This is a genomic window from Shewanella pneumatophori (assembly GCF_023283895.1).
Classification (GTDB): Bacteria; Pseudomonadota; Gammaproteobacteria; order Enterobacterales; family Shewanellaceae; genus Shewanella; species Shewanella pneumatophori.
The window spans coordinates 1-57,671 of the sequence record NZ_JAKILB010000015.1 but is presented as its reverse complement, the minus strand read 5'-3'; the positions used below and the strand labels follow the sequence as shown (position 1 = coordinate 57,671).

The 57,671-nt window shown below is 43.8% G+C and carries 61 protein-coding genes (1 of these 61 running past the window's edge); 45 read left to right on the top strand and 16 right to left on the bottom strand.

What is annotated here, in order from left to right:
- Positions 1-729 carry the 5' portion of a glycosyltransferase family 9 protein gene (locus L2740_RS18350; protein WP_248951505.1) on the bottom strand. The gene continues 357 nt to the left of window position 1, outside the view, so only the first 729 of its 1,086 coding nucleotides appear in the window; the start codon lies at positions 727-729; its stop codon lies beyond the left edge, outside the window.
- 84 nt (positions 730-813) lie between these two features.
- Here L2740_RS18350 and L2740_RS18345 point away from each other — a divergent pair, with 84 nt between their 5' ends.
- Positions 814-1,545 (top strand): 3-deoxy-D-manno-octulosonic acid kinase, encoded by a 732-nt coding sequence (locus tag L2740_RS18345; protein WP_248951504.1) that lies wholly within the window; start codon positions 814-816, stop codon positions 1,543-1,545.
- Positions 1,546-1,644: 99 nt separating this feature from the next.
- Here L2740_RS18345 and waaA read toward each other — a convergent pair whose 3' ends face one another.
- Positions 1,645-2,913, bottom strand: coding sequence for a lipid IV(A) 3-deoxy-D-manno-octulosonic acid transferase (waaA, locus tag L2740_RS18340; protein ID WP_248951503.1), 1,269 nt, complete (start codon positions 2,911-2,913; stop codon positions 1,645-1,647).
- A gap of 155 nt (positions 2,914-3,068) precedes the next feature.
- On the opposite strand from waaA, the gene L2740_RS18335 reads away from it, so the two are divergent.
- The 5 genes from L2740_RS18335 (at position 3,069) to glpG (ending at position 7,502) form a co-directional block, all read left to right on the top strand.
- Positions 3,069-3,710 carry a TetR/AcrR family transcriptional regulator gene (locus L2740_RS18335; RefSeq protein WP_248951502.1) on the top strand — a complete coding sequence of 214 codons (642 nt, stop codon included), beginning with the start codon at positions 3,069-3,071 and terminating at the stop codon, positions 3,708-3,710.
- 234 nt (positions 3,711-3,944) lie between these two features.
- The gene (locus L2740_RS18330; protein WP_248951501.1) at positions 3,945-5,141 is read left to right on the top strand and encodes a glycine C-acetyltransferase; all 1,197 of its coding nucleotides are present in this window, start codon (positions 3,945-3,947) and stop codon (positions 5,139-5,141) included.
- Between the two features lie 86 nt (positions 5,142-5,227).
- Positions 5,228-6,253, top strand: a complete 1,026-nt coding sequence (tdh, locus tag L2740_RS18325) for an L-threonine 3-dehydrogenase (protein ID WP_248951500.1) — start codon at positions 5,228-5,230, stop codon at positions 6,251-6,253.
- 82 nt (positions 6,254-6,335) lie between these two features.
- A complete protein-coding gene (gene glpE, locus L2740_RS18320) occupies positions 6,336-6,644 on the top strand; it encodes a thiosulfate sulfurtransferase GlpE (protein ID WP_248471615.1) in 309 nt (102 codons plus the stop codon).
- Positions 6,645-6,662: 18 nt separating this feature from the next.
- Positions 6,663-7,502, top strand: coding sequence for a rhomboid family intramembrane serine protease GlpG (gene glpG / locus L2740_RS18315; protein WP_248951499.1), 840 nt, complete (start codon positions 6,663-6,665; stop codon positions 7,500-7,502).
- A gap of 97 nt (positions 7,503-7,599) precedes the next feature.
- Here the strand turns inward: glpG and elbB are convergent, their stop codons facing one another.
- A complete protein-coding gene (elbB, locus tag L2740_RS18310) occupies positions 7,600-8,253 on the bottom strand; it encodes an isoprenoid biosynthesis glyoxalase ElbB (protein WP_248951498.1) in 654 nt (217 codons plus the stop codon).
- Between the two features lie 387 nt (positions 8,254-8,640).
- On the opposite strand from elbB, the gene polA reads away from it, so the two are divergent.
- Positions 8,641-11,403 (top strand): DNA polymerase I, encoded by a 2,763-nt coding sequence (gene polA / locus L2740_RS18305; RefSeq protein WP_248951497.1) that lies wholly within the window; start codon positions 8,641-8,643, stop codon positions 11,401-11,403.
- Between the two features lie 754 nt (positions 11,404-12,157).
- On the opposite strand, the gene yihA is transcribed toward polA, so the two are convergent.
- Positions 12,158-12,835, bottom strand: coding sequence for a ribosome biogenesis GTP-binding protein YihA/YsxC (yihA, locus tag L2740_RS18300; RefSeq protein ID WP_248951496.1), 678 nt, complete (start codon positions 12,833-12,835; stop codon positions 12,158-12,160).
- Between the two features lie 168 nt (positions 12,836-13,003).
- On the opposite strand from yihA, the gene L2740_RS18295 reads away from it, so the two are divergent.
- The 7 genes from L2740_RS18295 (at position 13,004) to L2740_RS18265 (ending at position 20,959) form a co-directional block, all read left to right on the top strand.
- Entirely contained in the window at positions 13,004-13,624 is a 621-nt protein-coding gene (locus L2740_RS18295) for a c-type cytochrome (protein ID WP_248471610.1), read from the top strand.
- An 811-nt stretch (positions 13,625-14,435) separates the two neighbouring features.
- On the top strand, positions 14,436-15,104 hold the full coding sequence (locus tag L2740_RS18290; RefSeq protein ID WP_248951495.1) for a methyltransferase domain-containing protein: 669 nt from the start codon (positions 14,436-14,438) through the stop codon (positions 15,102-15,104).
- A gap of 53 nt (positions 15,105-15,157) precedes the next feature.
- Entirely contained in the window at positions 15,158-15,694 is a 537-nt protein-coding gene (gene yihI / locus L2740_RS18285) for a Der GTPase-activating protein YihI (RefSeq protein ID WP_248951494.1), read from the top strand.
- Positions 15,695-15,788: 94 nt separating this feature from the next.
- A complete protein-coding gene (locus L2740_RS18280; RefSeq protein ID WP_248951493.1) occupies positions 15,789-16,256 on the top strand; it encodes a DUF2489 domain-containing protein in 468 nt (155 codons plus the stop codon).
- Between the two features lie 248 nt (positions 16,257-16,504).
- A complete protein-coding gene (gene hemN / locus L2740_RS18275) occupies positions 16,505-17,881 on the top strand; it encodes an oxygen-independent coproporphyrinogen III oxidase (protein ID WP_275974372.1) in 1,377 nt (458 codons plus the stop codon).
- Positions 17,882-18,045: 164 nt separating this feature from the next.
- Positions 18,046-19,839 carry a DUF885 domain-containing protein gene (locus L2740_RS18270; RefSeq protein WP_248951492.1) on the top strand — a complete coding sequence of 598 codons (1,794 nt, stop codon included), beginning with the start codon at positions 18,046-18,048 and terminating at the stop codon, positions 19,837-19,839.
- 148 nt (positions 19,840-19,987) lie between these two features.
- A complete protein-coding gene (locus tag L2740_RS18265) occupies positions 19,988-20,959 on the top strand; it encodes an alpha/beta fold hydrolase (protein ID WP_248951491.1) in 972 nt (323 codons plus the stop codon).
- Positions 20,960-21,024: 65 nt separating this feature from the next.
- Here the strand turns inward: L2740_RS18265 and flhA are convergent, their stop codons facing one another.
- The 8 genes from flhA to L2740_RS18225 form a co-directional block, all read right to left on the bottom strand.
- Positions 21,025-23,106: a flagellar biosynthesis protein FlhA gene (flhA, locus tag L2740_RS18260; RefSeq protein WP_248471603.1), complete on the bottom strand. Its 2,082-nt coding sequence runs from the start codon at positions 23,104-23,106 to the stop codon at positions 21,025-21,027.
- A gap of 15 nt (positions 23,107-23,121) precedes the next feature.
- Complete coding sequence (gene flhB / locus L2740_RS18255; RefSeq protein WP_248951490.1) at positions 23,122-24,255, bottom strand: flagellar biosynthesis protein FlhB; 1,134 nt, start codon at positions 24,253-24,255, stop codon at positions 23,122-23,124.
- A complete protein-coding gene (gene fliR / locus L2740_RS18250) occupies positions 24,252-25,031 on the bottom strand; it encodes a flagellar biosynthetic protein FliR (RefSeq protein ID WP_248471601.1) in 780 nt (259 codons plus the stop codon). Before fliR ends, flhB begins: the two co-directional genes overlap by 4 nt.
- 10 nt (positions 25,032-25,041) lie before the next feature.
- A complete protein-coding gene (fliQ, locus tag L2740_RS18245; RefSeq protein WP_248471600.1) occupies positions 25,042-25,311 on the bottom strand; it encodes a flagellar biosynthesis protein FliQ in 270 nt (89 codons plus the stop codon).
- 67 nt (positions 25,312-25,378) lie between these two features.
- The gene (locus L2740_RS18240; RefSeq protein WP_248951489.1) at positions 25,379-25,531 is read right to left on the bottom strand and encodes a hypothetical protein; all 153 of its coding nucleotides are present in this window, start codon (positions 25,529-25,531) and stop codon (positions 25,379-25,381) included.
- Positions 25,532-25,552: 21 nt separating this feature from the next.
- Complete coding sequence (fliP, locus tag L2740_RS18235; RefSeq protein ID WP_248471598.1) at positions 25,553-26,281, bottom strand: flagellar type III secretion system pore protein FliP; 729 nt, start codon at positions 26,279-26,281, stop codon at positions 25,553-25,555.
- Between the two features lie 2 nt (positions 26,282-26,283).
- Positions 26,284-26,640: a flagellar motor switch protein FliN gene (fliN, locus tag L2740_RS18230; protein ID WP_248951488.1), complete on the bottom strand. Its 357-nt coding sequence runs from the start codon at positions 26,638-26,640 to the stop codon at positions 26,284-26,286.
- Positions 26,633-27,514: a FliM/FliN family flagellar motor switch protein gene (locus tag L2740_RS18225; protein ID WP_248951487.1), complete on the bottom strand. Its 882-nt coding sequence runs from the start codon at positions 27,512-27,514 to the stop codon at positions 26,633-26,635. The genes fliN and L2740_RS18225 overlap by 8 nt, the downstream gene beginning before the upstream one ends.
- Before the next feature lie 589 nt (positions 27,515-28,103).
- Here L2740_RS18225 and L2740_RS18220 point away from each other — a divergent pair.
- The 8 genes from L2740_RS18220 (at position 28,104) to L2740_RS18185 (ending at position 35,922) form a co-directional block, all read left to right on the top strand.
- The gene (locus L2740_RS18220) at positions 28,104-28,940 is read left to right on the top strand and encodes a MotY family protein (protein WP_248951486.1); all 837 of its coding nucleotides are present in this window, start codon (positions 28,104-28,106) and stop codon (positions 28,938-28,940) included.
- A complete protein-coding gene (locus tag L2740_RS18215) occupies positions 28,937-30,244 on the top strand; it encodes a sigma-54 interaction domain-containing protein (protein ID WP_248951485.1) in 1,308 nt (435 codons plus the stop codon). The genes L2740_RS18220 and L2740_RS18215 overlap by 4 nt, the downstream gene beginning before the upstream one ends.
- Before the next feature lie 28 nt (positions 30,245-30,272).
- A complete protein-coding gene (fliE, locus tag L2740_RS18210) occupies positions 30,273-30,611 on the top strand; it encodes a flagellar hook-basal body complex protein FliE (RefSeq protein WP_248951484.1) in 339 nt (112 codons plus the stop codon).
- 72 nt (positions 30,612-30,683) lie between these two features.
- The gene (fliF, locus tag L2740_RS18205) at positions 30,684-32,396 is read left to right on the top strand and encodes a flagellar basal-body MS-ring/collar protein FliF (protein WP_248951483.1); all 1,713 of its coding nucleotides are present in this window, start codon (positions 30,684-30,686) and stop codon (positions 32,394-32,396) included.
- Positions 32,397-32,446: 50 nt separating this feature from the next.
- Positions 32,447-33,433, top strand: a complete 987-nt coding sequence (locus L2740_RS18200) for a flagellar motor switch protein FliG (RefSeq protein ID WP_248951555.1) — start codon at positions 32,447-32,449, stop codon at positions 33,431-33,433.
- Complete coding sequence (fliH, locus tag L2740_RS18195; RefSeq protein WP_248951482.1) at positions 33,433-34,179, top strand: flagellar assembly protein FliH; 747 nt, start codon at positions 33,433-33,435, stop codon at positions 34,177-34,179. The genes L2740_RS18200 and fliH overlap by 1 nt, the downstream gene beginning before the upstream one ends.
- Positions 34,169-35,512 (top strand): FliI/YscN family ATPase, encoded by a 1,344-nt coding sequence (locus tag L2740_RS18190; protein ID WP_248951481.1) that lies wholly within the window; start codon positions 34,169-34,171, stop codon positions 35,510-35,512. The genes fliH and L2740_RS18190 overlap by 11 nt, the downstream gene beginning before the upstream one ends.
- Entirely contained in the window at positions 35,509-35,922 is a 414-nt protein-coding gene (locus L2740_RS18185) for a flagellar FliJ family protein (RefSeq protein WP_248951480.1), read from the top strand. The genes L2740_RS18190 and L2740_RS18185 overlap by 4 nt, the downstream gene beginning before the upstream one ends.
- 88 nt (positions 35,923-36,010) lie before the next feature.
- Here the strand turns inward: L2740_RS18185 and L2740_RS18180 are convergent, their stop codons facing one another.
- From L2740_RS18180 to flgA, 3 genes are all read right to left on the bottom strand, one after another.
- Positions 36,011-36,469: a flagellar protein FlgN gene (locus L2740_RS18180; protein ID WP_248951479.1), complete on the bottom strand. Its 459-nt coding sequence runs from the start codon at positions 36,467-36,469 to the stop codon at positions 36,011-36,013.
- Positions 36,462-36,743 carry a flagellar biosynthesis anti-sigma factor FlgM gene (flgM, locus tag L2740_RS18175; protein ID WP_248951478.1) on the bottom strand — a complete coding sequence of 94 codons (282 nt, stop codon included), beginning with the start codon at positions 36,741-36,743 and terminating at the stop codon, positions 36,462-36,464. Before flgM ends, L2740_RS18180 begins: the two co-directional genes overlap by 8 nt.
- Before the next feature lie 85 nt (positions 36,744-36,828).
- Positions 36,829-37,575 carry a flagellar basal body P-ring formation chaperone FlgA gene (gene flgA, locus L2740_RS18170; protein WP_248951477.1) on the bottom strand — a complete coding sequence of 249 codons (747 nt, stop codon included), beginning with the start codon at positions 37,573-37,575 and terminating at the stop codon, positions 36,829-36,831.
- Between the two features lie 84 nt (positions 37,576-37,659).
- Between flgA and L2740_RS18165 the strand changes: the two genes are divergently transcribed.
- Genes L2740_RS18165 through L2740_RS18110 form a run of 12 tightly spaced genes read left to right on the top strand, consistent with a single transcriptional unit; the run spans position 37,660 to position 47,579 of the window.
- Positions 37,660-38,010, top strand: coding sequence for a flagellar basal body rod protein FlgB (locus L2740_RS18165; RefSeq protein WP_248951476.1), 351 nt, complete (start codon positions 37,660-37,662; stop codon positions 38,008-38,010).
- Positions 38,011-38,016: 6 nt separating this feature from the next.
- Positions 38,017-38,436, top strand: coding sequence for a flagellar basal body rod protein FlgC (flgC, locus tag L2740_RS18160; protein ID WP_248951475.1), 420 nt, complete (start codon positions 38,017-38,019; stop codon positions 38,434-38,436).
- A complete protein-coding gene (locus L2740_RS18155; RefSeq protein WP_248951474.1) occupies positions 38,436-39,098 on the top strand; it encodes a flagellar hook capping FlgD N-terminal domain-containing protein in 663 nt (220 codons plus the stop codon). The genes flgC and L2740_RS18155 overlap by 1 nt, the downstream gene beginning before the upstream one ends.
- A 23-nt stretch (positions 39,099-39,121) precedes the next feature.
- Positions 39,122-40,330: a flagellar hook protein FlgE gene (gene flgE / locus L2740_RS18150; RefSeq protein WP_248951473.1), complete on the top strand. Its 1,209-nt coding sequence runs from the start codon at positions 39,122-39,124 to the stop codon at positions 40,328-40,330.
- A gap of 9 nt (positions 40,331-40,339) precedes the next feature.
- A complete protein-coding gene (locus tag L2740_RS18145; protein ID WP_248951472.1) occupies positions 40,340-41,074 on the top strand; it encodes a flagellar basal body rod protein FlgF in 735 nt (244 codons plus the stop codon).
- Positions 41,075-41,113: 39 nt separating this feature from the next.
- The gene (gene flgG / locus L2740_RS18140) at positions 41,114-41,899 is read left to right on the top strand and encodes a flagellar basal-body rod protein FlgG (protein ID WP_248951471.1); all 786 of its coding nucleotides are present in this window, start codon (positions 41,114-41,116) and stop codon (positions 41,897-41,899) included.
- Between the two features lie 49 nt (positions 41,900-41,948).
- Positions 41,949-42,617, top strand: a complete 669-nt coding sequence (gene flgH, locus L2740_RS18135; RefSeq protein ID WP_248471579.1) for a flagellar basal body L-ring protein FlgH — start codon at positions 41,949-41,951, stop codon at positions 42,615-42,617.
- A 37-nt stretch (positions 42,618-42,654) separates the two neighbouring features.
- Positions 42,655-43,785 (top strand): flagellar basal body P-ring protein FlgI, encoded by a 1,131-nt coding sequence (locus L2740_RS18130; RefSeq protein WP_275974369.1) that lies wholly within the window; start codon positions 42,655-42,657, stop codon positions 43,783-43,785.
- On the top strand, positions 43,785-44,198 hold the full coding sequence (locus L2740_RS18125) for a rod-binding protein (RefSeq protein ID WP_248471578.1): 414 nt from the start codon (positions 43,785-43,787) through the stop codon (positions 44,196-44,198). Before L2740_RS18130 ends, L2740_RS18125 begins: the two co-directional genes overlap by 1 nt.
- Positions 44,199-44,242: 44 nt before the next feature.
- A complete protein-coding gene (gene flgK, locus L2740_RS18120; protein WP_248951470.1) occupies positions 44,243-45,616 on the top strand; it encodes a flagellar hook-associated protein FlgK in 1,374 nt (457 codons plus the stop codon).
- Positions 45,617-45,626: 10 nt separating this feature from the next.
- Positions 45,627-46,544: a flagellar hook-associated protein FlgL gene (gene flgL, locus L2740_RS18115; RefSeq protein WP_248951469.1), complete on the top strand. Its 918-nt coding sequence runs from the start codon at positions 45,627-45,629 to the stop codon at positions 46,542-46,544.
- A 21-nt stretch (positions 46,545-46,565) separates the two neighbouring features.
- A complete protein-coding gene (locus L2740_RS18110; RefSeq protein WP_248951468.1) occupies positions 46,566-47,579 on the top strand; it encodes a hypothetical protein in 1,014 nt (337 codons plus the stop codon).
- A 53-nt stretch (positions 47,580-47,632) separates the two neighbouring features.
- Here the strand turns inward: L2740_RS18110 and fliB are convergent, their stop codons facing one another.
- Positions 47,633-48,817, bottom strand: a complete 1,185-nt coding sequence (gene fliB / locus L2740_RS18105) for a flagellin lysine-N-methylase (protein WP_248951467.1) — start codon at positions 48,815-48,817, stop codon at positions 47,633-47,635.
- Between the two features lie 231 nt (positions 48,818-49,048).
- Between fliB and L2740_RS18100 the strand changes: the two genes are divergently transcribed.
- The 11 genes from L2740_RS18100 (at position 49,049) to L2740_RS18050 (ending at position 57,160) form a co-directional block, all read left to right on the top strand.
- A complete protein-coding gene (locus L2740_RS18100; RefSeq protein WP_248951466.1) occupies positions 49,049-49,864 on the top strand; it encodes a flagellin N-terminal helical domain-containing protein in 816 nt (271 codons plus the stop codon).
- 289 nt (positions 49,865-50,153) lie between these two features.
- Positions 50,154-51,542, top strand: coding sequence for a flagellar filament capping protein FliD (gene fliD / locus L2740_RS18095; protein ID WP_248951465.1), 1,389 nt, complete (start codon positions 50,154-50,156; stop codon positions 51,540-51,542).
- Positions 51,543-51,556: 14 nt separating this feature from the next.
- Positions 51,557-51,937, top strand: a complete 381-nt coding sequence (gene fliS / locus L2740_RS18090; RefSeq protein ID WP_248951464.1) for a flagellar export chaperone FliS — start codon at positions 51,557-51,559, stop codon at positions 51,935-51,937.
- Positions 51,906-52,232: a hypothetical protein gene (locus L2740_RS18085; RefSeq protein WP_248951463.1), complete on the top strand. Its 327-nt coding sequence runs from the start codon at positions 51,906-51,908 to the stop codon at positions 52,230-52,232. Before fliS ends, L2740_RS18085 begins: the two co-directional genes overlap by 32 nt.
- On the top strand, positions 52,225-53,319 hold the full coding sequence (locus tag L2740_RS18080) for a flagellar hook-length control protein FliK (protein ID WP_248951462.1): 1,095 nt from the start codon (positions 52,225-52,227) through the stop codon (positions 53,317-53,319). The genes L2740_RS18085 and L2740_RS18080 overlap by 8 nt, the downstream gene beginning before the upstream one ends.
- Positions 53,320-53,333: 14 nt before the next feature.
- Positions 53,334-53,789, top strand: coding sequence for a flagellar basal body-associated FliL family protein (locus tag L2740_RS18075; protein WP_248951461.1), 456 nt, complete (start codon positions 53,334-53,336; stop codon positions 53,787-53,789).
- An 11-nt stretch (positions 53,790-53,800) separates the two neighbouring features.
- On the top strand, positions 53,801-54,523 hold the full coding sequence (locus tag L2740_RS18070) for an RNA polymerase sigma factor FliA (RefSeq protein ID WP_248951460.1): 723 nt from the start codon (positions 53,801-53,803) through the stop codon (positions 54,521-54,523).
- 14 nt (positions 54,524-54,537) lie between these two features.
- Positions 54,538-55,395, top strand: a complete 858-nt coding sequence (gene motA, locus L2740_RS18065) for a flagellar motor stator protein MotA (RefSeq protein WP_248471566.1) — start codon at positions 54,538-54,540, stop codon at positions 55,393-55,395.
- Positions 55,395-56,405: a flagellar motor protein MotB gene (locus L2740_RS18060; RefSeq protein WP_248951459.1), complete on the top strand. Its 1,011-nt coding sequence runs from the start codon at positions 55,395-55,397 to the stop codon at positions 56,403-56,405. Before motA ends, L2740_RS18060 begins: the two co-directional genes overlap by 1 nt.
- Complete coding sequence (locus tag L2740_RS18055; RefSeq protein ID WP_248951458.1) at positions 56,390-56,818, top strand: hypothetical protein; 429 nt, start codon at positions 56,390-56,392, stop codon at positions 56,816-56,818. The genes L2740_RS18060 and L2740_RS18055 overlap by 16 nt, the downstream gene beginning before the upstream one ends.
- A gap of 57 nt (positions 56,819-56,875) precedes the next feature.
- A complete protein-coding gene (locus tag L2740_RS18050) occupies positions 56,876-57,160 on the top strand; it encodes a hypothetical protein (RefSeq protein ID WP_248951457.1) in 285 nt (94 codons plus the stop codon).
- Positions 57,161-57,671 lie beyond the last annotated feature (511 nt).

Genomic DNA, 57,671 nt, shown 5'->3' with positions numbered 1-57,671 from the left:
AATGTTATCTGCCAAGTCGCGCTCAAGCTGAGTTGGGCCACCGCACAGAATAACCCGGTAACCTTTGGTAACGGCGTAGTCCGCTACGGCAGCGTAGCGCTCAGGTAACCAATTACGCTCAGCCTTACTGGCTGCGGCGCAAATCACCAATACTTGGCTTTCATCTGGAATTAGTGCTTTAGCGTATTCTGTATCTTCAGCTGGTACAGGAATATTCCAGCTTGGAGTCAAATCTGTCACCCCAATCGCTTTGGCAAACCCCATAAAGCCTTCCAATACGTGCGGCGTTGCTTGCGGCTTAATGGCGTGGTTAGTCACTAACCATTGGCCTTCTTTGGCCCTGAAACGATCAAAGCCAATGCGGATTTTGGCCGATATAGCTAACGATGCGATAGTAGCTCTAAGAGCCACTTGCATATGCAGCAATACATCAAACTTACGCCCCTTAAGCGCTCGCTTAAGATTAAAGTAGCTACGCCAACCTTGAGACTTATCAAAAATAACAAACTCAACACCCTCAAGATGCTTAAGTAGTTGATATTCGACCTTGCCTAAAATCCAAGTTATCTCAAGCTGAGGGTAGCGGCGCTGAATCGCCTGCACCATAGCAACGGCGTGGCATACGTCACCAATAGCTGACAACCTTAAAAGGCACAATGATTTAGCATCGCTTAAATTTAAGCAATTAGAATTTGGGGCTTGATTACTGTCAGAGGTAGATAAGCTCATAGTGCTCGAAGGTTATTTGGCGCAATTTACCGATCTTAATGTAGAATGGCTGCAGGTGCTATGGTTTAGCTTACAATTCTATCTATGAAGTTTAAAAAAACATCTCAAGGCAGTATCGCTTTTTGCGAACACACTCCAAAACAGATCGAGCCTAACTGGTTTGGCGCTGAATTTTGGCGCGAAAGATCAGCCATAACCGGTTCATCAAAAGGCCGTTATACCACATGGTTTGTTGATGCTGGAGTTGTTGATGCAGAACAAAATCAGTGGGTGTTACGCCATTATTACCGTGGCGGCCTAATCGCGAAAATAAGTCGTGATCAATACTTATTTAGCGACCTACAAAAAACCCGTGCTGTCGCTGAGTTAACCCTATTAGATAACCTGTACAAACAGGGCTTTGCGGTTCCTAAGCCGATTGCCGCCAATGTCGAACGTTCAGGAATATTTTACCGAGCCGATCTTATTATTGAGCGAGTCGCAGGTGCTGAAGACTTAGTTGCCCGATTAAGCAAAACTTCGATGAGTCAGTCACAGTGGCAAGCGCTTGGTGAAACAATTGCTGAGTTTCATAATTACGGTGTATATCACGCCGATCTCAACGCCAAAAATATTCTCATCACTAAAGACAAGTTCTATTTAATCGACTTTGATCGCGGTGAACTAAGAAAAGTGAACACTCAATGGCAACAAGCCAATATGAGTAGATTATTACGCTCATTTAAAAAAGAACTATCAATATTGCCTAGCCTTAACTTCAATGAAGCTAACTGGCAGCAGTTACACCAAGCTTATCAAGCCAAATTACAGAGCTAGAGCTAAAGTTACAAAACAAGAGCAACAAAAAGGTCAGCTAAATAACTGACCTTTTAAGTTTCTATACTGACTCAACAGTATCAAGTTATTCCGCTAAAGTTAGCGATTTTCTATCATAGACTCAACGACAGCCAATTGCTTAGCAAGAGAACCTCGGTTTTGTGCGACCACACTTTTAGCAGCGATACTTGCTTGCTCATATGCCGCAGAGTTAGCAAATAATGCAATTAAATTAGTTGCTAACGCATCAGCGTTATCAACCACAGTTAAACCACCAGCCGACTGTAACAACTCAGAAATTTCGATAAAGTCACGATAATTTGGCCCCATCATGACGGGCAATCCCATCGCTGCGGGCTCCAAAGGGTTATGGCCGCCATGCACAATCAGCGAGCCACCAACAAAAGCTTGATCGGCAGCGCCATAAAACGTCAGCAACTCGCCCATCGTATCGCCCAGCACGACTTGAGTCTCGGTTGAAACCGCTGTTTGTTGGCTACGTCTAGCAACGACTAAGCCCGCGTTTTGTATAGCTTCTGCAGCATTATCAAACTGTTCTGGGTGGCGAGGTACCATCACCATCAACACTTTTGGATACTGGCCCAACAATTGTTTATGCGCAGTAATCAAGGCATCAAATTCACCAGGATGTACTGAGCCTGCCACCCACACAGGACGCTCTTGAGCATGCCATTGCTGCCTCAGTAATGTTGCTGCATCAATACGTTGTTGATCTATATTGATATCAAACTTTAAACTGCCGCAAACACTCACTCGCTCGGGCGCGACACCTAAAGCAATAAACCGCTCTGCAGCCTGTACTGATTGCGCAGCAATAATATCAAGCTGCTGCAGCATTGGCTGAGTAAGCTTATGATTTTTTTGGTACGAGTTAGCTGATTTCTCTGACAAGCGGGCATTTGCAAGCAGAACTTTAGCATCTGCTTTTTTCAAGTAATGGATTAAGTTTGGCCACAACTCTGTTTCCATAATAATGCTGTACTTCGGCGCAACTTGTTTTACAAAGCGGCGCGCGCACCAAGCGAGATCAAAGGGTAAATAACAATGCTGCACCGTATCGGCAAAAGCTTTCTTCACCTCAGCCGAACCGGTTGGACTTGTGGTCGTAATAGTAATACTCAACTCAGGGTATAACTGCTGCAACTGCTTTATCAAAGGCACTGCCGCTAGCGTTTCTCCCATAGATACCGAATGCACTAAAATATCGGTCTGCGTTAACTTTTTTAGCCCAAAACGCTCAGACCAGCGCCCACGGTAATCGGGACTTTTAAAGGCACGTACAGCCAAATAAACCAGCAGTAACGGGCTTATGAGGTATAGAGCTATCGAATAGAGGCTACGATTCATGAAATTAGATACTTTCGAGAGTTTTACTTGAAGAATTACCTTAATGCTAACATGATAGTCGCACCTTAACGTAATAACAGTTAAGTTAACCTAGCGACAAAGCAACACCAATGCCGACGGTTAACTTCAATGGATCTAAATCATTTAGGACGAATATGAAAACCCGTGACAAAATCGTACAAGCCAGTTTAGAGCTGTTTAATGAGCATGGCGAAAGAGCAATCACAACCAATCATATCGCTGCCCACCTAAATATTAGTCCTGGTAATCTTTATTATCACTTTCGTAATAAAGAAGACATTATCCGCTCTATCTTTAGCCTCTACGAGCAACACCTAGAGTCAGGTTTTCAGCCTTACGCCGACAAAGAAGTCGATATAGATCTGCTTATCGGTTATTTCGATGCAATGTTTTACACCCTGTGGCAATTTCGCTTTATGTACGCCAACCTTGCCGACATCCTTAGTCGTGATGAGACCTTGAAGAAGCGCTATTTAACCGCACAACAAGATGTACTCGCACGTTGTACCCATGTGCTTGAAAAACTAAATCAAGATGGTTTTGTTGCGATTGAAAATAACGATATCAAGCCATTAGCTGATACGATAAAAATGCTCGTGAGCTTCTGGATAAGTTACAAACTCACCCAAACTCAATCTAATATTGGCTCGATTACCAAAGAGTCGCTTTATGAAGGGCTATTACGAGTCATTATGCTGTTTAAGTCTTATGCGACCGACAACTCAAAAGCTACATTTTTAAGACTCGAAGATCACTATCGCTCACGCATGAGCTAATCGTCTTGACGAAAAAATGCGTATAGCGATTGCTGTGCGCATCTTCAATTCACTCTACTTATCTTCCATATAATCAGCATTTTTTGATTAGCTTTACTAATCAAAATTTCGCTCATTCCCTAATCTAATTAATCTCTTTTTTGCTGTTGAAAAAAAGGCTGTAGAGCCACGCCAATTAAGGTTAAAATGCCGCCACTCCAAATATCAAAATAATGCTAATTAAGGAGAATAAAGGTGCCTAAGACCTCATTCTACGACCAGATAAATCAACAGCTTGCCGACGTTAAAGCCGAAGGCCTATATAAAAGCGAACGTGTCATTGTTTCTCCTCAACAAACCGCAATTGAAGTTAATGGCGACCAAGTTATCAACTTTTGCGCTAACAACTACCTAGGTTTAGCTAACCACCCAGAGCTTATTAAAGCCGCTCAAGATGGCCTAGATGCACACGGTTTCGGTATGGCATCAGTGCGCTTTATCTGCGGCACCCAAGACATTCACAAACAACTTGAAGCGAGCCTAAGCGACTTCTTAGGTATGGAAGACACCATTCTTTACTCTTCATGCTTCGATGCTAACGCTGGCCTATTTGAAACGCTATTAACTGCTGAAGACGCGATTATTTCCGACGCGCTAAACCACGCCTCTATCATCGACGGTGTGCGTTTATGTAAAGCAAAACGCTTCCGTTACGCTAATAACGATATGGCCGATCTTGAAGCACAATTAAAAGCCGCTAAAGAAGCCGGTGCACGCAATATTATGATTGCTACCGATGGTGTATTCTCTATGGATGGCGTTATCGCCAACCTTAAAGGTGTGTGCGACCTAGCCGATGAATACGGCGCGTTAGTAATGGTTGATGATTCACACGCTGTAGGCTTTGTTGGCCAAGAAGGTCGTGGTACACACGAATATTGCGAAGTAATGGATCGTGTAGATATTATTACCGGTACATTAGGTAAAGCATTGGGCGGCGCTTCAGGTGGATTTACTTCTGGTAAAAAGGAAGTCATCGACTGGTTACGTCAGCGTTCGCGCCCTTACCTTTTCTCTAACTCATTAGCACCTTCAATTGTTACTGCGTCTATTCACGTACTTGAAATGCTCAAGTCTGGCCAAGCACTGCGCGAAGCCGTTTGGGAAAACAGCCGTTATTTCCGTGAAAAAATGTCTGCAGCAGGTTTCACTTTAGGTGGTGCAGACCATGCAATTATTCCGGTAATGATTGGTGACGCTAAATTGGCTGGTGATTTTGCTAACCGTCTTTTAACTGAAAACATCTATGTGATTGGTTTCTCTTTCCCTGTGGTACCAAAAGGCCAAGCGCGTATTCGCACCCAGATGTCAGCGGCGCACAGCAAAGAGCAAATCGACAAAGCGATTGAAGCCTTTACCCGTATCGCTAAAGAAATGGGCATTATCAGCTAAAATTACACTAACTAGGGCTGCTCAATGTAGCCCTAGTTAAAAGACATTCAACAAGTCGCAAATGTAGGCTTGTAATAGGTTAAAAGATGAAAGCACTAAGCAAATTAAAGCCTGAAGAAGGCATTTGGATGGTTGATGCGCCTAAGCCTGAAGTGGGCCATAACGATCTATTAATAAAAATCCGTAAAACGGCAATTTGTGGTACTGACGTTCATATCTACAATTGGGATGAATGGTCGCAAAACACTATTCCTGTGCCTATGGTTGTTGGCCATGAGTACGTTGGTGAAGTAGTTGATATGGGACAAGAAGTACGTGGTTTCAGCGTAGGTGACCGCGTATCAGGTGAAGGCCATATTACTTGTGGTCACTGCCGTAACTGCCGTGGCGGCCGTACCCATTTATGCCGTAACACTTCAGGTGTAGGCGTCAATCGCGAAGGTGCATTTGCAGAGTACTTAGTTATTCCAGCATTTAATGCGTTTAAGATCCCTGACGATATCTCTGATGATTTAGCTTCAATCTTCGATCCATTTGGAAATGCTGTGCACACTGCGTTGTCATTCGACTTAGTCGGCGAAGACGTGTTAATCACTGGTGCAGGCCCTATCGGCATCATGGCTGCAGCTGTATGTCGTCACGTTGGTGCGCGCCATGTAGTGATCACTGATGTAAACGAATACCGCCTAGAGCTAGCACAAAAAATGGGGGCGACTCGAGCCGTTAACGTTGCGAAAGAAAGCCTAACTGACGTAATGCAAGAGCTTGGCATGACCGAGGGCTTTGACGTCGGTTTAGAAATGTCAGGCGTACCGAGTGCATTCCACTCAATGCTAGATACCATGAACCATGGCGGCAAAATTGCCATGCTAGGTATTCCTGGTGGCGATATGGCTATCGACTGGAGCAAGGTGATCTTTAAGGGACTTATCATTAAAGGCATATACGGCCGTGAGATGTTTGAGACCTGGTACAAGATGGCAAGCCTTATTCAATCGGGCCTAGATATCTCTCCAATCATCACTCACCACTATAGTATTGATGACTTCCAGCAAGGCTTCGATGCCATGCGCTCAGGTCAATCTGGTAAAGTGATTCTAAACTGGGATTAAATAGTTAATTCCTTATCCTAGCTGTAATGTATGTCACTGTGCATTACAGCTAATTTTATAACTCAACAACTCAAGGTCTCCTATGTCAGTCTTTCAACATCTTAGTGTTAATCAACTCATTCAGATGCAAACAGAGTCAACTGAGTTGCAAATTGTCGACATCCGCGATGCGGCCAGCTTTGAAGCCGGCCATATAGACGGTGCATTTAACCTGAACAATGAAAATCTAGCTCACTTTATCGGTGATGCTGATATGGACTTACCATTGGTCGTTGTTTGCTATCATGGAATAAGCAGTCAAAGTGCTGCCACTTATTTAAATGAGCAAGGCTTTGATGAAGTATTTAGCCTAGACGGTGGCTACAGCGCATGGCATCAAGCTAACTTATAGATATGCAAGAGGTAAAGTATGATTGAGATTGGCAGGCTACCTAACAGCCGAGCAGCACAGGCTCTCATCGACTACCTAAAAGGGCTAAATATTGATTGCGAACTGATGCCAACCGAACAAGGTGTGGCGTTGATGATCCACGATCAACAGCACTTTGAACAAGCTCACTTCGAATACCTGCATTTTATCAATAACCCATTTGACGAAAAATATCTCGCTGCCTCGTGGGAAAATGGCGATACCCACACCAAGCTTGATTACGGTAGCCCAAGTTTACAACTTGTGAGTCAATTTATCACAGGTGCAGGGCCGCTAACTCTGAGTGTGTTTTTTACCTGTGTAATTATTTACGCGGCAATGAATCTCGGCTTTGCTAACCCTATTTTTGAGCAACTGTCATTTTTTGGCGCTATACAGGCCAACACGTCAGGCGAGATCTGGCGCCTATTCACTCCTAGTCTGCTGCACTTTTCAGCCATGCACATTATTTTTAATTTGCTCTGGTGGTGGTATTTGGGCGGCAAGATAGAAAATAAATTAGGTTTTGCCCCACTATTCATTCTGCTGCTAGTTGGCGGCACGTTGCCTAACGTTTTACAGTATTTTATGGCAGGGCCTCAATTCGGCGGATTATCTGGTGTGGTTTACGCAGTAGTCGGTTACACCTGGATTATGGGACATAGGCGACCAGAATCAGGTATCGGCCTGCCTCCCGCTTACATTGGCTTTATGCTGTTATGGCTTGTACTTGGTTTTACCGATATGTTTGGCCTATCTATCGCCAACGGTGCGCACCTTGGTGGTTTACTAGTGGGGGTTATTCAAGGCTTTATCGACAGCAAAACCCGTAAGATATAGCCACTCAATAGGTCACTTAGCTAAAGTCTATTTATTAAAAAGTAAGCCCGCAAAATGCGGGCTTACTCATAGCAACTAACAATGGCGTTTTAAGCCATTAAGCCATTTGCAACACTTTCTCTACTAACTTACTAATGCCTGAGTGTGCCTCAACAATATCACTCGCCAACATATAAGCTGGCGTACTGACGACTTTATGCTGCTCATCAACCACTATTTCATGCACGCTAACCGCTTGATGTTTCCCACCTTGTTGATCAAACGCTGCCGCAGTGCCTGCGTCACTGCCTATCGTACCGCTTACCCCTTGACCATATAGCTGTGGGATCATAATTGGCGAAATACAAATAAAGCCAACCGGCTTATGACTTTCGGCAAATTGCGAGATAAAGTACTTAACACTAGGCTCGACCTCATGCTCAGCACCAGCAATTGCAAAATTACATAGATTTTTTGCCGCGCCAAATCCTCCCGGGATAATCAGCGCATCAAATTCAGCAATATTAAGTTCATCTACCGGCTTTATCTCGCCGCGGGCAATTCTGGCAGACTCAACCAATACATTGCGAGACTCATGCTCTTGCACTTCGCCTGTTAGGTGATTAACAACATGCAATTGAGGAATATTGGGGGCAAAACATTGATAGTTTGCCCCCGCTTTTTTTATCTCTAATAAGGCTAAAACTGACTCATGTAATTCGGTGCCATCGTAAACGCCACTGCCGCTGAGAAGAACTGCTACTTTTTTCATTAAAAAGCCTCTTTATATATCATATTGTTTTAACAAACCTGTAATAAACTGCTTGATCAGATTATTTATCATGCTAAGTTAGGTCATCACTTTATCAAGTGAGTGATATTTAACCAAGGAATGGAGCTGAAATACGCATAAAAATAAAAAGTCCACATAATTATTTCAAATTTCAAAAATAAAACCCACTTCACACATTTAATTTAATTAAATGTTTTTCAAGCACTTACGCAAAAGTCTTTTTCTAACCGATTTTATTCAAGATCGAGTTACACGCATTAACTCACAGAGTTATCCACAGGCTAACAAATAATTTTACGTGGCCGAAATTGCCCTAATATGGCATGCTAGCGCCATCATCGAATACCGATAAACGAATACTTAATTATGCCTAAAATTGCCGATAACCCTTTAATTCTTGTGGATGGTTCTTCATACCTTTACCGCGCGTACTATGCACCACCTCACTTAACGAATTCTAAAGGAGAAGCTACCGGTGCCGTATACGGCGTAATCAATATGCTTCGTAGCCTTTTGAACCAATATAAGCCATCACAAATGGCGGTCGTTTTTGATGCAAAAGGCAAAACATTCCGTAACGACATGTACTCGGAGTACAAGGCTCAACGTCCGCCGATGCCTGACGATTTGCGCACTCAAATCGAGCCGCTGCATAGAATTATTAAAGCGCTAGGTTTACCACTCGTTTGCATTCCAGGTGTTGAGGCCGACGACGTTATCGGTACGATTGCCACCCAAGCCAGTAAAGAAGGTCGCGCAGTATTAATTAGTACTGGCGATAAAGACATGGCGCAATTAGTGGATGACAACGTCACCCTAATTAATACCATGACCAATACAATTATGGGGCCTGCAGAGGTCACAGAAAAGTTTGGTGTTGGCCCAGAACTAATCATCGATCTGTTAGCGCTACAAGGTGATAAAGCCGATAACATTCCTGGCTTACCGGGCGTAGGTGAAAAAACCGCATTAGCTATGTTAACAGGCGTTGGCGGAGTGGAACAAATCTTGGCCGCACCAGAGAAAATGCCAGAACTAGGTTTCCGTGGTTCGAAAACCATGCCAGCCAAAATTATTGAGCATGCCGATATGCTTAAACTTAGCTACGAGCTAGCAACCATCAAGCTAGATGTAGAGCTAGAACAAGATTGGCATGCACTTTCAATTGAACCGGCTGATAAAGATGAGCTAATTAAGTGCTATGGCGAAATGGAATTTAAGCGCTGGCTAGCTGAAGTGCTCGACAATAACAGTGGCGATAAAACAACAGCTTCACCAACTACAGACGATGATGCGCCAGCTGCCAAGTTAGATCTTGAGGTTGAATACGACACGATTCTAACTATTGAACAGTTAGACGCGTGGATTGCCAAGCTAAAACAAGCTGAACTCATCGCGATTGATACTGAAACCACTAGCCTTAATTATATGGAAGCTGAGTTAGTCGGTATTTCATTTGCTGTTGAAGCAGGTAAAGCCGCTTACTTGCCACTGGCACACGACTATGTTGATGCACCAGAGCAATTAGATAAAGCACTCGTATTTGAAAAGCTCACGCCACTTTTAGAAGATGAGAATCTGAAAAAGGTCGGTCAAAACTTAAAGTACGATATCAGCATTTTTGCTAATGCAGGCATTACACTTCGCGGCGTACAGTTTGACACTATGCTTGAGTCTTATGTGTTTAACTCTGTCGCATCTAAGCACAATATGGACGACTTAGCACTTAAGTACCTCGGCCATAAAAATATTAGCTTTGAAGAGATTGCTGGCAAAGGCGCTAAACAACTTACATTCAATCAAATTCCATTAGAAACTGCTGCACCTTACGCCGCAGAAGATGCTGATATTACCCTGCGCTTGCACCAACATTTATGGGCTCGCCTAGAAAAGCAAACTGAGCTTGCTGGTGTGTTTAGCGATATCGAATTACCGCTTGTTAATATTCTGTCAGATATTGAGCGCCAAGGCGTATTGATTGATAGCATGTTACTTGGCCAACAAAGCGAAGAGCTCGCGCGTAAGATTGATGAGCTAGAACATAAAGCTCATGAGATCGCAGGCCAGCCATTTAACTTAAGCTCACCAAAGCAGCTACAAGAGCTATTTTTCGACAAGTTAGGCTACCCAGTCATCAAGAAAACGCCAAAAGGCGCACCATCAACAGCTGAAGAAGTGCTAGTTGAACTAGCCCTCGACTATCCACTGCCGAAGATTATTTTAGAGCATCGTAGCCTAGCTAAACTTAAGAGCACCTACACAGATAAACTACCATTAATGGTTAATGCTAAAACCGGTCGTGTACACACTAGCTACCACCAAGCCAATGCAGCAACCGGTCGTTTATCTTCAAGCGAGCCAAACCTGCAGAATATTCCAATTCGTACCGAAGAAGGCCGCCGTATTCGTCATGCGTTTATTGCCCCAGAGGGTAAAAAAATCCTCGCTGCCGATTACTCGCAAATCGAATTAAGAATTATGGCGCACTTGTCGCAGGACAAAGGCCTACTAACAGCGTTTGCTGAAGGTAAAGACATTCATAAAGCCACTGCAGCAGAAGTATTTGATGTTGATTTCAGTGAAGTCACTGTCGATCAACGTCGTCGCGCTAAAGCGGTTAACTTTGGTCTAATCTACGGCATGTCGGCATTTGGCCTAGCCAAGCAGCTAGATATCCCTCGAGCTGAAGCGCAAAGCTATATCGATACTTACTTCAAGCGCTACCCGGGCGTACTGAAGTACATGGAAGAGACTCGCGCAATTGCTGCCGATCTAGGTTACGTGTCGACATTATTTGGTCGTCGCCTCTATCTACCAGCAATTAAAGATAGAAACGCAATGCGCAGACAAGCTGCTGAGCGCGCCGCGATTAACGCACCAATGCAAGGTACCGCTGCCGACATCATCAAGAAAGCCATGATTGATATCGCGAAATGGATTGCAACGGAAACAACCGGTGAAATCACCATGATCATGCAAGTACACGATGAATTAGTATTTGAAGTTGATGCAACAAAAGTTGATAGCTTAAAAGACAAAATATGCGAGCTGATGGCAGCAGCTGCCAGTTTAGATGTTGAGCTACTTGCCGAAGCTGGCGTGGGCGACAACTGGGAACAGGCTCACTAAGTCATTCGACTACCGCAGCTAGCTAACAATAGTGTTAGCTAGCTATCTTTATTAACCTTGATCGACTCCCCTTTCACTGCACACCATTTGTTACCGATAACCATTTATCCTATTACTGCCTCAAAATGGCTCAATAGCACTACTGCGACTATTTCCTATATAAAACAGCAGTTACCGCAGTAAATTCCCCTTTTGGCTAAGAATTAACATTATCCAAGATAAATTGTTGATATATAGCTATTAAACTGAAAATTTGCGATCAAAGTGTGTATTTTTATTGAGCAAACATTGGGATACCCATCACATTATTGTATGTTTTTTACAAAAACTGTTTTTCATATACCGATTAATGAAGTAATATTCTCTGCGTAGGGTACAGAGGTTAAGATGTTCTATCTTTCAGACCTTTTTTTTACGTTTGCTACTTTGTAGTAAATGGCCAAATTATGGCGCCCCAGTGAATCTAATTCGCTGGGGCTTTTTTTCGTCTGAAATAAAATTTAGAGTAAATACTTTAAATTGAGCAAAATTCGAGTTATGCTGTGTTCATTAAGCGATATCAACATAGTTTGATTGAACTTGAGTCTTGTTGAATTTAGCTTCTCCCCAAAAGAGCTAATTTATACCGATGGTTTATGCCGTCGGTTTTTTTTGCCTAAAATTCAGTGAGATCAGCATAAACCTCAAAATAGAGGCAAAAAAAACGCCCCCAATTGGGAGCGTCATTTAACTAATCGATATAACAATAAACTCGTTACTCTTTGTCAGCTTCAACTTGAGCAGCAATTGCATCAGCTTCTAACTGTTGCATTAACCATTCAGGTTTACACCAGCTATCTAAAATACCAAGCACCTTGCCTTTACCAATCCCTTTTAACGACGAGAATGGCTCAACTTTAACACCATCTTCAAAATGGCTTAGCTTCTTGCGCACTTCATTTACCATCTTCATTCTGGCACTTTGACCTAGCTTATCAGCCTTGGTTAATAGCGCTAAAACAGGAATGTGACTCTGAACTGCCCACTCAATCATTTGCATATCAAGATCTTTTAGTGGATGACGGATATCCATCAGCACCACTACACCACTCAAACAATCACGTTTAAGCAAGTACTCACCCAATGCCTCTTGCCACTTTAATTTTAGGGCCAGTGGAACTTGAGCAAAACCATAACCAGGTAAGTCGACCAAACGACGGTGCTTATCTAGTCTAAAAACGTTAATTAACTGCGTACGTCCTGGTGTTTTACTGGTACGAGCAATTTTTTGCTCTGTCAGTAAATTCAGTGCACTCGACTTACCCGCGTTAGAACGACCCGCAAACGCAATCTCTACCCCAACATCACCAGGTAGGTATTCATTCAAATGCGCAATATCTGGCGCACTAATTAAAAACTCAGCTTTACGGAAATCGATACGAGATTCACTCACAATTAACTCCAAAAATTTATCATCTAACTGTTTAAATATCGAAGAGTTGCTTACATTTTCACAATTTCGTGTAAAATATTACCCCGATCACATAAAATACATTTTATCACGCTTGCGGGTCTTCCTAGTAAGCTCATGACAAATATTTTAATAAGAAGTTGGAACGCCATGAAAAAGTTAGCTCTTGCGCTGTCTGTTTTAGCCACAATATCTTCACCTGCTATGGCAGAAGGAAATGCTGAAGCCGGAAAAACTAAAGCCATCGTTTGCTCTGCTTGTCACGGTGTTGACGGCAACAGCATGATAGACATGTACCCAAAACTTGCAGGTCAACATAGTACATACCTAGAAAAGCAACTACATGATTTCCGCAGTGCAGCACAAACTGGCGGTAAAGAAGGTCGTATGGACCCAATCATGGGCGGCATGTCTGTTGCACTAAGCGATCAAGATATTGCAGACCTTGCTGCATTCTATGCAACTCAAGAACATAAAGATATCGATGTTAAAGATGTACCGGAACTTGGTGCACAACTTTATAAAAATGGTGACGCGACTCGTGGCATCACAGCTTGTATTGCATGTCATGGTCCTCAAGGCAAAGGCGCGGAGCTTGCGGGCTTCCCTGCACTTAACGGACAGCATGCGAATTATATCAAGATCCAGCTAAATAAATTCCACGATACAAATCGTAACAACGACTTAAATGGCATGATGCAAGACGTTGCTAAAAAGCTAAATAGTGATGATATTGAAGCATTATCTAAATATATATCAAACCTTAAGTAAATATTAGCGTTAACTAAATAGGACGGGCAACCGTCCTTTTTTATAGCAATACATTTACGTTTACGTAAACTTCAATTAAAAACCTGCTTGACAGAGATCACAGTTCTAGGTTTAAATAGCTCCCGTACCGAGATGAACCCAACTGTTAGTACAAAAAATATTAATAACAACTTTCAGATTTTGGTATGTATACATTTAAGATATAAGAATAAATTAACGAAATAATAATAATATTATTGAGACCACTCACTAAAAATAATAAGAGTAGAGATTTCAATTTGAAGTCCAGGTCATAAAAATTTTAGTAAGGATTTGGTTAGGAAGGCCAAAACGCTATTTAGCACTGACCCTTACATTCAGAGAAACATGTACCAACAGGAAAGTATTTGTAGGATACAAATACGGCAGAGGAAGCTACAGCTTAGGATGCACTTGCGGGAAGCTTGTTATCACTGGAAGATACTTAAAAAAATGTACAAGGATGGTTACTTAGGCGTCATTGGATGGACGAATAAAAATTGTGATGTGTCTTTTAAAGACCATCTACGGAAACAGTTGTCAGGATGGCGACTGGTCTAAAAATAAAGTGTCGGGAAGACCATAAACTACAAGACATGCATGGAAAGCAGACAAAAAATAAGATGGATATTGACCGGGATAGTCACATAGCAAGTATGGACACTTGAAATCAGAATTGGTGCGGATTAGCACTTTTATAGAGGCGACAGATTAATCTGTCGCCTTTTTTTATTTCTACCTCAACGATCTTCATTTATACTCAATTTAATTAAGTCATTGGTTTAACTAATATATGCGCAGATGCCCTCTTTGTCATAGTGATAACACCAATCGGTTTTATGCCAATAAGAAGCGCTGTTTATATCATTGCCACCAATGCCAATTAGTCTTTGCAGACGCCAACTCGCATCTGCCGCCTTCAGCTGAACTACAAAAATACCGGCTCGCCAGTAACAAGCAAAAATCACTCGCTCGTTTTATGCTGGACTTAGTCGAGCAATGTGAAAATGGCTACACACCATTGTTGGGGCTGAATTTTGGTCGTACCCTCGACAGCAAGACTCTAAGAAAAATCACTAAAAAAGGTCATCAACTCAACCAGTATGATCCCAGCATCGCACCATGGAGCAGCTCATTAAAGCAAGAGTATGATTTCATCTGTTGCTATAGGGTGTTTGAGCATTTTCGTTTCCCTTATAAAGAGTGGCAATTACTAAGCCAATTGCTCAAACCAGGTGGTTGGTTAGCGATTTGTTCGCCACTACTGAGTGATCTTGCAGCTTTCGATAAATGGCACCACAAAAATAACCTGACCCATGTCAGCTTTTATCAGCAAGCTACATTTGAGTTTCTAGCAAATAAACACGGTTTTAAGCTATTATTTGCAGCAAACGATCTCATTCTGGTGCAAAAACCATCAGGATCTGATATAACACGCGACCAAACTTCCATTGTTGACTAAGCCAAGCCGCTTTATCAGCAATAGAGTCTTTTAAGTTATCGAGATAAGCGATCATGTCCCGTAGTAAGAAAACGCGTAAGAGCAACGAAAATGCTCCTAAATTAGCCCCAAGAACTAAAAAGAAAGATCGAGTTCTTGCAGGCAAAAAACAAGTTGCTGGCAATAAAGCGGGAAGTCGTCATAACGCTTCGATGATTGAAAGCCAAGCAAACGGTGGCAAGGCAAAAAGTGCTGACCCACGCCACGGCAGTAAAAAGCCTGTACAACTGCATATTAATACTGAAGTCAAAGTAGAGAAGAAGCCTAAAGGGCCAAAACTTACTGATGAGCAGAAACTATTGAAGCTTGAGGAAGATCCAAGACTGAATAGCCTGCTAGACATGCTTGAAGAAGGTAAAAACCTCAATGCAGAAGACCAGAAATGGTTGAACAAGCAGCTGACACAAATTGAAACTCTGATGGACAAGCTTGGCATCTCTGACGAAGACGATGATGCACCGCAAGGCAAGAAGTCTGTAAGTGACGATGACCTATTCGACAAATTCGAATCAGGTGCAGACCTGCTAAAAGACTACTTCGACAAAGATTAATTTGTTCTATATAAAATCCATGGCATCTTTATTGATGCCATTTTTTTATCCATAATCGTCACCTGTATCCCACTCAGACCAACTAGGGTTTAGCATGACAACGACCTTTATCATTCTTGGTGCACTCATTATTGTCGCGCTGACGGCTTATGCGACTTACCTCGTTATTCAAATTCGCAAACAACAGCAACGCAAAATAGAACTACAACAACAGCAAGCTGCCGCTGCCAAAGCAAAGTCAGACGAATTACTCGACAATATCCGTTACATTGCCACAGCTATGCTAGATGGACGTTGTGAGTTGTCAGAAGGCGTGATGCGAATTGCTAAACTGTTTCAACTCGTCGGTATGGCTGAGCTAGTAGAGAAGCAATACCCTGCTACCTTTGCCCATTTCGAAATAATCAAAGCACACCCCATCAAAGAACAACGCAAAGGCTTGGACAAGCAGCAACGAATGAAACTCGATTTTGCCCGCATGCGCTCAGAAGGTGAATTAGAGTCACAAATTCTCGAAGAAGCTAAACTTTTGAGTGAATTTACGCCAAGCTCACTACACTAATAGTAGTGACAGCATAAGTCTGCGCTGAAAACTGATGCAATCTAGGTCGCAGATATGGTCTATTTTGCTTATATTGGGTGAGTCTGTGCACAAATTCCTCTAAAGAGCACAGACAGATACCTTATTTTCAGCGATATTCAGTCATACTTTGCTACCCATATTAAATTTTTACAACATGGATCAAGGTTATTCAACAAATAACCATGCATACTTCACATGTTGCTAAACTATACGCCGGAGGACACGCCTTGAAGCAGCCCACCCCAATTAGTTGGGATCAGTCAATGATCGAAAAGTACAATTATAGCGGTCCCCGTTATACTTCTTATCCGACGGCCTTGGAATTCGATGACTCGTTTACCGAGGAAAAATTGCTGACCTCGATTAAGAACAGCAAGAGTGACAAGCTTTCTCTTTATATCCATATTCCTTTCTGCGCCAAGCTTTGTTACTACTGTGGCTGCAATAAAGTTATCACTCGCCACCAGCATAAAGCCGATCAGTACATTGAATATCTAGCGGCAGAAATCGTTAAACGCGCACCGCTGTTTAAAGATTATTTAGTAACTCAAATTCACTGGGGTGGCGGTACACCGACATTCCTAACACCTGAGCAAATCCTTACCCTATCAGCATTGGTTAAAGCTAACTTTAACGTTGCAGAGGTAGGTGAATACTCAATTGAAGTTGATCCTCGTGAAATCGAGCTTTCAATGTTAGACACCCTAAAAGAAGCCGGCTTTAACCGTATTTCTATTGGTGTGCAAGATTTCAATAAAAAGGTACAGGTTGCAGTAAACCGCGAGCAAGACGAGCAGTTTATTTTTGACCTAATGGCGCGCGCTAAAGAACTAGGCTTTGTTTCAACTAACATCGACTTAATCTACGGCCTACCGCACCAAACGCCTGAAACGTTTGCAGAAACTATGCAGCGCGTATTGGACTTAAACCCAGACCGTCTATCAGTGTTTAACTACGCTCACCTGCCTTCACGTTTTGCAGCGCAGCGTAAGATTAAAGATGAAGACTTAGCATCACCTCAGCAAAAGCTCGATATGTTGCATCAAACTATTGAAACGCTAACAGGCGCTGGCTACCAATACATTGGTATGGACCACTTTGCTAAGCCAGACGATGAGCTATCAATCTTGCAAAACGAAGGTCGTCTACACCGTAACTTCCAAGGTTACACCACTCAAGAAGAGTGTGACCTGCTTGGTCTTGGTGTGTCATCAATCAGCCAAATTGGCGATTGCTACGCACAAAACCAAAAAGACGTACGCCCATACTTCGAATCAATCGATGCTAAAGGCCACGCATTATGGAAAGGTTGTAGCTTAAACCGTGACGACGAAATTCGCCGCGTAGTGATTAAGCAGCTTATCTGTCACTTCGACCTAGATATGGCGAAGATTGAAGAAAAGCTAAACATCAACTTTGAAGAGTACTTCGCAGAAGATCTTAAACTACTGCAAACTTTCATCGATGATAAGCTAGTCGACATTACCGACCGTAAGATCACTATCAGCCCAACAGGCCGTCTATTGATCCGTAACATCTGTATCTGTTTCGACGTTTACTACCGTGAAAAAGCAAGACAACAACAGTTCTCGCGCGTTATCTAATCAAGTTTGATTAGCAAAAAAACCGGCATTAGCCGGTTTTTTTATGTCTGCAGGTTACCACGCCACCGCAAACCTTTAATTACAATTGTATACACTTTGACCGTGATATTTGCAGGCCACCACGGCATAATCAGCCTAATAACTAAAACAATAATGGATGATTCATGTATAAGTACCTACTCCCAACCTTGTTAGTCGCTAGCCTTAGCGCTTGCCAAACGCCTAGCACGCCAATAAGCGCAGCCGAAACAACAGCCAATACCACTCAAGCAGCAACTAACGCACAACTGCAATCTGCTATCAACAACGCATGGCAAATTTCACTCGACGCCAGCCCAGGGTTTGCTTATTCAATGGGCGACAAGTCAAAAGCGGGACAACTGCAGGACCTATCACCTCAAGCGTTAGCAGCCTTAGATCAGCGCAGGCAAGTATTACTCAAGCAAATCAAACAGGTTGACCGCAACAGCCTTAATAAAAACGATAAAATTAACGCGCAAATCCTGCAAGACCAAGTTCAAAACCAAGTCGACCAATACCGTTATAACGACCACTACATGCCGCTGTCAGCCGAAAGTGGTTTCCATGCTTATATTGCCTCAATAAGTAAAGGTCGCTTCAATAAAGTTGAAGACTATCAGAACTATATTAAGCAACTACAAGCACTACCAAACTACTTCAACCAGCAAACTTACTGGTTAAAACAAGGTATTGCAGCTGGGATCACCCCTTCTAGAGTTACCTTACAAGGTTTTGAAACCAGTATTAGCGCCTTTATTGTGCCAGTTGAAGACAGTGGCTACTTTGCCCCTTTTACTGAATACCCAAGCCATTTTACTGCCGCTGAAAAAGCACAGTTAACCCAACAAGGGCGTGATTTAGTGGCGAATACGGTATTGCCAACCTACCAAGCTTTCTTGGAGTTTATGACTAAAGAGTACATACCCAATACTCGTGAAAGTATCGCATCTTATGATCTACCAAATGGAGAAGCGTTTTACGAAAACCGCGTGCGCTACTACACCACGCTTGATATGACTTCAGATGAAGTGCACCAACTTGGCTTACAAGAAGTTAAACGCATTCGCGCTGAGATGCAGCAAATCATCGAACAAGTTGGCTTTGAAGGTAGCTTTGCTGAATTCCTACACTTTTTACGCACTGACCCGCAGTTTTACCCTAAAACCGCAGAAGAGTTACTTAAAGAAGCTGCTTATATCGCTAAAAAAGCCGATGCCATGCTGCCAAAGTATTTTGGTAAATTACCACGTCAGCCTTATGGTATTGAGCCTGTCCCCGCTGAAATTGCGCCTAAATACACCACAGGACGTTACTCTGGCTCTAACCGAGACGACGAACCAGGCTATTACTGGGTAAATACCTACGCTCTCGATAAACGCCCGTTATATGAAATGGAAGCGCTAACACTGCATGAAGCTGTTCCCGGACACCATCTACAAATCGCGCTCAACCAAGAGTTAACTGACTTACCCAACTTCCGCCGCTACAGCTACATATCAGCATTTGGTGAGGGCTGGGGTTTATACTCGGAATACTTAGGGCTCGAAGCAGGCTTTTACCAAGACCCTTATAGTAACTTCGGCCGCCTAACCTACGAGATGTGGCGCGCAGCGCGTCTAGTGGTAGATACAGGTATGCACGCAAAAGGCTGGAGTCGCCAACAAGCTATCGACTTTATGGCGAGTAACACTGCGCTTTCAATGCATAACGTCACTACCGAAATTGACCGCTATATCAACTGGCCGGGACAAGCACTGTCATACAAGATTGGCGAGTTAACGATTAAGCGCTTACGCGCACAAGCAGAAGCCGAATTGGCAGAGGACTTTGATATCCGCGCCTTCCACGATGCTATTCTTGCTAATGGCTCGGTGCCAATGTCGGTATTAGAGCAGCAGATCAACGATTTTATCGCAACGCAAAAAGCCGCGCTCTAACTAAGACGAATTAACCCTGCTATAGGGTTAATAATAAGGCCGCACTTGCGGCCTTTTTTAATGGGTTATTTGCAGATTTATGTTTCACTAGAGTCTGCCAGAGCAAGTTTGCTACACTGCAAGCAAGATCACTCAATAGAACCACTCCATGTCGATTGCCACAGAGCCTTATATGAACACCACTATTCCAGCTAACTTCTCATCGGAGCATCACCTTAACAGCCCTGAACAGAAAGTTTTTTGGCAACAAGTGACGCAATCGAGCTTTAAAACCCGCGACGATATCACCCTTACCTATGCACGCATCACGCACCCAAATAGCATAGGCACAATTGTGATCAGCAGTGGCCGTGTTGAGTCATACTTAAAATACAAAGAGCTGATGTTTGATTTATATCAGCAGGGCTACAGTTTATTTGCCATTGATCATCGTGGTCAGGGCTTATCTGCCCGAACAACTCAAAATCCCCATCAGGGACATATCGACAAGTTCCAGCGATATGTCGACGACTTTGCCGAATTTATAGACAAAGTTGTAAAGCCGCTAGCAACAGAAAACTACTTTCTAGTAGGCCACTCTATGGGGGGAGCTATTGGCACACTTTACCTAGAGCAATACCCTAAGACGTTTAAAGCGGCCGTTTTTTCTGCGCCCATGTATGGCATCAAACTGCCGCTGACTAAAAGCTTTATTCGTGGCTTAGCTGCTTTGCTAGATAACCACAAAAAGCCTAATTACATCTTAGGTGGTAAGGACTACCACGCTGCAGCATTCGATAAAAATGATCTCACCAACAGTAAATTGCGCTATGAAGATTATCGCGAACTTTATCAGCAAGTGCCGCAGCTACAACTTGGTTCGCCAACTAACCACTGGTTAGTAGAGTCGATTGATGCTGGTGAGCAAGCAATACAAGCTGCGCGTAATAGCCAAATCCCCTTGTTAATCCTGCAAGCAGAAGAAGATACGATTGTTGATAATCGCGCTCAAAAACGCGCGATAAATGGATTATGTCAATTAGTCAAAATCCCCTATGCCCGCCATGAGATATTTATGGAACGGGATAAGCCACGCAACCAAGCATTGAATGCATTACTGGCTTTTTTAGCTAAGGCCTAAAGCATTGTTGAGACATCAAAAAGGATAGCGCTTTGCTATCCTTTTCATTTCAGACTAAGAAACGACTAACCTAACTGCCCCGCCACCATTAACTCACGGGTTTCAGGGATTTCATTATATGAAAGTACATGCAATCCACGAGCAAATGCCAAGGCATAACGCGCTAAAATAGGCCGTAACTGCGGTGATACCAACAACAACGGACTATGACCATGCTCTTTAGCTTGAGCTAACAATTGCGGCATACGCTGTTGTAACTGCGCCAACAATTGCGGGTCGACCGGGAAGCTATCAAGCGAGCCTTTGCCTTGCTGCTGCGACTGGTTCAATGCCGTCATTAAGGTCTGCTCTAGCTGTGGATCTAAGGTCATCACATTGAGCTTAGGTGTCGCGCCAACAATAGAATGCAGAATTGAATTACGCAGCGCACAACGCACGTCAGCCGCCAGTAGTACAGGATCTTTACTGTTCTCGCTGCAATCAAGCAAGGTTGTGGCAATAGTACGGATATCTTTAAGTGATACTTGCTCTTTCAACAGTAAACGATACACCTTTAACTGCAATATTGGGGTTAAAGCACTATTAAGCGATTCCGCCAATTTCGGGCTCTGCTTAGCTAAGCGGTCACTCAAAGATAGAACATCATCATGCTGCAGCATATCCGGTAAGCTCTCACGGATTAGCTTGCTCACATGGGTAGCAATAACGGTTGCATTATCCACCACTGAGTAACCCAGATTGAGCGCCTTGGCTTTATTGTCTTGCTCAATCCATACTGCATCCATTTGGTAAGCGGGCTCTTTGGTAATAATGCCGTCTATTTCCCCAAATACTGGACCACTCTTAATCGCCATTAAGCGGTCAGGATCTAACTCCGCGGTGACAACCGGATTACCCATCAAATTGATTTGATAAGCATTAGGCGCTAGAGAGAGGTTGTCACGCACTCGCACTTCTGCCAATAAAAAACCCGCTTGCTCCGATAAAGTTCGGCGAATACCGGTTAGGCGTTTTTGCAGTTCAGCGCCCTTACTGCGTTCAACCAAATGCACTAAACGATAACCTAAGCGCACTTCAATTAAATCGGTGTAAGGCAAGGCATCCCAGCTCGGCGCAGATGGTTCAGTTAACGTTGTTTCTCTTTGCTGGGCAATTTCAGCAGCTGCTATTTGCGGCTCGCGCAAACTTTGTTTCCAAGCAACAAACCCAAGCAAAGCCGCAAAAGATAGGAATACAAAAGTCGGCATGCCCGGCACTATGCCTAAAATCAGCATGACAATTGCCGAAGTTGCCAGTGTCTTAGGGTTAGCTAATAGCTGCTGGCGCAGCTGTTCTGGCATTTCTTCAGCATCTGATACACGGGTAACAATAATAGCTGCAGCTGTCGCAAGTAATAACGACGGGATCTGCGCAACTAAGCCATCACCAATGGTTAGAAGTGCATAAGTCTTAAATGCTTCGCCAGCACTTAAGTCATGCATAAAGATACCAATCGCCAGGCCGCCTAACATATTGATGGCTAAGATAAGAATACCTGCAATCGCATCACCACGAACAAACTTCGAGGCACCATCCATTGAGCCGTAAAAATCGGCTTCACGAGCGACTTCTTGGCGACGAATTCTTGCTTGATCTTGAGTCAATACACCGGCATTTAAGTCGGCATCAATCGCCATCTGTTTACCGGGTAAGGCATCCAAGGTAAAACGTGCCGAAACCTCAGATATACGCTCGCCACCTTTAGTGATCACCACAAAGTTAATGATCATTAGGATTAAGAAGATAACCCCACCAACCACATAGTTGCCGCCGATAACCACTTCACCAAAGGCTTGAATAACCTTACCAGCTGCATCGCCACCTTCATGGCCTTCGATCAATACCACACGAGTAGAGGCAACGTTTAGGGTGAGTCGCAACAAGGTTGCTAGCAGCAAAACCGTTGGGAATACCGAAAACTCTAATGGCCGACGAATCGACACACCAACCAGCAACACCATCACAGCAAGTACGATGTTAAAGGTAAACAGGATGTCGAGCAGCCATGGTGGTAGGGGCAAGATAACCATGGCCAACACAGCCAGCAACATGATTGGAATACCAATATAGCTTGGGCTACCAGCAAAAACGCGCGAGAACCATTTCATTAATTCAAATAACCTTTAATCATGTTGTAAGTTTTTAGGGATAAAAAAGTGTGGCAATGGCTCAGGCTTAGCCTGAATACCTTGTCTTGCGGCCCGCAGTTGCATTACATACGTAAGTACATGGGCAATGGCAACAAATAGCCCAGCTGGGATCTGTTGTTCAACTTGAGTAGAGTAATAAATCGCACGAGTTAGCGGTGGCAGCTCTATCACTTCAATGTCGTGCCGCTTAGCAATATCACGCATATAAAGAGCTAACTCATCGGTGCCTTTCGCGACCACATAAGGTGCATCCGCTTTATCTAAATCATATTTTAGTGCCACCGCATAATGGCTTGGGTTAACCAGTAAAACATCGGCTTTAGGCACAGATATATCAGCACGTGAGCGACTGATTCGCTGCTGCATTTGGCGAATTTTAGCTTTGATTTCTGGCTTGCCATCTTGTTGTTTGTGTTCGTCTTTCACCTCTTGCAGAGACATTCTCAATTCTTTGTGATGGCTCCAATATTGATACGGCACATCGATAAAAGTAATCAACAACAACCCCAAGCCTAGATACAACATAGCCAAACTGAGCATATCAATGCCCTTTACCACGGCTTCATCTACCGGTAATTGGCTGATTGCCATCAAGTCTTGAAAGTTTTTCTGCAAAAAGATCAACATAATGCCAATCAGTAACACTATCTTAAGAATTGATTTTACAAGCTCAACCAATGACTTAACTGACGCCATGCGCCCTAGGCCAGCAATAGGGTCAATACGGCTATATTTGAAATTTGCATTATTAAAGCTAAATATCAACCCGCCAGGCATAGCTCCAGCCACCATGGCAATAATGGCCACCATTAAAAACAATGGCCCAAGAATATTAAGGATCTCCAATAAGGCATGCGCCATGTGCCGCGCCATCATGCCAGGCTCGTCTAATTGAGCCTTAGTAAACGCCATATTGGTTCGCGTTAACTCTGCGACCCGAGCTGCAATCCAATCACTTGTTGTGGTGAGTATTAATGAACAACCAATGATTAACGCTGACGCCGCCAGATCTTTAGAACGCGGAACCTGCCCCTGTTCGCGGGCTTTACGTAATTTCTGCGGGGTGGCTTTTTCTGTTTTACTTTGGCCGCTATCTTTATTGCTCATATTGCACCACCTATAAACTGGTACATGGCAGATAGCGCATCTAAACACAAATCGCTATAACGACTCGGCAAACCACTAAATGAGAAAAACACACACAAAAGTCCCATCAACATAGACATGGGAAAGCCAAGGGCAAATACGTTTAATGAGGGCGCCGCTCGGCTCAATACGCCAAAAGTGAGATTAACGACTAACATCGCCAAAATAGCTGGCAGTGCTAACATGAATGCGGCGGCAAAGATCCAAGCAAATCGCGCAATAAGTCCCATAAGAGGCAACTCAAATACCCCCATACCTATCGGCCACAGCTTAAAACTATCGACTAACACCCCAATTGCTACCAAATGGCCATCTAGTGCCAAAAACAATAAAGTGCCATAAAGCATAAACCACAAGCCCAAAATGGGGTTGCTGCCACCACTTGATGGATCATTCATTACAGCCATAGACAAACCCATTTGCATCGACATCATCGCGCCGAAAAGGGTCATAACATGGATCATAATCGACAAAAACAGTGCCAACATAAAGCCAATTAAAAGCTGTTCAACAGCTAGAATTAGCGCTTGAAAAGAAACAGCATCAACCTGTGGTACAGGTGGTAATAGCGGAGCAATTAATGCCGAAATACTCATGGCTAACAAAATACGTACCGTAGCCGGGATATAGTTATTGCCCAAAAAAGGCATTACCATAAATGCGCCCATAATTCGGCAAAATGGCCACCAAAAAGTGCCGATAAATGCACTAATTTGCACAGAGGTTAGCGACAGCAACGATTAACCCTTAACCGATTAAATGTGGAATGTTCATAAACAAACGATCAAAGAAATCGCAGATTTTCATCAGTAACCACTCACCGGCAAAAACCACCATCAACAAGGTAATAACCAAGCGTGGTAAAAAGCTTAAGGTTTGCTCGTTAACTTGGGTCGCTGCCTGAAATACGGCAATAAACAATCCAACCAACAACCCCGGTACGACCAAAACTCCCACCATTGCGACAACCAAAAATATCGCTTCGGCAAACATTGCTGTTAGTTCATTAATGTCCATAGCCTAAAGTCTTATCTCACTACCAGCGCTAACAATATTGACTGAGCAACATCATTGATGCACATTGCTAAGCTCCAAAACTCATCAATAAATTAATCACAGCAGGCCAGTCATTTAGTGCCACTAAAGCCAGCATAACCACGCCAAGCAACCAATACAGCACATCAGAAAAAGAGTGGTAAAGCTGCAGGTATTCTTTATCAGCTAGTCTCATAAACACATAAACTCCATGGATAACAAGCTAGCCATAACTCGCGACTAGTGTACTTACCGTCATCGACCAACCGTCGACAAGAACAAATACCATCAACTTAAATGGTAACGAGATAATCAAAGGCGAGAGCATCATCATACCCATAGACATCAGCACACTCGCCACGACTAGATCGATTACCAAGAAGGGTAAAAAAATCAAAAATCCGATCTGAAATGCTGTTTTTAATTCACTCAGCACAAAAGCAGGCATTAACACAAAGAAAGGGATTTCATCGGCGGTTAGCGTCAGCGGCTCGTCGGCAATTTTTAGCATCTGCTCCAAGTCGGTTTCTCGGGTTTGCGCTAACATAAACTGCCGTAATGGTATTTCGGCGCGAGCAACTGCTTCAGTTAACTCAATGTGGCCTAGGTCATAAGGCAAAAAAGCCTCATCGTAGATAGCTTGTCCAGTTGGACGCATGATAAAAATAGTCATCACCAAAGCGATACCGATCAACACTTTATTTGGCGGACTCTGCTGCAAACCCAGCGCCTGACGCAAAATGGCTAGCACTACAATAATTCGAGTAAAGCTGGTTAACATCATTAGTAAGGCAGGTAGAAAACTCAGCACTGTCATTAGTGCCAAAATCTCCAATTTTACGTTTACCGCTTGGGTCTTATCGCCATCAGCAAGTGAAAATAGCGTAAATCCGTCGCCTGCGTAAGCAGCTGAAGAAAAACTTAACAATACAACCAGCAACACTCGCCACATAGTTAGTCAGCAGCTCCAGTTAAGCTTGTTGCCTCAACCTCAAGTAAACGCACGCCGTAACGACCATTAACTTCAACGACCTCACCACGTCCCAATAGAGCGCCGTTGACTCGAATATCCAACGGCTCACCTACCATGCGGTCAAGGGCAACAACATCGCCCTCGCCCATTTGGGTTAGCTCGCCTAAAGACATTTCAACACTCGCTAACTCTAACGTGACATGTACAGGAAGCTGCTGAAAAAAAGACATATCTTTTACAGGCTTCGCCGACACTTTAGGTTCGCCAATAGCTGTGTCAGCGAAAAAATCATCATCCAATAAAAAATCATCGTCTTGTAAAATGCTATTGTCAGCCATTGAATTGTTCCTCGTGTAAAAACAGTTCTTGAGTCAATTTGGCCACTAGCTGCCCCTCATGGGTATGGACAGTGGCGTAGAAAAGTGGGCGCTTGCCAACAGTAACTGGGCAGCGAGAATGTAAGTTCATTGGCAATACATCGCCAACAGCCAAACTTTGCAGTGAGGTAACAGGCATACTCTGACGCCCTAACTCCAACAAAGTTTTAACTGGGATCTGCTTGAGGCGCTGAGCCAACTTATGTGCCAGTTCAGGATCAGCCTGATACTGGCTAGGCTGTTCAGCCATTAACTCCAGCAAATGTTCGGCCATATAAAACTTAATGGCAGGGCCAAAATGAGCAGCAGGAAAGCTCAGCTCACAGCAAACAGGAGCTGTAATAGGGGTTTTACTCATCACCAGCTCCAACTCAAGCTTGCTGATGTCAATCTCAGTGATAGGCAATGTCGCAATTGCGGCCAACATAAGGCGCTTTACTAAGCGAAATTCAGACTGACTTGGCGATCTTAACGGCGATACCATAGCCGTTGAATAGCAACCGTAATAACTACTTGCGAGCTGGTCTAGGGTGCATTTGTCTATTGACCACCAACCTAATTCAACGCGGTTATAGCTCAATAAAAACCATGCATGCTCCAACTCAGGTATCAAGGCTTGATGGTGAACACTCAGAGATACATTAGACAATGCATAGTGACCTTGACGAGTTATTGGCAGTAGTAACTCATTCACTACATCCATCATTGGCCGCTGACATGACTCTAATTGCAATAAAAGCCGACTACGCGCCAATTTTTCCTTAATTAATACTACGGGCCTAACCTTAATTCCCACATTGGATTTAATTAAATTGGCTTTAGCGGTTGTCTTCATCATATTTCCCACAAAAATACAGCGTCAATAAATCGGCGTAACAACTAAAAAAGCTATTAAAATGACTAATGCCAAAATAGCGACTCAGTGAAATTTAATTAAAAAAAAGCAGCCTAACAAAAATCAAGGCAGAATATAAACAAAAACATATTTAGTTAACAATTAGCTTTTAAATAAAATAACAAAAAACAAGGCGACCATTTAAAGAAAAAACTGAAATTTTATTTTAAAAAACTCAACACAAAACACTTAAACCAATAAAAACAACAACTTAAAATACGAAAACTTCAATAAACAAGCCGTCACGTCTTAAAAACAATCAAAAAATATATCAAACAAAAATTTTAAGGTGATGGTTTTAAATCAGTTAAGGTATTACTGCAAGTGTTTATTACGTGGGAAGCGAAACTAATTACTTAAAAATTGATTTGAATAAAAAATAAAACCAAAAGAGTTTTACTTAAATTAATATTACGTGTTTAATTAGCAACCTTAAAAATAGAATTATAAAAAGCACCCTTCTACATTTAAGGATTATGAAAAATTGAAACCTTCAGTTTATATATTAATCTGTTTGAATTTTATTGTTATGGCCACAGCCAATAATGCAATGGCGGTAACAAATAGCTATCAAACCCACTTAGAAAAAGCCCACTGGGATTTTTCTGGTGATGTATTTGGCTGCCAAATAAGCCATAAAGTGCAGCGTTTCGGCACATTACAACTCATAGCAAAGCCTGGCGAGGCGTTAACGCTAACTTTGCAAACTGATTGGCTACATTTAGAGAATAACCAAAGTACAGCCACTGTTGTTGCCCCTTCATGGCAATCAAATGAGGTCTCTTCATCAGCAACTACTTTGCTTAATTGGCAAGGCTCTCACGCCAGCAGCCAAAAAAATATCGCAGTCTTTTTAGAAGCCCTTGAACAGGGGCTAACTTGGCAAGTTGCCATTTCTGCCGCAGAAACCAATTACCTCATCAATTCAAGCCCGGTATCAACACAAACTGCAGCCAACCAATTCCGAGTTTGCCGTCAGCAATTACTGCCACAACCATTCGAGTATCTACGCCGGTTAGATTTACGATTTGCGAGCAGCTCAAGCCAACTTCAAGCGAGTCATGAACAAGACCTGTATGCGCTTTATCGCTATCTACAAGCAGATCCTAGCATTAAAGAAATACTCATCGACGGCCATGCAGATGCCTCTGGCGACCATCTATCAAATTTATTATTAAGCAAAGAGCGTGCAGACGAAGTCATGTCGCGACTTATCGAACTCGGAGTGCCAGCCAATATTATCCAAGTCCGTCATCACGGAAACCGAGCGCCAACCGCGAGTAATAGCAGTGTTTCAGGTCGAGAACTAAATCGTCGAGTTACCCTTCGACTCGTAAAATCAGCAACTCAGGTAGCAGCGAAATGAATGGCTCTAGCTTAAGATTTGTCGATACCCAAATAGCACAATCAAGTGTGAATTTGCTCACTGAGCAAGGGTTTCATCTATGGAATTCCACAGTAGGTAAAGCGCCTTGGTTAAGCTTGGTCAACTTATCGCAAACTCAGCCAGATAAAGTTGAAACTCAGTTACAGCGTTATCCTGGCAAGCACCAAATTGCCTTACTGGAACCAGAACAAACTGAACTGGCTAGCATAGCCATGCAGTGCGGTGTTCAAGATTATTTATTGCTACCGATTGATGAAAATCAGCTGTGCTCATTACTACAAAGATTACGCCGTTTAGAGCTGCCAAATAACGAATTAATTTGCGCTGCGCCAGTAAGCCGTCAGCTTTTAATGTTAGCTCACAGAGCTGCGATGACAGAGGCAACAGTGTTACTCACTGGCGAGAGTGGTACAGGTAAAGAGCCGCTAGCTCGCTATATTCATCGCCATTCTAATCGCGCCGAGCAACCATTTATCGCAATTAACTGTGCAGCCATTCCAGAAAGTATTTTAGAGTCGATTCTATTTGGTCATGTGAAAGGCGCATTCACCGGAGCCAGTAATGATCAAGCAGGTAAGTTTGAGCTGGCTAATAACGGCACCTTATTGCTCGATGAAATCGGTGAAATGCCTTTATTACTGCAAGCCAAGTTACTGCGAGTGCTGCAAGAGCGAGAAGTTGAGCGTTTAGGTAGCCATAAGTCGATTCGCTTAAACATTCGGGTGATTGCCGCGACCAATAAAGATCTGCGCCAAGCAGTCAAAGACGGTAGCTTTAGGCAAGATCTATTTTACCGCTTGGATGTACTTCCAATAAAAATTTTACCTTTGCGCCAACGCCGTGAAGATATCTTGCCTATCGCTGAACACTTCTTACAACGCTACAAAATGTTAGCAGCCGATCAACCCTGCTATTTCAGCGAGCCTGCACGTAATTTACTGCTCAGCCACGACTGGCCGGGAAATGTTAGAGAACTAGAAAACACCATTCAACGTGCACTCGTTATGCGTCGCGGGCAGGCAATTCAAGCCGAAGAACTCGGTCTAGCAAGCACGGTAAGCGAACAAGTTAACAGCCCAAATGAACTCGGGTTAAAGGCTTCAAAACGCCATGCTGAGTTTCAATACATTATCGATACATTGAAACGTAACAATGGCCAACGCAACCGCACCGCAGAAGCACTAGGAATGACGACTCGAGCACTACGCTACAAGCTAGTGCAAATGAGAGAACAAGGTATTGATATTGACCATATCTTGTCGCAATCAGGCCATGCCGCGTAAGCCTAAATTCGATTTTTAAGGATCTCCTATGTCAAATGCCAGTATCACTAGCCCGCAATTGCTAATGCAGCAAATGAGCATTCACACCGAGATGGCAAAGGGCGCTATCAATGTCGGCCCTAATCCACGTGACTTTGGTTTTCAACCCGCTTCTTTTAGCGAACTAATGAAGCAAAAAGTCTCTGAAATCAACGCTGACCAAAATGCCTCATCGGCTTTAGTCCGTGCGGTCGATAGCGGTCAAAGTAGTGATCTTGTGGGGGCAATGGTGGCGTCACAAAAAGCCAGCCTGTCGTTTTCAGCCATGATCCAAATACGAAACCGCTTAGTGCAAGCATTCGATGACGTTATGAAGATGCCGATTTAACCCAGCCCTAATTCTTATTCATTGCGATAACACTTAAAAACCACTGTCGGTTTAAGTGAGGATAACTAAAACATGTCAACAACATTGACTCAAACAAGCCCTGCAATAACCGATGCTTCAAGTAAAAGTGATCATCTTGGAAACCTAAAACAAAAATGGCAGCAGTTCAGCTTAGGCGACCGTCATGCCGCCACTTTAGCTATCATGGCCATTGTCGCAGCCTGTGTCATCGTATTAATGCTTTGGAGTACAGGCCAAGGTTATCGACCTTTGTATGGTGATCAGGAAAATGTTGAAACTGCGCATATTATTGAAGTGCTAGATGCTGAAGGGCTCAGTTATCGTCTCGACCCAACTAGTGGTCTAGTTCTAGTTCCTGAAGACAAGCTCGGCCACGCTAGAATGTTGCTCGCCGCTCGGGGTGTTAAAGCTAAAGTACCGTCGGGGATGGAATCACTTGAGTCTTCTGCCATTGGCACTAGCCAATTTATGGAACAAGCTAAATATCGTTACAGTCTTGAAGGCGAACTGTCACGCACCATCATGGCACTAAAGGCGGTGAAAACTGCCCGAGTGCATTTAGCTATCCCGAAAAAAACCTTATTTATTCGCCAGCAACCTGAACTACCAACAGCTTCGGTCATGCTTGATCTATATGCTGGTCAGCACCTAAAACCTGAACAAATTACCTCTATTGCCAATTTAGTTGCTGGCAGTGTTACTGGCATGACATCAGAACAAGTGCAGATTGTTGACCAAGAAGGTAACCATTTAAGCGCCGAGCTCAACGCCAATCAAGATATGACTCAAGCACGCGATAAGCAACTTGAATACACCCAAGAGCTAGAGCAAATTCTTATCAACCGCGCTTCTAGCATGCTGTTACCAATCCTTGGTCAAGATAACTTCCAAGTACAAGTTGCAGCAAAAGTTAACTTTAACGAAGTAGAAGAAACTCGTGAGTCGGTTGATCCACAAACTGTTGTCGTCCAAGAAAATCAAAGCACCAACCAAAGTAATGGTGATATGGCTTTAGGGATCCCTGGCGCATTAAGTAATCAGCCACCAACGGCTAATCCTGCAGCCAACAATGCCAGCACCAATTTGAACCAACAACAAAGTCGTCAGTTTGAAGTAGGTCGCTCAGTTAAACACACTCGCTACCAACAAATGCAATTAGAAAGTCTATCTATTGCTGTGTTGCTAAATAATCAAGCAGCTGGTGAAGCAGGTTGGACTCAGCCGCAACTCGACCAAATCAGCAATATGGTGCAAGGCGCTATTGGCTACACCGCCAATCGTGGTGACCAATTCAGTATCAGCAGTTTCAATTTTGCACCCGTTAAGCTTGTTGAATTTGAACCGCTACCTTGGTGGCAAGGCGAGAGCTATCAGGCCTATTTACGCTATTTCATTGGTGCCATCTTAGGTTTAGGGATGATTTTCTTTGTGCTGCGTCCACTTGTGCAGCACCTAACCCGCACCGTTGAATATGGCAGCAAAGAAGCTCAGCAAGACACGGCAATACCGCTCATGTCGCCAACAGCTGAAGCCAATGAAGCACTCGCGACGCAGCAATCAAACGACGCCTTAGTACCACGGGATAATATTAAGGCCACAAACAGCTGGACCAGCAACCTAAGTCTACCTGCACCAGGCTCACCTTTAACGGTACAAATGGACCACTTAAGCTTACTGGCAACCCAAGAACCTGCGCGTGTAGCTGAAGTCATATCCCACTGGATCAGCGATCGTGACAACGAACAAGTTAATCAACAGGCATAGCCAAAAAATAGGTAACCCAAACCGTGAATAATAATGCAATCACACTAAAAATGGATAACCTAGAGCAAGCAGCCATGCTGTTATTGAGTATGGGTGAAGAAGCAGCAGCTCAAGTTATGGCGCATCTAGATAAGAACGATGTACAGCAGTTAAGTTATAAAATGGCGCGACTTGCCAGTATTACTCAACAAGAAGCTGAAGCGGTAATCGAGCGCTTTTTTAATCGCTACCAAGAGCAATCTGGTATCGCGCGCGCCTCACGCACTTATCTGCAAAAAACCTTAGATTTAGCCTTAGGTGATCGGGTGGCAAAAAGCTTAATCGACACCATTTATGGTGACGAAATTAAGATTTTAGTTAAACGTCTTGAATGGGTTGACCCGCAACTACTGGCGCGAGAAATAGCTAATGAGCATTGCCAACTACAAGCGGTACTGCTTGGTCTTTTGCCGCCAGAGAATGCTGCATTAGTGCTGCAAAGTCTGCCTGTAGAAGGCCAGGATGAAGTTCTACTGCGTATTGCCCAACTCGGTGATATTGACCGTGAAGTGGTTGATGAGTTAAAGCAACTGGTAGAGCGCTGTATGCTTAACGCTATGGATAAAAGCCATACCCAAGTAAGCGGTGTACGCCAAGTTGCCGATATTCTTAACCGTTTTGACGGTGATCGTGAGCAGCTTATGGAAATGCTCAAACTGCACGACAAACAACTTGCCAGCAATGTGGCTGACAATATGTTCGACTTTATCATTTTGGGGCGTCAGAAACCTGAGACCTTACAAACAATCATGGCTGTAGTGCCTGCTGATGTATTAGCTCTGGCGCTAAAAGGTATTGAAAACGAGTTAAAGCAAGCCTTACTTAACGCACTACCTAAACGTATGTCATCAGCCATCGAAACCCAAATTGAAGCCATTGGCACAGTGCCTTTAAGCCAAGCTATTGCCGCCCGTAAAGAGATTATGGAGCTAGCAAAACAGATGATGGACGATAGTGAAATTGAGCTACAACTCTTTGAAGAACAGGTTGTTGAATAATGACGAATACAACAAATAAGCCTGATCCTCGCTGGCGCCTAGTTGGCCAACATCCTCGCCGCCACCGTTTTTCACCATTAATAGAAACTGGCAATGAAACTGAAGCTTCTGGCTGGCAAGATTTTCAACAAGCTTTCGACAAAGGCTATGACGAAGGCGTGCAAAAAGGCCATATTGCTGGTTATAGCTCAGGTGAAGAAGAAGGTCGCCAAGCTGGCTACGCAGCAGGATTTAACCAAGGCCGCATTGAGGGGCAGCAAAAGGGTAAAGACAATATTGAAGATCAACTCAATAGCCTAATTGCACCACTTGGCGCCCTCCAAGCAGTGCTCGAAGAAGGCCATAATCAACAAATATTGCAGCAGCAGTCGTTAATTCTCGACCTTGTCCGCCGAGTATCGCTACAAGTGATTCGCTGCGAACTTACCCTGCAGCCACAACAGATTTTAACCTTAATTGAAGAAACGTTAGCAGCGCTGCCAGATGACCCGACTCAGGTTAAAATTCACTTAGAACCAAGCGCAGTAGATAAGCTCAAAGAATTAGCTGCTGATAAAGTGCAATCTTGGACATTAGTCGCTGACCCAAGCATCAGCGCTGGCGGCTGCCGTATTGTTAGTGAAACGGCTGACGCCGACGCTTCAGTGGAAAGTCGTCTTAATCGTTGTATGGCACAAGTTGAAGCGCACCTACAAGACACGCAAGCAACTGCGGTAGACGAACAAGAGGCCAAAGTTGAAGCTTAATGCGGATATTTTAAACTGGCCCAAAGTGCCTGTCGCCCAAGTTTATGGCCGTTTAACTCGAGTAAACGGCTTATTGCTTGAAGCCGTAGGCTGCCAGTTAGCCACAGGTGACCGTTGTCATATTGAATGTCGCGATAACCATCTAGTGGAAGCTGAAGTCGTTGGCTTTCATAAAGATACCCTTTGCTTAATGCCCATTGAACATACCAACGGCTTAATGCCTGGCGCGCGGGTGATGCCCATCGAGGGACGCTATCAAATACCCACAGGCTTAGGCCTCCTCGGCCGAGTACTTGACGGTTTAGGTCAGCCTTTAGATGAGTTAGGTTGTATCAAGCATCTACCGCAAGTGCCGCTGCAATTTAAAACCACCAACCCGTTAAAGCGTAAACCTATTCGCGAACCGTTAGATGTCGGGATCAGAGCTATTAACTCATTGCTACCGGTTGGTCGCGGACAACGCCTAGGCTTATTTGCAGGCTCAGGTGTAGGTAAAAGCGTATTACTCGGCATGATGACCCGCTTTACTGAAGCCGATATTGTGGTTGTTGGCCTAATTGGTGAGCGTGGCCGTGAAGTTAGAGAGTTTATTGAAGAAGCACTTGGTGAAGAAGGTCGTAAACGTGCTGTCGTTATTGCTGCGCCAGCCGATACCACACCATTAATGCGCATGCGCGCGATGCGCCTATGCCATCAAGTTGCTGCTGGGTACCGTGACCAAGGCAAGCAAGTATTAATGTTAGTCGATTCGCTAACTCGTTACGCACAAGCGCAACGAGAAATTGCACTTAGCTTAGGTGAGCCACCAGCAACCAAAGGTTATCCACCTTCAGCATTTGCGCTATTACCAAGCTTGGTAGAAATGGCCGGTAATAGTCAGCACCCAACAGGGACTCTTACCGCTTTTTATACTGTACTGACCGAGGGTGACGACCAGCAAGATCCAATCGCTGATTCTGCTCGGGCAATTTTAGATGGTCATATTGTGCTTAATCGTAAACTTGCCGAACAAGGGCACTTTCCAGCAATAGATATCGGTGCTTCGGTGAGCCGTTTAGCCTCGCAAGTTGCTACCCCAGAAACGCTAAAGCAAGCCCAATGGTTTAGACACCTCAACAGTCGATATAACGAAGTAAAAGAGCTTCTGCCACTTGGTGGTTATCAAGCTGGACACGACCAAGAAATGGACATGGCAGTAAGCGCCTATCCGCAAATGGCTGCCTTTCTGCGCCAAGAAACTCATACCCAAGCAGACTTATCTCAAAGTCTCAGCGCATTAGCTCAACTTGTCGCTCAAATGGGCTTTGTCAGCAACGAAGAAACAGCTAAATGAAGCAATTACAGATCTTGTGCCAACAAGAAGAGAAAAAGCTAAGCCAGTTGGGCCTGCAAAAAACGACCGCTCAACAACAAATCAGCCGTATCGAGCAGCAAAAACAGCAATTAGGCCAGATGATAAGCGACTACTCTCAGGCAAATAGTCGCTGCGCGTCTGCCATGCTACTGCAAAATAATGCGCAGATGTGTCAGGTTATCGAACCTATGCTTAAACAGCTCACTCGTAAGCAGCTATTACTGCAGCAAGAGCAACAGCGAGTACATGGCCTATGGCGGAAACAATTGGGACGCCAGCAAAGCATTCAGTGGCTGTACAATGAACGTGTACAGCAACATAGGCAATTGCAGCAAAAACAGGAACAAAAACAGTTGGATGATTTAGCCGCGCGATATGTTCGCGCTTAACGGCACTTGATGGCATCAAGCGCCGTAGGGTTAACTTAGGTAGTTAACCTATACAATTGGGCCGTTATAATAGGCCCAAATTGTAGCTTTAAAATGAGTGCACATTGCCATAGTCATGGCCATTATCACCATTTGGATGTAACAACTGACTGATCACTTCTTGTTGAGCCACCAGCAACTTACCATTAGCCTCATTGACTTGCTGGCTTTCTTTTACGGTTTGCAGCAAGTTTTGCCATAGGTTAGCCACTTGAGCTGATGAGGCTGGCGGCATTTTACTAATTAAACTCTGCATCCCGCTGGCGTTACCAGCAAAGCCTAATGACTCCAACATTTGCCGACGCTGATTAGCCTTCAACATCAAATCGTCGCAAAGTTCAGTTTGCAGCTTGTTATGTATATTTAAGCCACGGTTATCGCGGCATTGCATCAATTCACGCTGACGATGCAATAGCTTTTTTAGCTGTTTATAACTTTCAGTATCTTGCTTAATACCGCGCACTATCGCCTGTACTAATTCACGCTTAGTCGGTACAGGGTTATCCATGTTGCTGAACCATAGTTTCAGCTAATTGCTCAAGATCCAGCTTAAAACTACCATCAATTAATGACTGACGCACTTGTGCAACTTTGCTCAAATCAAAATCAGGTAACTGCTCTAATTGAGGTTGTGCAGCTTCAATCAAACGACAATCATCACTGACTTCTTGCTGTGGCAGCATAGCTGGTACTGGCGCATCAGCAACCTGAGTCACTGGAGTTTTATTTTTACTCGTCGCCAATTCAGTATGGATTGTGCTGTTTAACTTACTTATTTCCATATCGGTTATCTCAAATTCGCCCACTAACCCATTAAAGCGACACTTTGGCTTTAATCTGAAATAACCAGATAATTAAATTATGCCTTTAAAACTTAGTCGCCACCCGTCCCGGAGCTAAAGGGTAAGCCACAATAACCTTGCCTGAACTTAGGTTTCTAACCCTAATTGCTTGCCCCTCTCCACCCGCTTCGAGGGCCTCGCCTTGCATATTGGCATAAAAACCATTGCTACTTGCCTCAATTATCACTCGGTCACCAATATTAACCCATTGTGGTGAACTTAATTGCACCACCTTAATCGCTTTATAACGGCGAATTTTGCGTAAAACCTGCTGACCAATAATCTGTTGCGACTGAGTAACTAAATCTCTATCACTCATACCTAATTGAACGCTGCGCCACTCAATATCTGCAGCACTAATAACTGCACCACGCTTTAGCACTCGATTAGCCACTGGAATTGTCGCAGTGACATCAACGGATGCACGCACATATAGATTCCAGCCTTGGTCACTACAACTGACTTTGCGTTGCACATTGCCAATCGGCAACCCACCGGCACTATCAAATGTTAATTGAGACTGGCACAAAGGCAGACGTTTTGCGCCTGATGGCACCTTAATTTGTAGCTTGAAATCGAGTTGTTTTAACCCTGCCTGCTGTTGCCATTGCTGCATCTCACTGTGCAATAACTGCTGCATTGCCAGTTCGATTTGTTGCTCGGTTTCATTGACAGTTTTCGCGACACTTTGCAGCGGAAACAAACAGGAAATAGCGAGGAGGAAGTAGGAAATGCAGATTCCGTTAGCCGAAGCATATTTAGAGCAAACCATTGAAAATCCTAAGCTAATAATACTGGCACACTAATTGATTGTTCATGCAGCAATAAATTTGGACATACCATACTAGGAGTCGTAATGGCTATCAACCTTGATGCCGCATTAGGCATTCATCCACACACTTTAGACTTTCGCGTTGAACGCAGCAAAGTCTTGGCCGGTAACTTAGCCAATGCCGAAACTCCTGGCTATAAAGCTCGTGATCTCGACTTTAAAAATGTGATGTTGCAGATCAATGCAGGTATGTCTCCAGACCGTAATTTTCAAGCAAGTTACCGCGTGCCTTACCAAACATCAGCCGATCAAAACACGGTTGAGCTTGGCAAAGAGCAAGCACGATATTCACAAAACGCTATGGATTACCAAACTAGCCTGACTTTTCTCAATATGAAAATTTCAGGTTTACGCACAGCAATCGAAGGTCAGTAAGCCACTATGTCATTTGCAGAAATCTATCAAATTGCCGGTGCGGGCATGAACGCCCAAACCATACGCTTAAACACTGTAGCCAGTAACCTAGCAAATGCTGGTGCAGCAGCCGAAACACCTGACGAAGCCTTTCGTGCACTCAAACCTGTGTTTTCGACGATTTACCAACAAACTCAAGACGGTCAAGTCGCTGGAGCTCACGTTGAAGTCGCAGCGATTGTGCAATCTGATGCGCCACTCGACCTACGTTACGAGCCAGATCATCCCTACGCAGACGAACAAGGCTATGTCGCCTATTCCAACGTGAATACCGTAGAAGAAATGGCCGATATGATGGCTGCTAGCCGTTCATTTGAAACCAATGTGGAAATCATGAATCGAGCCCGCTCAATGCAGCAAGGCTTACTGCAACTAGGAGCGAAATAATGAACGTCACTAGCGCCAGCAATAGCAACACTAACCCAACCGACGCCATTGTTAATTCTCCGGGTAACGACGCAGCCTCAATCAAAAATGAATTTATGACCTTGATGATTGCGCAGATCCAAAACCAAGACCCAACTAACCCTGTTGATGGTACAGAGTATGTCACTCAGCTAGCGCAATTCTCTCAAGTAGAAAGCTTAGAGCAAATGCGTGCTAACCAATCAACCCAAATGGTGATCATGGAAAACCTTGGCATAGTGCAATCAGCGCAGCTAGTAGGTAAAGACGCCATGGTTCCCGCTTCTGAATTTAGCATCGATGGTGAGCCATTAGAGGGCAAAGTGTTCTTAAGCAATGCCGTTGAAGAGCTCAATATCGATATCGTCGATGCTAATGGCGACATCGTACACACCTTAAATTTAGGCGCGCAGGAGGTCGGTGATACTGCGTTTACTGTCGATCCTGAAGCATTAGAACTTCCTGCTGGTGAATACAGCATTGTGGCTAACACTACCGCAGGCGATGTCACCAAAAAAGCAGACACTTTTGTAAAAGCTGAAATCGAAAAAATTCATTTTATCAGCGCATCAGGAATGATGATGGCTGAACTGGGTAATGGCCTTGGCACTATCTCTGTGCTGGAAATCTCTGAAGTTTCATAACTAAATTATCAAGGGCTCAATCTATGTCGTTCAATATTGCGTTAAGTGGCTTACAAGCAACTACACAAGATCTAAACACTATCAGTAATAACATCGCTAACTCTTCAACCGTAGGTTTTCGCGGTGGTCGTAGTGAGTTTTCTGCCATCTATAACGGCGGCCAAGCAGGCGGTGTAAACGTAATGTCCACCAGCCAAAACTTCAGTAGCAGTGGCAGCTTAACTTACACTGGTCGCCAGCTGGATATGGGCATTCAAGGGGAAGGATTTTTTGTATTAAGTGCACAAGACGGCACCACAACATACGCTCGTGCAGGTATGTTCAACCAAGATGCAAACGGCTTTGTTACTGATCCTGCTGGCAATCGTCTTCAAGGTTACTCGGTAAGCGCAGCAGGAAATCTGCAAACGGGTAATGTTACTGATCTACAAGTTCAAGCAGGTGCATTACCAGCAAAAGCCACCACAGATATTGGCCTAGTCTCAAACCTAGACGCCCGCGTTGATGTTATCGACCCAGCTGTTACGCCTTTTGATGCCGATGATGCCTCTACCTACCACTCATCAAGCACAGTTACCGCTTATGACTCTCTAGGTAAAGAGCACGCCCTAACCCAATACTACGTTAAAACTGACGATAATAAATGGTCTGTGCACTACATGATGGGCGACACTGATGTCACCCCAACTGGCGGTCATCAATTGGAGTTTAACTCTGACGGTATGCTTATCAGTGGTGCAGACCTAGCGCTAAATATTAGCGACCCAAATATTGTTGGTGGCGCATCTAATCTAAATCTGAGTTTAAGTTACGACAAAAGCACCCAATACGCTTCTGATTATAACAACTCAAGCTTAAGTCAAAATGGTTACACCTCAGGTGAACTAAACGGTATTCGTTTAGATGAAAGCGGCATGCTCTACGGCACTTACACTAACGGCCAAGAGCAGTTACAGGGCCAGGTTGTACTTGCAGACTTTAATAACCCTAATGGCCTGACCCCAATCAGCAATAATGCTTGGACTGCTACCAACGCCGCAGGTCAGCCAATTATCGGCACACCTTCAACTGGCACATTAGGTGCAATCGCTGGCGGCTACCTTGAAGGTTCAAACGTTGATACCACTGCAGAAATGGTCAACTTGATGACAGCCCAGCGCAACTATCAGTCCAACGCCAAAGTGTTAGACGCTAACTCAACTATGCAGCAAGCTCTGCTGAACGTGATTTAGGCCTAAACCATGGACAGAATGATTTATACCGCCGCTAAAGGCGCTGCAAGGGTGATGGAAGCGCAAGCTATTCGCGCTAACAACCTCGCCAATGCGGATACCACCGGCTTTAAAGCAGACTTAGAGCGTGTTAATGCCATGACAGTGGCTGCAACCGGTAACAGCTTGCAAACACGCGTATTAGCGCAAACTCAAAGCAGTGGTTTTAACCAGCAAAGCGGTGCAATGAACCCTACAGGCAGAACATTAGATCTTGCGATTAATGATGCAGGTCTATTTGCAGTAATGACCGAAAACGGTGAAGGCTATACCCGCTCAGGTGCAATCCAACCCGATGAAAATGGTCAGCTAACACTTGATGGTCGCCCTGTTGTTGGCGTTGATGGCCCTATCGTATTACCTGAATACCGTGAGCTTTTTGTTGGTGAAGATGGCCGCTTAAGCATAGTGGCCGATGAAGGTGGGGTTATTGAAGAGATTGGTCAGCTCAAGTTGGTCAATCCTGATATTAACGACATGAGCAAAGGATTAGACGGTTTGCTTTACGCCCAAGACCGTCAACCTCTGCCAGCTAATGATCAAGTATCTGTTAGCAGCGGTTTTCTTGAAGCCAGCAATGTACAAGCCGTTGGTGAACTTATCGCAGCGATGGATCTAAGTCGCCAGTTTGAAGTGCAAGTAAAACTGATGAAAAGCGCAGAGAAGCTCGCCGAAGCAGGTAACCGCCTGTTACGCGACGCATAATCTCAGTTTTTGAAGCCTATTTTTTAAGGAACTACTGCAATGCAATCAGCTTTATGGGTAAGTAAAACCGGTTTAACCGCCCAAGACACCAAAATGACGACCATTGCCAACAACTTGGCAAACGTAAATACCACAGGCTTTAAGCGCGACCGAGTCGCATTTAACGATCTGTTTTATCAAGTACAGCGCCAACCTGGTGGCCAGGTTGATGAGCAAAATGAACTACCGTCAGGTTTACAACTTGGTACAGGTACTCGGGTTGTTGGCACGCAAAAGGTATTCACTTCAGGCGATGTGCTTACCACCAACCAACAGCTTGATTTGGCAATTGAAGGCCAAGGTTTTTTCCAAATTGAAGAAGCCAATGGCGAGATTAGCTTTTCACGTGATGGCCAATTTTACCGTGACAGCGAAGGCTTAATGGTAACCTCTCAAGGTTTACCTTTAGTACCAAATATCGAGATCCCGGAAGATGCACTTACGGTAACTATCGCTAGCGACGGCTTAGTATCTGCACAAATGGCTGGCCAAGCTGATGCACAAGAGTTAGGTCAAATCACCTTAGTAAACTTTACCAACCCAGCTGGCTTAGAGGCCCGAGGCAATAACCTGTACCGTGAAACAGGTGCATCAGGCGCTGCTGTTGAAGGTATTGCCGGCGACCAAGCTTTAGGCCAAATTCGCCAAGGTGCACTTGAAGGTGCAAACGTTAACGTGGTGGAAGAGATGGTAGAGATGATCTCAACTCAACGCGCTTACGAAATGAATGCCAAGGTCGTATCGGCATCAGACGACATGCTTAAGTTCTTAAACCAAGCGCTGTAATCAGCGCTTTATCAATTCACAAATGATGATATTAAACATAGGAGCCGCTATGCGATTAATCTGGTTAAGCTTGGCAACGGTATGGTTACTGTCTGGCTGCGTTGCACATATTCCAGAAGCCGATACCGCACCGGGTAAGCCTGAGTGGGCTCCACCAGAAATCGATTACAGCCTGCCGCCAGCGCAAAATGGCAGCGTGTATCGCCCTGGTTTTATGCTAACGCTATTTAAAGATAAACGCGCATTTCGTGAAGGCGATATTCTCACTGTAGCCCTTGATGAAAAAACCTATTCTAGTAAGCGTGCTGACACCAAAACCAGTAAAACTGGCGGCATGTCTATTGATGGCCAAGCAACTACTGGCAGCAATGCAATTAGTGGAAATGGTGAAGCAAACATGGGGCGCTCTTTCAATGGCACAGGCTCTAGTACCCAACAAAACCAGCTATCAGGCTCTATCACAGTAACCGTTGCAAAGGTTTTACCAAACGGCGCCCTATTGATCCGCGGTGAAAAATGGCTGCGCCTTAACCAAGGTGATGAATACTTACGTCTACTCGGGCTGATCCGTGCTGATGACATTGGCAACGACAACACCATTTCAAGCCAACGTATTGCCGATGCACGGATTATTTACGGTGGCCAAGGAGCGATCTCCGACAGCAACCGTATGGGTTGGGCGGCGCGATACTTTAATAGCCCTTGGTTTCCATTGTGATAAGCCAATTACGTGTAACAAAGTCAGGATTGTGTGAATGAAAAAAATTGCCATGTTTGTGGCCAGTATGCTGCTCAGCCTAGCACCTTTACTTCCAGCTCAGGCACAAGTGCAACATAGATATTTAATGGACATTGTCGATGTACAAGGGATCCGAGATAACCAGCTCGTCGGTTACGGTTTAGTCGTGGGTCTAGACGGCACAGGTGACCGCACTCAAGTGCGTTTTACTAGCCAGTCTATCGTTAACATGCTTAAGCAATTTGGTGTCCAAATTGACGATAAAACCGATCCCAAACTGAAGAACGTTGCCGCCGTTGCAGTGCATGCTACCGTGCCACCATTAGCTAGCCCTGGGCAAACACTCAACATTACCGTGTCATCTTTAGGTGATGCCAAAAGCTTACGTGGCGGCACACTGTTAATGACTCCGATGCGAGCTGTTGATGGTGAAATCTATGCTGTTGCTCAAGGTAACTTGGTCGTTGGCGGTGTATCTGCGCAAGGCCGCAATGGTAGCTCTGTTACCATCAATGTGCCGACGGTAGGTAATATCCCTAATGGCGCACTACTCGAAGCGCCTATGAACAGTGATTTTAATGACAACGAAAACATCGTACTCAATCTTATCGACCCAAGCTTTAAAACCGCCCGCAATATCGAGCGTGCCGTCAACGAGCTATTTGGCCCAGACGTCGCAACCGCAGATAGCAGCGCTAAAGTCATAGTTCGCGCTCCTAAATCAAACCGTGAACGCGTGACGTTTATGTCGATGCTCGAAGAGCTGCAAATAGAGCAAGGCCGCAAAACGCCGCGCGTAGTATTTAACAGTCGCACTGGCACCGTTGTCATGGGCGGTGATGTGGTTGTACGTAAAGCAGCTGTTAGCCATGGCAATTTAACAGTCACGATTGTTGAGCAAGAGTCTGTCAGCCAACCAAATGGTGCCTATCTTGGCCAAGCACAAGGTGAAACAGTAGTTACTACAGATAGCCAAATTGATATCGATACAGGCAACGGTCATATGTTTGTTTGGCCCGAAGGCATAGCACTAAATGACATCGTTCGTGCAGTCAACAGCCTTGGCGCATCACCAATGGATCTAATGGCGATATTACAAGCCTTAAATGAAGCCGGTGCACTTGAAGCTGAATTGGTGGTGATCTAATGAAAATCGACAATAACCATAGCTACTTAAACCAACTTGATGCTGGCGACTTAATTAAAGCCAACGGCGAGCACGGTGCACTTAAACTCGTTAGCCAACAATTTGAAGCTCAGTTTTTACAAACCGTACTAAAACAGATGCGCTCTGCCTCAGATGTAATGGCGGATAAAGACAGCCCGCTATCTTCACAAAATGATGGCATGTACCGCGATTGGCATGATGCAGAGCTAGCGGGCCGTTTAAGTCAGATGCAAAGCACTGGGTTAGCCGATGTGATGACCAAACAATTATCGGCCGGGCTTAAGTCTGCCCCCGAGACGGTCGCCTCTAATAGTCAACCAAACAATGGGCCGACAACTCACGCAATGCAGCCTGCTTTGATATTGCCCTTTATAAACAAATTACCTGAGTAAACGGTGTTTTACATCACCACTTACTTTACAGATAAGGATTCACAATGAGCATGCTTAATATTGGTATGTCAGGGCTTAATGCCAGTATGGCAGCCTTAACCGTTACCTCTAATAACCTCGCGAGCGCTATGGTGCCGGGTTATTCACGGCAACATGCCATGCTCAGCTCTGTGGGTAATGGTATTTATGGCAGCGGCTCTGGGGCAATGGTTGATGGTGTACGCCGTATTTCAGACCAATATGAAGTGGCTCAACTGTGGAATACCACCAGCAATGTTAGCTTTACTAAAACCCAAGCCAGTTACTATGGCCAGGTAGAACAGATATTTGGCTCAGAAGGCAATAATATTTCCGCAGGGTTAGATCAACTGTTTGCTTCGCTAAACTCTGCCATGGAGCAGCCTAACGAGATCGCACATCGCCAAGGTTTTTTAAATGAAGCTAAGGCGATAACTCAACGTTTTAACTCGATTAGTGAAGGTCTAAATGCACAAGTTTCGCAAATCGAAGGGCAAATTCATGCGTCAGCCAAAGAAATAAATGCCCAACTCGCAACCATTGCCAGCTTTAATGCTGATATTCAAACCGCTAAAGCTAGCGGCAATGTGCCATTGGCATTACTTGATGCTCGCGATGCAGCAGTCGATGACCTGTCGAAAATTATTGATGTCAACGTGGTTGAAGATGCCAACGGCATGCTAAATATCTCTCTTGCTCAAGGTCAGCCATTACTTGCTGGCACAACAGCTTCAAAGATTAATGTTAATCCTGATCCCGCCTCCCCTCGATTTAGCCAAGTGAGCATTCAATTTGGCGAGTCTAGTTTTCCGCTGGATGAAACCGCTGGCGGCAGCTTGGGCGCATTAATTGATTACCGCGATCACAGCATGCTTGACTCACTTGCGTTTATTGATGAGCTCGCCATGACCATGGCTGATGAATTTAATAACGTACTTGGCGCTGGTACAGACTTAAATGGTAATACACCTAGTCAGCAGCTATTTAGTTACGATCCGACCAATCCAGCTGGCAGCTTAACTATTACAGCTGGCTTTAGTGCCGACATGCTGGCATTCGGTAAAGATGGTACCCCTGGCGACAACAGCAACTTAAAAGATCTAGTTGAACTGGCCAATAAAAACTTTTCATTCAGCTCTATGGGTGTCGATGCAACCATGGGGGACGCCTTTGCTAGTAAAATAGGTGAGCTGGGCTCAGCCTCACGCCAAGCACAAATGAGTAAAGACACAGCTGAAAAGTTGCAAATTGAAGCGCAAACACAATGGGCGAGCACCAGCGGAGTAAATATTGACGAAGAAGGTGCGAACCTCATTATGTATCAGCAAGCATACCAAGCAAACGCCAAAGTGATTGCCACAGCTGACCAACTATTCCAAACTATTTTGAACAGTATTTAAGGACATTTGTATGCGCGTTAGTATGATGAACCTCTACAGCAATAACCTACACAGCCTACAAAAATCGACCTTTGATATTTCTAAACTCAATGAAATGATGTCGACAGGTAAATCTATTTTACGCCCGTCAGATGATCCTATTGGGTCAGTTAAAGTTATTGGTAGTCAGCGAGATATGGCTGCAACGAACCAATACTTAGACAATACAGAGTCACTTTCTACTAGTTTTAGTCGTGCCGAAACCTATATGTCGAGCATGGTAGAGCTACAAGGTCGTATGCGAGAAATCTCGGTTTCAGCAAATAATGGTAGTTTGTCGCCAGAAGATAGAGCGGCCTATGCAGCTGAGATGAATGAGCTGCTAGAGACTTTTGTCGATACAGTTAACGCCAAAGATGAGGCTGGTAATTATTTATTTTCCGGCAATAAAACAGATACTGCGCCTATTGGCCAAGACGCTAATGGCAATTATGTCTACCAAGGTGATACCAGCACCCGAGAAGTACAAACATCTACGTCATCTTGGATGACCGCTAATAGCACAGCGGCAGACTTTCTTTTCTCAAACGGCAGTGCAGATATTCTAAATCAAACCAAAGACTTTATTGCAGTACTTGAAGATCCAACATTAGCACCAGGTGACAATGCTTTTGACCAAGTTGCGATTGATATGCAAACCAGCTTAGATGACAGCCTTAATAGTATAAGCTCTGCGATTACAGATATTGGTGGTAAACAAAACACCTTGAGTTTAGTGCAAGCTTCCCATGAAGAACGCGTGCTATTTAATAAAGAAGTGATTGGTGAAACGGAAGGCTTAGATTATGCCCAAGCCACTGCTGAGTTTAATGTTAAGCTCACGGCATTAAAGGTTACTCAGCAAACTTTTGTTCAAGTTTCGCAACTATCTTTGTTTAATCATATTTAAATCTAACTTAAAGACAAATCAATGCTAAACGGGATTTCAGACTCACTTCATGTTCAGCAGCGCAACCCCAGTGTTGCGCCTACGGCGGCTGTCCAAGCGGTAGCGCAAACACACAATAATACCCAAGCTGCGAGCATCCCCAGTCATAGATTAGAAAGCTACACCAAATGGGCAAAGGTAACCCAAGGCCAGCATAAAGTCAGTGCGCAGCAAGTTGCTGAGCAAGGGCTTAAACAAGTTAAAACACTGCTGGCGCAACTTCAGCACCAAGGGCAACAGGCATTAACTGCAAGCAACAATAATCATGATGCCCTAGAGCGCACGCAACAACGATTAGCTCAACTAGATATTAGCTATTTAGGCCAACCACTCGTTGATCACCAACTCAATTTAATTTCAACTCAACGACCAGCGTCCAAGCATAGCTTTAGTTTAAAATCTGTTGAGCTAACCACAGTAAAACCTCGCGACGAACTAATCCAAGTACAACTAGGTAAAGACTCAACTCAAGTATTATTACCTGCCAATACCCAGCCCCACGAACTCGCTAATCAACTAAAAAGTGCCTTCGCTAAACTGGATATTGAGATACAACACTCAGCTGATAATCGCTTATTATTTAAAGCGAATGCTCAGCAATGGCAGCAGGTTCAACACGGACTATTGATGACCGGACAAGGTCAGCGCTTACCAGCGGGTGATGCCAGAACCATAAAAGTACAGCCACAACTCAACTGGCAAGATCCACAGGAATGGCGCTTTAATAGCCGAGACAATATCAAACAGTCTTTAGCCAAAGTGGCAAAGTCAGCCCATAAAGTTGATGCTCAATTACGTGAGCTACAAACAAGCCAGCAGCATATTCAGCAACAATTGCAAAAAGCCAGTCAGGTAAAAGATGCCGCGCTCAATGTAGAATCCACGCTTGAAGCATTATCAACGCTTATGCAGCCGTCACCATTTAAATTGAAAATAAACTCATTGATGGCGCAAGCTAATCTTACTCGCCCGCAAGTATCTTCTTTATTAGAGTAGTTATACGAATTTAATGGCGTCAGCAGGACTTATGACGCCATAATTTATGAGTATTAATTGGCTTTGCTTAACAAGGTCAAAATCGCCGCTAATTCATCAAACTTTGCCTGCGCCAATATCTCTGTCACGTACTGACTGTAATTAGCTTTGTGCTGACGGTTGGTATGATAAACCTGAAAACACATAATAATATCGTGCTCAGATAATCCTTGTTTACTTGCAGCTATTACCGCTAGATAGCAACGCAGCATAAACAGATCTAACAGCATGACTCTAAAGGCTTCCGAGGGACTTAACGCATCGACCTGCGGAAACTGCATGTGATAGAGGTAATAGCATAGATAACGGCTAAATAGCTGTGGATGACCTAATAAAGCAGGTAATGCAGACTCTTTCCAGGCCTGATTAATACTCGCCATACTAATGTTTTGTTTATCATCAGCTAAAGCACATATCGCCTGATTGATTTGCTCAAATCGACTGCGGCCACGTCTCACCTTATTAGTATTTAGCCATAATTGAATCGAGGTAAAAGCGTGCATTTGATGAATATCGGTATCTTGATTAAAGCCGTCGAAATGCTGCTTTAGCTGCCCATTATCACTTAAAGTTAGCAACTGCTGGAACATATTATCAAGCGCACTACTATCAAGCTCCCCAGCTGCCACTTTATCGGCGGTTTTCATCAAGATCCCAATAGCAGTTAACCCATGTTCTAAAGGTTGTTCAGGTTTTAACAATAGTTGAATCGAGTAGTCATAGGCCTTTTGCGCCCATAACGGCGTAGCCTTGAAAGAGCGATGATGATTGATGGTCAGACGCTCTAAGCGAAAAGCATCATCTTTAAATAGAATATGGCGTGCAGCTTCGGGGCACGATAACGACAGACTCTCATAGCGGTCACCACCGCGCATATGCGCCATTCTCGGGTAAGTCTTACAGGTATCACTCAATAGTGACTCACCTGCTTTAGCATGTATTTGGCATAGATTATTGGCATCTAAAAAGCCACAAGCGCCGTTATCACCTAAAACCGCCTGCGCCCAAACCCCATCACTTTTCTTTACTTTTTTAAGTGCCGTTTTGGCTAACTCTTTAAGCTCACTATGAGCTAAGGTTTTTTTATAGCTTTGCTTATCAATATGAATATTCCAGCCATAACAGCAACTATCCTCACATTCTCCGCCAATACAACTAAAGTGAGAAACAAACTGAGGTCTAACAAGTAAATGCTTCATTGTGGTTCGCTTTTTTCAGCCTAAATATGCCTAGTTAAAGCGACCAAAGTGATGATTTCCTAAAACATTACTTATGATGTAAAAATAAATTTAAAAATATATTTCCATAAAATTCATGATGTTAAGCTCTAATTTTGAAGTAATTTACCGGTCTGCTTTCAGTTTCCAATTCCGCTGTCGTTTTAAGTTTATAGACAACAAATTACCCGTTAAAACTCAAAGGAATATCCTATGTTATCTGTAATGACCAATAACGCGTCAAACATCGCTCAAAATGCTGTCACTAAAAATAACGACCTTCTTGGCAACGCTATGGAGCGCCTATCTACAGGTCTTCGTATCAACAGCGCTGCTGATGATGCTGCAGGTCTACAGATTGCGACTCGCCTAAATGCTAACGTAACAGGTATGGAAACGGCTAACCGTAACGTTTCTGACGCAACGTCAATGCTACAAACAGCAGACGGTGCACTAGACGAGCTAAACAACATTGCTTCTCGTCAAAAAGAGCTAGCGACTCAGGCAGCTAACGGCGTTAACTCAGCTGAAGACATTAAAGCGCTTGGTGCTGAATACAAAGAGCTTAACGCTGAAGCTAACCGTATTATCGACAGCACAGAATACGGTGGAAACAAACTATTCACTTCGCTAGATGCTGGTGTTGGCTTCCAAATCGGTGCCTCTAACACAGCTTCAGAGCAACTAACGGTTACCACTAAAGTTGCTGATGTTAAGGCATTATTCGTTGGTGAAATTACTGACTCAGCAACAGCTAAAGCTCAAATCGACAACGTTGATAAGATCATCGATGCAGTTGGTACAGAACGCTCTAACTTAGGTGCAAGCATCAACCGTTTAGGTCACACAGCATCTAACCTAACTAACGTTACAGAAAACACTAAAGCTGCGGCAGGCCGAATCATGGATACTGACTTTGCTGTTGAAACTGCAGCAATGACTAAAAACCAACTATTGGTTCAAGCAGGCACGAACATTCTGTCTTCTTCAAACCAAAACACTGGTTTGGTTATGGGTCTATTGGGCTAATCTTCCTCCCTACTATCCCAATATCAAAAGGAGCCTTTCGGCTCCTTTTTTATTTATCAAAAATCTCAGTAATGCTTCAGCATCCGAACGTAAATGTCGCCTTATATCAGAGATAAGTAAGTGATATTTAGAGCATATTCAATAACGGAAGTAGCACTTCCCTTTACGTCGCTACAAACGGAAAGGCGTAGGTCATTACCAATAAAACTTACTGCTCAATACATTCAAAAACAAACACTTAAATAAATGGCACAAAGGTTGCCATTCCTATGCGAATTGGAGAAATAAAATGATTTCAGGTATGGGTGGCGCCTCATTTGCCGAACAACTTATTGCCGCAGAGCGCATGGGCAAAGATCAAATATTTGAAAGCAACAAGAGCAAATATGAGTCGCAACTTGATGCCTATAAGATCCTTGAACGCAGCCTAGATAAGATGACCAGCAATCTTGAAAAGATTAATGGAGATGCGTTCGAAAGCAAAACCTCATCAATTAGCGATGACAACGCCACTATTACTGTAGATAGCGGTGCGCCTACTGGTAACTATGACTTATATGTTGAGCAACTCGCTCAAGCACACCAACTAACTAAAAACTTTGCTAGCGAAGATGCATTAATCCCAACAACTGGTGTTATCGAGATTCAGCTTGGAGCTGATGCCGCCGACACCATTAGTCTCGACATGTCAGTGCTCAACGCTGATAGTACAGCGACAGTCAAAGACCTTACCAGCATGATTAACGATCATCCAGACAACCCAGGTGTTCAAGCCTCATTAGTCAGAACCGGTGGTCAGGTAGAGCTCATGCTGTCTTCAAAAGAATCTGGTGCGGCTAATAATATTAGCGTCAACTTCAACGGCGCTGATTGGGGCATGACTGAGCGCCGCGCAGCCCAAGATGCCAAGGTAAACCTTAATGGTATCGACATCACCAGTAGCAGCAACAACTTAGCTAATGTCATTGACGGCGTTTCAATTGAATTAAATAAAACCCATGCAGTTGGCGAAAGCAGCAGTATCAACATTGTCTCTGATACCGATTCTAGCGAGCAAGCTGTTGAAGATTTTGTAGATATCTTTAATGACTTAATGGATGAGATTAACAAACTGACCCGTTCAATGGGCAGCGAAGCCTTAGACGAGCTTAATCAGGAAAACTCAGACAAAGATGATAGTAGTGATGATGAAGATGACGAGGATAAAGATGATGACTTTAACTCTTCAATCACTGAAGACCAACTCGGGGTATTAAAAGGCGACTCAAGCATAAGAATGCTGCAACAAGGTATGCGTGATGCCATTTTTGATAGTGCACCAAACGGCATGCGTTTGTCAGATATCGGCGTAGAAATGGGTCGTGATGGCAAACTCGAAATCGACTCAAGCAAACTTTCTAAAGCCCTTAAAGATGACCCTAATGCAATACAAGCGATGTTTACCGATAGTGGTAGCTATATCGATCGTCTCGACAACCTGATTGACCCTTTCACCAAGTTCCAAGGCTCGATGGATCTCAAAAAAGATAACCTCGAAAAGCAAATAGAGCGCGTTGAGACCAGCATGGATAACCATGATCGCCAAATGGAGCAAAGATACCAAATTTATCTATCGCAGTTTACCGCGATGGAAAACACCATCAACCAACTTAACTCAGCCAGCTCGCTGTTTTACTAAGGAATTCTAGCAAAATGTTAAACGAGCATGATCCATTCAACGCTTATAAGCAAACCTCTATCAATGCTAGAGCAGCAGCTGCCAATCCTCATGAAATGGTGCGTATGTTACTAGATGGGCTTTTAGAAGAGATCCAGCGAGCAGCAGGTTTTATGCAACGTAAAAGCTTTGAAGAGAAGGGCCAAAGTATCAATAAGTGCCTCAACATAGTTCATGGGCTGGATTCTATGCTCGACCTTGAAAACGGTGGTGAAGTCGCTACCAAGCTGAATCAGCTTTACGACTATTGTAGCCGCCAACTGGTCATAGCTAGCGTTGAAAACAGCACAACAGCTCTTATTCCAATTACTAAGGTCATTACTGATGTCAGATCTGGATGGGCCAATCTCAATTGAGCAGTGGCAACGATTTGAGCAAGCTTTGCAATTTCATGCTGCTGCACAAAACTGGGAAAAATTAGTCATGGTGAATCAGAAAATGACTAATGCCCTAAAAAAAGCCGGTAAACCAACATCGCGCTCGCAGTTGCTTGCGCGCCAATCTTTGGCTGCTACTCACAAAGATATTGTTTCGCAAATGCAGCAAGCACAAGAGCAACTCAAGCAAGAAATGCACAAGTTTAAATTACAACAAGATGGCTTAGCTGCTTATCAATTTACTTGTGCAAGTGCTGGAGTTAATCATGAATAACTCTGTATTAATTAATACCAGTGTCACTGCGCCTGCAGTGAATAATGGCCAAATAAAGCCATCAAACTCTATTTTGGGTATCGACAATGCTGAGCAAGAAAGCACTAACGAGTCGATGCCGTTTTCGCTAGCTTCGGCTCAAATTACACCAGTATCAACAAGCTTCAATGCTGGTGTGTATGCAACGGCGATAACCGAAAATTTATATCAGCAACCACCGATTACAAGCGCAATTAATTCAGCTATTAGTGGCAGCGTATATCATAGTGATAGCGAGCCATTAGCCGATTTAAATAACAGCCAAACGGGAGTAAGTGTTAATTTTAATGCGGTAAAAAATGATGCAACTGGCGTAATTATACCGCAAATACATCAGCAAAAAACGACTGAGAACATAAGTTCAAACATAGAAAAACACACTAAAACACCTGTTACTAACATAGGCTTTAGTGGCGATAAACCGGTGAATCAAAACTACAATCCAAGTCTAGATTTAGGCTTAGTTAAACCAGCTATTACACCAGCCTTCCCCCATGTACCAGCACTGCAAAGTCCATTTACTAACCAACTATTAGATAGCAGTAATTTGGATAATATCGAGTCAGTAACCAACCAATTATTGGTTAACAACACTCGCTCACAAGCAGCCGTTGCGCAATGGGGACCAATATCAGTCAGTCAATCGGCTCCATTACTACAGCAATCACACGACATGCTGTCACCACTTCGCGAGCAAATACGCTTTCAAATTGATCAACAAATAAAGCAAGCAGAGATCCGTCTCGACCCTCCGGAGCTAGGCAAAATTGAGCTCAATGTGCGCTTAGAAGGCGACCGTTTGCACATACAAATGCATGCGGCCAACTCAGTGGTACGTGACGCTTTATTAGCTGGCTTAGAGAGGTTACGCGGTGAGCTCGCCAATGACCATGGCGGCCAAATAGATGTTGATATTGGCCAAGGTGAGTCTTCAAAAGAGCGCCAACAACAAGATCAGCAATCCAATATACAGCTAGCGAGCCTGCATGAGCCGTTAACTTTTTCATACGAAAATCAGCAGCAAGATCAGGTTGATCTACTCGCATAACCTAGGACTATTTCATGGCATCAACTAAAAAATCAGCTAAACGATTTAGCATTTTTTGCTTACTAATGGGCTGGACAGCAGCAACATTTTGGCTAGGAACTCAATCACCACAGCTTATTGGTGGTGACTTATTTGCTTCAGAAAAAGAAGTCAAAACCGCACAGTTCTATCCGTTAGAAAAGTTTGTAATCTCAATTCCAGGTGATGAATACCCTCACTATTTACTGCTCGAGATGGCATTTAAAAGTCGATCCGCAAATGTGGCCCACACCATACAGCAAGCTGATCCAGTAATAAGAAATTCATTAATGAAGATGTTTTCTAAAAAGCATTTCAATGAATTAAACAGCTCGGAACAATTTGAGTCACTGCAAAAAGAAGCCCACAGCTTGCTATCGGTAGTTTTAGCTAATAACGATTTTGCCATCGAGCTAGACGAAGTCTTATTCACCCGTATGGTTATTCAATAAAGGTTCTTGTGATGAATACAGCCCAATCTGCTTATCAAGAAGTTAGCGAAGATACTAGCGGCCGCCGCTTATCTGAAAGCCAAGTTATGACTCAGTACTTACCTTTGGTTAAGCGCGCAGTGTCGCAGCTTAGAAGTCATTGCGGCTCGGTGTTAGCTATAGAAGATATGGAGCAGATTGGCTTAATGGCGTTACTCGAATCTGCAAGGCGTTATCCCGGTGAATACGATAATGGCTTTATTTCATTTGCAGGGCAGCGGATCCGTGGCGCCATATTAGATGAATTACGCCGCCAAGATTGGCGTCCGCGCCCTGTCAGGCAACAAGCCCATGAACTGAATGACATGGTAAGAAAATTGACCCGTCAGCTTGAACGTGAACCGAGCGACAATGAAATTGCTGACGCCATGTCACTGAGCCCAACAGAGTATCGTGAGCGGCTATACGCTTCACAATCCGAATCCATGCATAGCTTAGATGAGCTAATTAGTGATGGTCGCCACTTCATTGATAATAATGATGTTTTGGAGCAATTTTCGGCAAAAGAATATTTATTACAAGCTATTTCAAAATTAAACAAAAGAGAACAGGTGATCCTGTCGCTTTACTATCAACATGAACTTAATTTAAAAGAAATTGCCGCCACTTTAGGTCTAACAGAAACTCGAATATGCCAACTGCACAAACAAGCAGTTAAGCAACTGCACAGTATCTACCAACAGTGGGAACGGTAACTAAGTGAGATAGTATGAGCAAACTGGTTGGGCTAGTAATCATTATTTTATCGGTATTTGGCGGCTATATTTGGGCCGGAGGATCGCTAATATCTTTATGGCAACCTGCTGAAATACTGATTATTTTTGGCGCTGGTGTTGGAGCATTAATTATTGCAAACCCTAAACCAGTGCTAATAGAAATGATTGAACAACTCAAAGAAATAGTAAAAGTTGAACAAGAGGATCCTGAGCTTTATCCACAGTTGTTTGGCTTAATGGGCATGCTAATGTCTCAAATACAGGCTCAAGGCTTACGCGTACTAGATGATCACCTTGAAAACCCACGTGAAAGCTCATTATTTCTCATGTATCCAGCCGTTTTAGAGCATTCAAACGTGCTTAATTTCCTCATAGATAATCTTAGACTGCAGTCCATTGGTAAGATATCACCGCATGATTTAGAACACATTCTCGAAGAAGAAATCCACCGTATTGAAGAAGACAGAATGCGTCCTTCACACGCGCTAGCAAAAACCGCTGAGGCCATGCCAGGCTTTGGTATTTTGGCTGCGGTGATGGGGATTATTATTACCATGTCTAATATTGATGGCCCTATCACCATGATCGGCGTCAAAGTGGCAGCAGCTCTAGTCGGTACTTTTATTGGTATTTTTGCCTGTTACTGTTTATTCGACCCGCTCTCTAAAGCACTAGAACATCTTGTTGAACGTAAGTCAGCACAACTACGTTGCGTAGCAGCCGCGCTTAGCGCATTTGCTAAAGGTAAACCGCCAATGCAAGCCGTAGATGCTGGCCGCAAACAAATTCAAAGTGAAAATCGCCCAAGCTTTATTGAACTTGAACGTTGGATGGTGGAGCAAAAAAGTTAATGCTGACTAGAACAGAGCCAATTGTCATTCGCCGTAAAAAACGCGCCAAAGCGAAAGCCGGACATGGCGGCGCTTGGAAAGTTGCCTTTGCTGACTTCACTTTAGCTATGATGGCACTGTTTATGGTGTTATGGATTATGCAGATTGCCGATCAACAAGAAAGAACTATGATTGTGCAGTATCTAAATGGCGACCTATATGACAATGGCTCAATCAACCCGTTTGATTTAGGCGGCGCACCATCAATGCTTGAGTTCCAAGGCAACTTAGGGATTCAACAAGCAGTGCTTCCAGCAACTTCGACGGGTGTAGATAAAAGCGGCCCAGCAATGCATAACCGTATTCCATTTGGCGAGGAAAACGCTAAAGCGGGCAGAGGCCCAGAGTTAAATTCTTTAGTACCAGGAAAATTTGAGACTCAGGCTCAGCTAGAGTTTCTTGCTAAAGAAATTGATAGCGTAATTAGAGATGTCAGCATGGGCGCTAATGTTGAGTTACAAGTTGTCCCCCAAGGCGTTCGTATATTAATGCACGATAACGTACACCAGTTTATGTTTACCCGCGGTAGTTCAGAAATGATGCCTTATTTTGAAGACCTACTAATGGCTTTAGCTCCATTACTAAGTCGAGTCGAAAATAAAATCACTATTTCAGGCCATACAGATTCGAGCCCTTATGCAGGTAAAAGCTTTACCAACTGGGAGCTTTCAAGTAAACGCGCTCTTTTAGCGAGACGGGTACTAGAATATGGCGGCATTAATCGTAGCCAAGTCATTCAAGTGACCGGCATGGCAGACCAAGCTCCCTACATAGCCGAAGATCCTGCAGCTGCAGCAAACCGTCGTATAGAAGTTTTAGTAATGACCTCTGCCGCAGAAAACCAGCTTAAACAAATGATGGGCTTGTCTGTTGAAAATGGTGCTGCAAAAGCAGAATTGCAACAAGCTAAGCGAATTGCTGAAGCAAACCAAACTAGGGTTAGATACCCACAAGTATGGACAAACCAATAATCGCTCAGGGCGAGTTTATTACTGCAGATAAACAGCCAAATATAGAGCAAGCAGAACATGAAGACCGAGAATATGTTCGATTTAGTCTAAGACAAAGAGAACTGCAAGATATTAGCTTCGCATGTGATGGCATTACAGTATCACTTATTAAATGCCATTACTTATTCAACAAAAAAATTGGTATTGCCAACATAAAAAACATAGGCCTAGGTGGGATTGGCTTCATTAGCAGTTCAACTCTACTACCTAAACAAATTGTTGATATTTCTTTAGACGGTGAGCGATTTCAAATCCAAGTAATGCGCCTAGAGAAAATCAATCGCAAACTTAATTTTGTTGGAGCTAAGTGGACAGAAAAAGATGAAAAAAGGATAAGTTACATCACCACTAAGATTTACAATATGAGTAATTAGCTCCAACTTTAATAAATTAAAAATATTGGGTATTCCGTGACAAATAAGGAGATCACAATGCCTGCTTCATATGAGCGAAAAGGACCTGATGCCTTACAAAAGCTCTTTTTATACTTGATCATCTTTGACTGGATCATTCTGATCTACTTAATTGTTTCCATAAAAGATATGTCGTTTCAACATGGCGCAATGACTTCGGTCGCCGTAGCGGCGTTTAACCTAATCTTAGTGAATCTATGTTTTAGACGAGCACGTAGAGCAGAGGATGGCTACCAGATTTACCCTGTTATCATAGGTGCACTACTGTCCTTTGTCCTTATTGCTTACTACTTTTTCTTTTAAATTAAGTCGTCGTTAAAGATAAATAAGCTAGCATAACTTCGACTCTCTCCCTAATTGCAATAACCCCTCCAATCAATAGCTTCCTATACGCAAAGCCAACTTCTTAAGTTGGCTTAATAGCTTTTGTCACTAATCCATAATCGATTCGCGCAGCGAACACATGGGGGTGAAAGTGAGGCGCTTTGAATACGCAGTATTCAGACTCACTTGAACGCGGAGAAGCTTGCCTTCGAAGCCGGAGACAAGGCACATGGATGTGCCGAATGCCTGAAACGCATGGATGCAGTTTCAGGCCCCGCTCAGCGGCGGGGCGGCGTCGGGAGTAGGTATTGCACGTACGTGCTTAAGTAGAAAAGTCACCTAAACCGATAACGAGACATTGTTTAGGTAATCTTAATTACTTTTATGTCGCCCAAACGCAAAAAAGCCACCTTATTCAGGTGGCTTTTCTACTTAAATAGGCGCCTGGAAATGACCTACTCTCACATGGGGAGACCCCACACTACCATCG

Excerpts from the sequence above, each read along its gene's own strand:
- flhB (WP_248951490.1), bottom strand. The coding sequence starts at position 24,255 with ATGAGCAATAAAGATAGCGGCCAAAGTAAAACAGAAAAAGCCACCCCG.
- flgG (WP_248951471.1), top strand. The coding sequence starts at position 41,114 with ATGCAATCAGCTTTATGGGTAAGTAAAACCGGTTTAACCGCCCAAGAC.
- polA (WP_248951497.1), top strand. The coding sequence starts at position 8,641 with ATGCCTAAAATTGCCGATAACCCTTTAATTCTTGTGGATGGTTCTTCA.
- L2740_RS18070 (WP_248951460.1), top strand. The coding sequence starts at position 53,801 with ATGAATACAGCCCAATCTGCTTATCAAGAAGTTAGCGAAGATACTAGC.
- flgE (WP_248951473.1), top strand. The coding sequence starts at position 39,122 with ATGTCGTTCAATATTGCGTTAAGTGGCTTACAAGCAACTACACAAGAT.
- L2740_RS18280 (WP_248951493.1), top strand. The coding sequence starts at position 15,789 with ATGACAACGACCTTTATCATTCTTGGTGCACTCATTATTGTCGCGCTG.
- L2740_RS18165 (WP_248951476.1), top strand. The coding sequence starts at position 37,660 with ATGGCTATCAACCTTGATGCCGCATTAGGCATTCATCCACACACTTTA.
- L2740_RS18145 (WP_248951472.1), top strand. The coding sequence starts at position 40,340 with ATGGACAGAATGATTTATACCGCCGCTAAAGGCGCTGCAAGGGTGATG.
- flgL (WP_248951469.1), top strand. The coding sequence starts at position 45,627 with ATGCGCGTTAGTATGATGAACCTCTACAGCAATAACCTACACAGCCTA.
- fliB (WP_248951467.1), bottom strand. The coding sequence starts at position 48,817 with ATGAAGCATTTACTTGTTAGACCTCAGTTTGTTTCTCACTTTAGTTGT.
- L2740_RS18155 (WP_248951474.1), top strand. The coding sequence starts at position 38,436 with ATGAACGTCACTAGCGCCAGCAATAGCAACACTAACCCAACCGACGCC.
- L2740_RS18050 (WP_248951457.1), top strand. The coding sequence starts at position 56,876 with ATGCCTGCTTCATATGAGCGAAAAGGACCTGATGCCTTACAAAAGCTC.
- L2740_RS18060 (WP_248951459.1), top strand. The coding sequence starts at position 55,395 with ATGCTGACTAGAACAGAGCCAATTGTCATTCGCCGTAAAAAACGCGCC.
- fliN (WP_248951488.1), bottom strand. The coding sequence starts at position 26,640 with ATGGCTGACAATAGCATTTTACAAGACGATGATTTTTTATTGGATGAT.
- fliP (WP_248471598.1), bottom strand. The coding sequence starts at position 26,281 with ATGTGGCGAGTGTTGCTGGTTGTATTGTTAAGTTTTTCTTCAGCTGCT.
- L2740_RS18295 (WP_248471610.1), top strand. The coding sequence starts at position 13,004 with ATGAAAAAGTTAGCTCTTGCGCTGTCTGTTTTAGCCACAATATCTTCA.
- L2740_RS18200 (WP_248951555.1), top strand. The coding sequence starts at position 32,447 with ATGGATAACCTAGAGCAAGCAGCCATGCTGTTATTGAGTATGGGTGAA.
- L2740_RS18080 (WP_248951462.1), top strand. The coding sequence starts at position 52,225 with ATGAATAACTCTGTATTAATTAATACCAGTGTCACTGCGCCTGCAGTG.
- yihI (WP_248951494.1), top strand. The coding sequence starts at position 15,158 with ATGTCCCGTAGTAAGAAAACGCGTAAGAGCAACGAAAATGCTCCTAAA.
- L2740_RS18180 (WP_248951479.1), bottom strand. The coding sequence starts at position 36,469 with ATGGATAACCCTGTACCGACTAAGCGTGAATTAGTACAGGCGATAGTG.
- L2740_RS18125 (WP_248471578.1), top strand. The coding sequence starts at position 43,785 with ATGAAAATCGACAATAACCATAGCTACTTAAACCAACTTGATGCTGGC.
- L2740_RS18215 (WP_248951485.1), top strand. The coding sequence starts at position 28,937 with ATGAATGGCTCTAGCTTAAGATTTGTCGATACCCAAATAGCACAATCA.
- glpE (WP_248471615.1), top strand. The coding sequence starts at position 6,336 with ATGTCAGTCTTTCAACATCTTAGTGTTAATCAACTCATTCAGATGCAA.
- waaA (WP_248951503.1), bottom strand. The coding sequence starts at position 2,913 with ATGAATCGTAGCCTCTATTCGATAGCTCTATACCTCATAAGCCCGTTA.
- L2740_RS18290 (WP_248951495.1), top strand. The coding sequence starts at position 14,436 with ATGCGCAGATGCCCTCTTTGTCATAGTGATAACACCAATCGGTTTTAT.
- L2740_RS18085 (WP_248951463.1), top strand. The coding sequence starts at position 51,906 with ATGTCAGATCTGGATGGGCCAATCTCAATTGAGCAGTGGCAACGATTT.
- fliE (WP_248951484.1), top strand. The coding sequence starts at position 30,273 with ATGTCAAATGCCAGTATCACTAGCCCGCAATTGCTAATGCAGCAAATG.
- L2740_RS18265 (WP_248951491.1), top strand. The coding sequence starts at position 19,988 with ATGTCGATTGCCACAGAGCCTTATATGAACACCACTATTCCAGCTAAC.
- glpG (WP_248951499.1), top strand. The coding sequence starts at position 6,663 with ATGATTGAGATTGGCAGGCTACCTAACAGCCGAGCAGCACAGGCTCTC.
- fliQ (WP_248471600.1), bottom strand. The coding sequence starts at position 25,311 with ATGGACATTAATGAACTAACAGCAATGTTTGCCGAAGCGATATTTTTG.
- flgC (WP_248951475.1), top strand. The coding sequence starts at position 38,017 with ATGTCATTTGCAGAAATCTATCAAATTGCCGGTGCGGGCATGAACGCC.
- flgH (WP_248471579.1), top strand. The coding sequence starts at position 41,949 with ATGCGATTAATCTGGTTAAGCTTGGCAACGGTATGGTTACTGTCTGGC.
- L2740_RS18130 (WP_275974369.1), top strand. The coding sequence starts at position 42,655 with ATGAAAAAAATTGCCATGTTTGTGGCCAGTATGCTGCTCAGCCTAGCA.
- flhA (WP_248471603.1), bottom strand. The coding sequence starts at position 23,106 with ATGAAATGGTTCTCGCGCGTTTTTGCTGGTAGCCCAAGCTATATTGGT.
- L2740_RS18335 (WP_248951502.1), top strand. The coding sequence starts at position 3,069 with ATGAAAACCCGTGACAAAATCGTACAAGCCAGTTTAGAGCTGTTTAAT.
- fliS (WP_248951464.1), top strand. The coding sequence starts at position 51,557 with ATGTTAAACGAGCATGATCCATTCAACGCTTATAAGCAAACCTCTATC.
- fliF (WP_248951483.1), top strand. The coding sequence starts at position 30,684 with ATGTCAACAACATTGACTCAAACAAGCCCTGCAATAACCGATGCTTCA.
- L2740_RS18075 (WP_248951461.1), top strand. The coding sequence starts at position 53,334 with ATGGCATCAACTAAAAAATCAGCTAAACGATTTAGCATTTTTTGCTTA.
- L2740_RS18100 (WP_248951466.1), top strand. The coding sequence starts at position 49,049 with ATGTTATCTGTAATGACCAATAACGCGTCAAACATCGCTCAAAATGCT.
- flgA (WP_248951477.1), bottom strand. The coding sequence starts at position 37,575 with ATGGTTTGCTCTAAATATGCTTCGGCTAACGGAATCTGCATTTCCTAC.
- tdh (WP_248951500.1), top strand. The coding sequence starts at position 5,228 with ATGAAAGCACTAAGCAAATTAAAGCCTGAAGAAGGCATTTGGATGGTT.
- fliH (WP_248951482.1), top strand. The coding sequence starts at position 33,433 with ATGACGAATACAACAAATAAGCCTGATCCTCGCTGGCGCCTAGTTGGC.
- elbB (WP_248951498.1), bottom strand. The coding sequence starts at position 8,253 with ATGAAAAAAGTAGCAGTTCTTCTCAGCGGCAGTGGCGTTTACGATGGC.
- flgK (WP_248951470.1), top strand. The coding sequence starts at position 44,243 with ATGAGCATGCTTAATATTGGTATGTCAGGGCTTAATGCCAGTATGGCA.
- L2740_RS18345 (WP_248951504.1), top strand. The coding sequence starts at position 814 with ATGAAGTTTAAAAAAACATCTCAAGGCAGTATCGCTTTTTGCGAACAC.
- L2740_RS18220 (WP_248951486.1), top strand. The coding sequence starts at position 28,104 with ATGGCCACAGCCAATAATGCAATGGCGGTAACAAATAGCTATCAAACC.
- L2740_RS18225 (WP_248951487.1), bottom strand. The coding sequence starts at position 27,514 with ATGAAGACAACCGCTAAAGCCAATTTAATTAAATCCAATGTGGGAATT.
- fliD (WP_248951465.1), top strand. The coding sequence starts at position 50,154 with ATGATTTCAGGTATGGGTGGCGCCTCATTTGCCGAACAACTTATTGCC.
- motA (WP_248471566.1), top strand. The coding sequence starts at position 54,538 with ATGAGCAAACTGGTTGGGCTAGTAATCATTATTTTATCGGTATTTGGC.
- L2740_RS18110 (WP_248951468.1), top strand. The coding sequence starts at position 46,566 with ATGCTAAACGGGATTTCAGACTCACTTCATGTTCAGCAGCGCAACCCC.
- L2740_RS18185 (WP_248951480.1), top strand. The coding sequence starts at position 35,509 with ATGAAGCAATTACAGATCTTGTGCCAACAAGAAGAGAAAAAGCTAAGC.
- flgM (WP_248951478.1), bottom strand. The coding sequence starts at position 36,743 with ATGGAAATAAGTAAGTTAAACAGCACAATCCATACTGAATTGGCGACG.
- L2740_RS18270 (WP_248951492.1), top strand. The coding sequence starts at position 18,046 with ATGTATAAGTACCTACTCCCAACCTTGTTAGTCGCTAGCCTTAGCGCT.
- L2740_RS18055 (WP_248951458.1), top strand. The coding sequence starts at position 56,390 with ATGGACAAACCAATAATCGCTCAGGGCGAGTTTATTACTGCAGATAAA.